The sequence below is a fragment of the Paenibacillus xylanivorans genome, assembly GCF_001280595.1.
GTDB lineage: Bacteria > Bacillota > Bacilli > Paenibacillales > Paenibacillaceae > Paenibacillus > Paenibacillus xylanivorans.
This window is the reverse complement of sequence record NZ_LITU01000015.1, coordinates 41,902-99,572: the sequence shown is the minus strand read 5'-3', so window position 1 is coordinate 99,572 and position 57,671 is coordinate 41,902. Positions and strand designations below refer to the sequence as shown.

The window sequence follows — 57,671 nt, the reverse complement described above, 5'->3', positions numbered from 1 at the left end:
CAAGGAAAATCGGAAGAAGCGCAAACTGATGGGTCGCAAGCATGTGGAAGGAATGACAATTGAATTGCCTCCTGAAGAATAACCACAGGATTGATATAATGGGTTGAGTTGGTATACTTTAATAAACCTATCGATCGTTCGTGGTTAAGAAATTCAACGGGGGAAGGAAGACTCGTATGTCTGTTGAGCAGGATACAAAAAAGATGACTGCAGAAGTTCTTGTATGTCCTTTATGTGGTGAAGCCAATGGCTGTTCCTATGCAGCAGGCCGCCCTCATTCAGAATGCTGGTGTAACCAGGCAGTGTTCCCAAAAGGAGTATTTGACCCCATTCCGGCAGAACAGCGCAGGAAGTCTTGTATATGCGAGGCATGTCTGGATACGTATAAAAAGAAGGCAGAGCAAAATAAAGAGCCCCACAGTTGACCCTGTGAGGCTCTTCTTCTGTCGATATTACATTGTATTGAAATGAAGAACGGTTACTTCTGCATTTGTTGATAATGCGCTACAGCTTGCTTCAGTACAGGATGGTTCTCGTCCATGGACGTATACTGGCTGAGTGCTGCTTCAATCCCTTTTTGCTGGATCGTAGTCTGAAGTTCCACCGCTTCCGGGTCTTCGGAAATATCAAACTTGCAGGCAGCCGCCATCCCCATCGCCAGATGTGTTGTCTCCGTTCCGTACTCGTAAGCCTGGAGAGCCGGACGAACCAGACGGTCATTCGGGGACAGTTTCCGCAGCGGAGAACGCCCTACACGAGTTACCTCATCCGTCAGGTACGGGTTAACGAACCGCTCCAGTATTTTGGCAATGTACAGCTGATGGTCATCTGCATTGAATCCAAAACGTTTCACCAAAACTGCCCCGGTTTCCTGCAAGGCCCCATATACGATGGATTTGACTTTTTCATCGGCAATAGCCTTCTGAATCGTATCATACCCGTTCACATATCCAATATAGGCGGCAATACAGTGTCCGGTATTTACGGTGAACAGCTTCCGTTCAATATAAGGCTCCAGATCATCAACATACATTACACCCTCAACCGGTTTGAACGCAGGAGCCATTTGTGAACGGTCAACGACCCATTCATAGAAAGGCTCTACCTGTACATGCAATGGATCTTCATGATGCTGAATCGGCACAATGCGGTCTACGGCTGAATCCGGGAAATACACGTACTGATCCGCAAGCAGGCGAGTGCGCTCATCAAGCAGACCATATACATGTTCTTTCAGCTGAGTGCTGGCTCCAATTGCATTTTCACAGGCAATAATGTGAAGGGGCTGGAAGACATCACCTGTTCCCAGTCTGGTCGTAAGTCCTTTGGCAATACCGGGAGCAATATGTTTCAGTATGCCTACACCTACTGCCGTTGTGATCAGTTCAGCTTCTGCAACGTTTTGAGCAACGGTATCCAGATTGGTTCCATCGATTGCACTCACACCGGTAACTGTCTCCAGGTCCTTGGCCTCGTTAGCCAGTTCAACCGTGTACTCTCCACGCTGCTCTAGAGCCTTAACCAGCTCCTGGTTAACGTCTGAGAAAACCACATTGTAGCCTGCACGGGACAGGATTAAACCGATGAAACCACGTCCAATATTCCCTGCTCCAAAGTGAAGGGCCTTCATAGTTCCATTTCACTTTCCAAAATAGTGATAACTTCTTCAGCGGTTTGAGCATGACGCAGAGCTTCCATGTTCTCTTCCTCAGCGCAGATGACTGCGATGCTGGTCAGGATCTCCATATGTTCTCCACCCTGAGCGGCGATACCAATCACCATATACGCTTTCTCTTCCCCAAAATCAACACCTTGCGGGAACTGAATGACCGATATGCCTGTGGACAGGATGAATGATTTGGATTCCTTCGTGCCGTGTGGAATCGCAAGTCCGTTGCCGACATACGTGGAGACAATCTCTTCACGCTCCAGCATTTTGTCAATGTATTCAGCGGTGATATGTCCCGCGTCTTTCAAAATCTGACCTGCCATACGAATCGCTTCGTATTTGTCCTGAGCCGTTGCATTCATGATGACTTTATCTTTAGTTAACACACTCATGTTTGAATACCTCCAATTTCGGTTTTGCTGCGGTAAAATCCCGCAAGTTCTTGGGACAAGTAATGAATAAGATCATCCCGGTTGCCTTTTTCAAGTAATGCAATCATTTCTTCCTGCAACAATAGCGCACTGATCTCACTCAGTACCTCCAAGCTTTCCTTCGATAACTGTCTCGGTCCAAGCATCAAGAGTACATGACTGACACCTGCCGGGTCTTCCGGCGTGCGCAGAAGCGGCTCTGTCAATTGGAAGAGCGTGATTGAAGGACTTTGAATGCCATCACTGCGTGTATGAAACAGCGCGAGGGAAGTTCCTGGGATTTTCTGGCTTCCAACCGCTTCACGCTCTTCCAGCAGCCTGGCAATCTCGTCTGGATTATTCAACACACCGGATTGATGCAAAACGCTGCACATGGCGTAGGCCGTTTCAAAAAATCCGATCTCCTGGTTATCCAGTGGGAACACCTGAAATTTGCCGATAATCTGTACAATTTCAATCAGGGTGGCTTCCAGCCCAACCGGATCGGTAAATCGTCCTGTTGCCTTTGACTCTGCTTCAGGTGGGGGACTATGTTCCCGCTGAAGCGTCGTTGTCCTGATGAAATGCCTTAAACGTTCACTTTCTTCTGCCGTTAGCAGCGGACTGACCTTGTAGTATTGATGTTTATCCATCGGCAGATCAACGGTAGAGAGAACCAGATCATATTCCGTCTTCGGTATACGTGCGGCTTCATACCAAGACACGCTGTCCACAATCCGAATCTCCGGAATTTCCTTGGACAGGCGGCTCGATAACATCCGTGAAGATCCGATTCCGCTCGTACAGACGACGACAGCCCTGATTTCTCGCTTGAGCACCCGCAGCCGTTCAATGGAAGCACCGAAGTGCATCACCAAAAATCCAATCTCCTCATCCGGCACATCCGTATTGGGCCAAGCCTCTCGCACCGCTTTCTTTACATCCTCAAATAATGATTCATAATCCTTGCGGATTTGCTGAAGCAACGGATTACGGATGAGTTGCCGCCCATCCATTCGTTCCAGCACCGGCTCCATGTGAGCAATCAGACCTTCACGGAGCAGACGATCCTCATGGAACGAATAATGAGTTTTCTCTTGCATTCGATCTGTGAGAGCACGAACCATGTCGAGTAAGACCAGATCGTCTATGGGCAGCAGACGTGAGGAATGAATCGATTGCTCGATTTCAATCAGCAGCCTGTGAAAATAAACCTGCTCCTCGCCCACAAAGTCCATCCCAAGCTGTGCAGACAGAACACCGCACAAACGGGAGGCCAAATATTCTGGCACCTTCCCCTTGTCGCCTTGCAACGGATTTCCAATATCTTTTTTGTCCTGTTGTATGCCCCGACCTATACCATAGCCTTTGCGAATCCGCACAACCGCTACAGACAATTGAATCAGCAGCCTCATATATTGACGCTCCGGAATATTTTCCAACCACTCAATATCCGGCTGCCATAACGCATTTTCGACCGTAAGCACATCTTTATGCCCAATCATTTCCAGTAGTTTACTGTTTACTTTGGAAACGCCCTGCTCCGCTTGTCTACCGAACAAATCGGATTCATCCAGATATTCAAGAGCGAGCGCGGAAATAGCCATGCGATGAGCCAACTCGCTTCCATTGATTTTGACCCCATATCCGCGCCTGCGAACCAGCTTCAATCCCGCCAGATGAATGCGTGGCTCCAGATCGTCCAGATCATTGCTTGCCGTAGACACGGTTACCTTCAGATCTGAGGCCAGCGCAAGCAGCTTCACAGGCTCGGCTTCATCCAGCAAAATACAAAGCATGAAGAGTTTACGCTCTTCGGGCGTAAACTCTACATATTCGTTAAGCTCAAGTTGTTGGCGCAATACGGCCAAATCATCGGAACCGGGATCAATTCGAACCCCGGTTCCCGATTTTTTTTCCAATCTCATGCCAAGGGGCTCAAGCCATTGTTCAATCATCTGCAACTCCCGATGTACGGTACGAGTGCTTACTTTGACCGCAACAGCTATATCGCCAGCAGTTACCTCATGCGGATGCTCCAGCAGGAACTCCACGATCTCACGCTGTCTCCTTGTAATATTACTCATCAGGAGTCGGATTTGAGGCGCTCCACCAGTGCCTCATATTCAGGACTCTTCAGGAAGTTATCGATGGAAATATGCTCTGCATTTGGAGCCACGGTTCTGGCCCGGTCTGTCAATGTTTTCTGTGTGATGACGATGTCGGCATCTTGCGGAATCTCACTGATCGCAGTGTTGGTTACAGCGATATCCACACCGGCTGCCTTCATTTTCTTACGCAGAATCGAGGCCCCCATGGCACTCGAACCCATACCTGCATCACAGGAAAATACAATTTTATTGATATCCGTTTTTACTGCCGAAGAAGCAATATCAGCCGCACGGTCAGCTTCCCGATTGTCTTTGTCAACGGTGAGGTTGCCCGTTTTGCCCTGATTTTTCATATCTTTCATACGGCTGGAAGCACTATCCAGATCCTCATCATCCTTCTTTTTACCTGTTTTGAGCAGCACAGATGCCACAAGGAAGGAAATGATCGCAGCTACGGCTACCCCTGCAAACATGCCAAGATATCCACCCTTAGGTGTTAACAACGAGTAGGCAATGATACTTCCCGGTGACGGTGCTGAAACCAAGCCAGCTCCTGTCAGCATGAAGGTCAATGTACCCGCTACACCACCAGCCATTGCAGCCAGAATCAGTATCGGTCTCATCAGAATGTAAGGGAAATAAATCTCGTGAATCCCGCCAAAGAAATGGATGATTACAGCACCTGGAGCGGAAGATTTGGCTGATCCCCGACCGAAGAAGCAGTATGCCAGCAAAATGCCGAGTCCAGGTCCTGGATTGGATTCAAGCATGAATAATACAGATTGACCGAGTTCTCTTGCTTGATCCGTACCAATCGGTGTCAGAATCCCATGGTTGATGGCATTGTTCAGGAATAATACTTTTCCTGGCTCAATGATCAGATTGACCAGCGGGAGAAGACCAGCATTCATCAAGGTTTCTACCCCAGCCGATAACACCTTGCTAATCGCTTCAACGAAAGGCCCGATGCCTTTAAGGGCTAGAAGGGCCAAAATCCCACCAATAATACCAGCGGAGAAGTTGTTAACCAGCATCTCAAACCCTGATTTGATTTTGCCATCGACAGCCTTGTCAAATTTCTTAATGACCCAGGCTCCCAATGGTCCGGCAATCATCGCACCAAGAAACATTGGGATGTCACTGCCGACAATAACCCCGATGGTCATTATTGCACCGACTACACCACCACGTTGGCCGTGTACCATGGTACCGCCTGTATAACCGATAAGCAAAGGCAGCAAATATTTGATCATTGGATCAACCAGCAATGCAAAATCTGCGTTAGGGAACCATCCTTTTGGAATGAACAATGCCGTAATCAGACCCCAGGCGATAAATGCACCCATGTTCGGCATAACCATACCGCTCAGGAAACGTCCAAACTTCTGAACGCCGACCCGTATTCCTCCGCTTTTTTCGGACTTTGCGTCCACTGAACTCATACTGAAAACCTCCTCAACATATTAAACCTTAATTCCACTGAATTTTGACACGATGATCCAGACGAACGAAGGTACAAATCTGTAATAAATCTTAATTTCACAACCATATCGTAAATGAAAACGGTATCTTCTACAACGAAATGAAAACCTACTTCCGTCATGAACGTTGATGACAAGATTTAAATTTGAAGGATTGTCCCATATTTAAGCCTTGTATATGGAATGGAACCTGTTATTCCCTTTCATGTATCATACCCACGAGTTGCCCCATTTTAATGACAAATAAAATTGTAAATTTATTCTATTTCATCGAGCTGTTTCTATCCTCATTCAGGAATGATGATGAAACACGTTAGGGTTATATTCATTTCATCCAAGCCCTCTGATAACAACGACAAAAAAAAGCGCAATTGCTCATCCCGTTACAGGTGAGGCAATTGCGCCTAAGTATTCCGAATTAGCAGTATTACCATCCGGATCTATAATCAATCGTTTCATTCTTTTCACGTTAAACAGACTTTTGCCTCAAGCTGAAGCTCAATCTCCCGCGGAGAATTGAACCCAAATTTTATTCCGTATGTGTACGATACGCATCCGCATTCATCAATGTGGACAGTGCTGCTGTCAGATCGCCCTCAACACGGATTTCGATCATCCAGCCTTCCTCATATGGAGAGTTATTTACCAGCTCTGGGGAATCCTGCAGTGCGTCATTCACAGCAACAATTGTTCCACTGACAGGAGAAAACAAATCCGAAACAGTTTTGACGGATTCAATTGTTCCGATGCTGTCTTCCGATTTTACATCCGATTCAAGGTCAGGCAATTCCACAAACACAATGTCACCCAGCTGATGCTGCGCAAACTCGGTAATGCCAATACGTACGGTATCCTCCCCTACGGTCTGCACCCATTCGTGCTCTTCACTGTACAGGAAATCACTTTTCAATTCGCTCATCGATATCCGCCTCGCTTTTCATTAAATGAGTGCATGCGTTTCTTTGACCTTAACCTTTTTCCCAGAACATAGCGTATGATATTTTAGAATCAAATGTCAAGATACCTTACAATTTATTTAATTCCCTTCCTTATATGCCCGTAACTCAAATGGACTATCCCTACATATAATGGTGAATATTAGAAAAGTAAGCGCACTCTTTATAAATAGACGAACATTATAAAATGAATTAAAAATATCATTCGGATTTCTTGTTAGTTTCTATGATATCGTTCTTGACATCAATAGTCGATTCAGGCTTTAATGAGAGTAGTAAATGTGTTTATTGGTCTATGCAATACCCGCGGATGAATGTAAAGGGAGAGATTACCCTTGGCACCCGAATCAGGGTGTACATGCGGTAACGCCGAAGGAGTAAACCACCGACAAGCGGGAGGTGAATCTCTCAGGCAAAAGGACTTTTACGGGACGCAACTCTGGAGAGCATCTATTCGCCCTGTGCGGGCGTTATGATCACCCAAGGGGAAACCTGCTGCATCATGCGGCGGGGTAACTCTCAGGTACCAAGGACAGAGCCTAAGAATACAGCGTGCTTCTGGCATGCCGGTTCTTTGGCCTGTCCTTTTCCTTTTTCCCAAAAAAACGAAAACAGGTTATAGAGCGGCGCTGCCTACAGCGTCCTTTCCTTACTTTTATAATAAAAGTTGATGCCAGATTCATTGATCCACGGTTATACACTCGGCCGGTTGACGGCCCATGACGAGGTGATTGGATGTCTGATTTGCTTAGAACCCCACTCTTTCCACTCTATCAGCAATATGAAGGCGTACGATGCATTGATTTTGGTGGCTGGGAGCTCCCTGTACAATTCAGTGGAATTCAGAAAGAGCATGAAGCGGTGCGAGAACGTGCCGGATTATTTGATGTATCCCACATGGGTGAATTCACCGTTCAAGGTGAAAATGCGGAAGCCTTTTTACAACACATGACCACCAATGATGTAACAACACTCGTTCCCGGTCAGGCCCAATATACGTTAATGTGTTATCCGGATGGCGGCGTGGTCGATGATCTGCTGATCTATAAACTTAAAGACCAGCAGTATATGCTGGTTGTTAATGCCTCCAACATCGACAAGGACTGGGCATGGCTGCAACAGCACATGACGCCAGGCGTAACGATGACCAATGATTCGGAACAAACGGCGCTGCTTGCCCTGCAAGGTCCACTGGCTGTGGATATTCTAGGAACGTTGACAGACACCGATGTGTCTTCGATAGAGCCTTTCCGTTTTGTGCCAAATGCGAAGGTATGTGATGTTACATTGCTATTATCCCGCACCGGATATACGGGTGAAGACGGCTTTGAACTCTATGTTCCTGCCGAACAGGCCGCTGCGGTCTGGAATGGATTGATGCAAGCGGGGGAAGGTTACGGACTCGTTCCAACCGGACTGGGTGCCCGCGATACGCTGCGCTTTGAAGCCAAGCTTCCCCTGTATGGACAGGAACTGTCTGCAACCATCTCGCCGCTGGAGGCTGGTGTGGGCATGTTTGTGAAGCTGAATGCTGGACCTTTTATCGGACATGAAGCCTTATTGCGACAAAAAAATGACGGGCCTGCCCGCAAGTTGGTCGGCATCGAAGTACTGGAGCGTGGCATTCCCCGCCCCCATTATCCTATATACGCTGAAGGCGTACAGATTGGTGAAGTGACCACTGGCACCCAATCTCCTACGCTGAAACGCAATCTAGGGCTGGCCTTGATTGAAAGCAAATATGCTGCACTGGGTACCTCGCTAGAGATTGAGATTCGCGGTAAGAAACTGAAAGCCGAGGTCGTGAAGACCCCTTTTCATAAACGGACACGTGCGCCAAAGACACCTACTCAAGGAGCTGAGCAAGCATGAGCAAGCACCGTTACATTCCCATGACCGAGCAGGATCAGAGTGCCATGCTGGCAACCATCGGTGTGGAAACGATTGAGGATCTGTTCCATGACATTCCACAGGAGATTCGCTATCAGGGTGAACTGCCTGTTTCCTCCAAACTGGATGAATATGCACTGACACGTCATATGTCGAAGCAAGCGGGAGCCAATGCCAACTTCGAGACACACGCCAGCTTTCTGGGGGCAGGCATTTATGATCACCATGTTCCCTCCGTCATTAATCATGTCATCTCCCGTTCCGAGTTTTATACAGCCTACACACCCTATCAACCCGAGATCAGCCAAGGAGAATTACAGGCAATTTTCGAGTTTCAATCCTACATCTGTGAATTAACAGGCATGGCTGTAGCCAATGCCAGCATGTACGATGGTGCGACTGCATTTGCGGAAGCAGGCAATCTGGCCGCAGCAGCAACTCGCCGCAAACAGCTGATTGTGTCACGTACCGTACACCCCGAATCCCGTCAGGTATTGCAGGCTTATGCACACGGCCTCAATCTGGAGATTGTCGAGATTGGGTATAAAAATGGTGTAACAGACTGGGATGCCCTGCAAGCCGCCGTGTCCGATGACACCGCAGCCGTCATGATCCAGAGCCCGAACTTCTTCGGCGCCGTGGAAAATGTAAAACAGGCCGCAGACCTTGCGCATGCGCACAAGGGTCTGCTCGTGGTCAGTGCCAACCCGCTGTCGCTGGGTCTGCTGGAAGCCCCAGGCAAGCTGGGTGCTGACATCGTCGTTGGCGACGCACAGCCCCTTGGTATCGCTGCTTCACTTGGCGGCCCAACATGCGGCTACTTCGCCGTATCCCAGGCTCATATGCGCCGGATTCCTGGCCGAATTGTTGGCCAGACAACCGACCGCAATGGCAAGCGTGGTTTTGTACTCACGCTGCAAGCACGTGAACAGCATATTCGCCGTGAAAAGGCGACGTCCAACATCTGTTCCAACCAGGCTTTGCTCGCGCTGAGCGCCTCTGTCTATATGTCCATCATGGGTAAACAAGGCATGATCGATGTCGCTGATTTGAATTTGCAAAAGAGCCATTATGCCCTTAACACGCTTACCGCAATTTCAGGGGTCTCTCTTACATTTGCTGCACCAACTTTCAATGAGTTTGTTATCCAACTGCCTGAAGGAACGAACGTGGATGCCCTGCAACTGAAATTACTCGATGCCGGTTTCATTGGCGGGTATGAACTTGGAAGGGATTATTCCGAGCTCGCCGGACATATGCTCATTGCCGTTACCGAACGACGCAGCAAGGAAGAAATAGACGAATTCGCACGTGTATTGGAGGGATCGCTGTGACTCAGGAAACGACAACAAAGACAACTTCAGCAACAGGACACTCGGAAACAGTAACCTCAGTCTCCACTTCGGGCCAGACGGAAACAGTTACAAAATTCTCTGCCCAAGCTGCCTCTTCAGCACCGGAGCAATCGTTGATTTTTGAACTCAGCAGTCCGGGTCGAGTTGCATACTCCTTGCCAGAATGTGACGTTCCCCGGCAGGCTGCCGATTCCCTGATTCCCCGGGAAATGCTTCGATCGGAAGCAGCAGCATTGCCTGAGGTTTTTGAAGTTGACGTCATTCGCCACTACACTGCTCTGTCTCGTCGTAATTTCGGAATAGATAACGGATTCTATCCGCTAGGTTCTTGTACGATGAAATATAATCCGAAGATTAATGAGGATGTGGCCCGTTACAACGGATTCGCCAAAATTCATCCATATCAGCACGAATCCAGCATTCAGGGTGCACTTGAACTGCTCTACACGTTGCAAAATGACCTTGCTGGCCTGACCGGCATGGACGCCGTTACGCTGCAACCAGCCGCTGGCGCACATGGCGAATGGACCGGACTCATGATGATCCGGGCCTACCACGAAGGTCGTGGTGAACAGCGTACGAAAGTCATCGTACCGGATTCTTCTCATGGCACTAACCCGGCAAGTGCAACCGTTGCAGGTTTCGAAACGATAACGATCCCTTCCCGTGCAGACGGTCTGGTAGATCTGGACGCACTCCGTGCAGCTGTTGGTTCGGATACCGCAGCGCTGATGCTGACCAACCCGAACACACTCGGACTTTTTGAAAAAGACATTCAGGAGATTGCCTCCATCGTGCATGAGGCTGGTGGCTTGCTGTACTACGATGGTGCCAACTCCAATGCCATTATGGGCATCACCCGGCCTGGCGATATGGGCTTCGACGTAGTACATCTGAATTTGCATAAAACAATGAGCACTCCGCACGGCGGTGGTGGACCTGGTGCCGGCCCAGTTGGCGTAAAGAGCCGCTTGATTCCGTTTCTGCCGAAACCGATGGTCATCAAAAATGATGAGGGCATATATGCGTTGGATCGCGAAGGTGATCAATCCATTGGCCGGGTCAAAGCGTATTACGGCAACTTCGGTATTCTGGTCCGTGCCTATGCCTACATTCGTACCTATGGACCTGAAGGCTTGCGCCGGGTATCGGAATGTGCGGTGCTCAACGCCAACTACATGATGGCCCGTCTCGCACCTTACTACGAGATTCCGTATCCAGGCGTGTGCAAACACGAATTCGTTATGTCTGGCCGGGGGCTAAAACAGTACGGGGTACGGACACTGGATGTTGCCAAACGATTGCTTGATTTTGGATATCACCCGCCAACCGTGTACTTCCCGCTGAACGTTGAGGAGTGCATCATGATCGAGCCGACGGAAACCGAGAGCAAAGAAACACTTGATGGGTTCATCGATACGATGATTCGCATTGCCAAGGAAGCAGAAGAGACACCTGAATTGGTACTCAATGCCCCTTATGGTACACCGGTTACCCGTCTGGATGAAACAACAGCGGCCCGTAAGCCTGTACTGAACTGTGCTTGTAGTTGAAAGTTAATCTAAATTAAAGCTTGCATACGCTCATGCCCGCAACCGAACCATGATCTATTCTAGGGTTTCGGGCATGAAAATTAAAATGGAAACATATTCAGTCGTTGATATTCGTTTATAAATGACCAAAAAACAGCCGCACTGTGTGCGGCTGTTTTAATTCTTTTATCCGTCATCTTTATCTCATTATCTTCCGTCTAGGGCTCCCAATTGGACCGTTCCTTCTTACCCAAACGCGGACAGGTATAACAATAAGAGCGTCCTTGTCGAAAATATTGCAGGCAACAGACATTTTTGATCGAAAGTCTCTTCGAAGGCTCCAGCGGATGATCAATCATCCGAACCCTGACGCGAAGCGGATTCTTGGCCAGACCAAATACGTCAGCTTCCAGACCAGTTTGCACCAACTGTTCATCAGCCGCAAACTGACGCAAAAGAGTTTCATCATTCGGATACGCATCATGGATGTTCTCCCTGTAGTTTTGCAGCGACGTTGGCAACTGCCCCCACAACATGCTCACATACAACCCGGAAGCATCGGACAAACACTCCATAAGTGGACGTGCAGTCTGACTGTAAAAACGTCTAAATTCTGCTTCGAGCCAGGCCATTCTTCCTTTCGAATCATTAGGAGCCAAATTGACCTCCAATTTCTCAAGCTGAAAAGCAATTCTTGTATAACCGGTTTCCTGCATCAAATGTACACTCAGATTGGCTAGCGAGAAATTGGGAGCTGCATGATGGACGGATACGGTATATTGCAGCCCAGCTGCCACATCGCCGAACCAACTCGTGAAATAGGCTGTTACGTCTTACTTTGCGGTAAACCGCTTCAGCCTTACCATCGTAATCCGACAGCCACGTCTCCGCTTCTTCCCGATGCTCCATGACTTCTGCAATGGTTCGAAGCTGTTGACGCCAGTCTGCGGATAACCAAGGGATGGCAACTGTAGGCGCAATCTGCTCCAGCTCTTTTCGCGATCGCTCGGCCAGAATGTCGGTGCAGAAAATAAGCTCCGGCTCCGACGCACGCAATCGATCCACATTTTCTTGCCAGACCTGCCCCTCCCCCAGCTCATAAGAGTGCAGACGGGTCATTCGGTTGTATAACTCATGATTTGGATAAAAGGCAGCTGCCTTCGGGAGCAGGCCAAGTGCCAGTAAACTGCCCGAGATTGGATCAGAGACACTTACGATACTGTATCTGCGGCTTTTGACAAACGCGTTGGGTGAAAGTCCCATCTTCTGTTTGAATCTGCGGCTAAAATAAAACTCATCTTCATAGCCCACTCGAATTGCGGTCTCTTTCACACCGTCACCTGACAAAAGAAGCTCCTTAGCCCGTTTCATTCTGACATCCATCAAATAAGCCGTAGGAGTCTTTCCTGTGTATTGTTGAAATGCCAACGAAAAATATCCCGGGCTCAGGCCAGCGAGCTTGGCCAATTCATCTCGTTTTAACTCATGATCCAGATGTTCAATCATATAATCGGCAACACGGGCTATCGCAGCAGGGGTTGGTTCAACGCTTTCCGACTTAGCCTCCGCTTTAACAAGTAAAGTCATCAGACCGTATAACAGAACCTGTCTATTGAAGTGTTCCTCGTCACCAGCGGCCTCCAATTGAAGTAATCGCTCGCAAGAGAGAGCGAGTTGTTGCAGGTCTTTGCACCCAAATAACCCCTCCATAAAGACATTGGTAGCGATCATCTTCTGTTCCCCGCCCAATTCGTATATCGAAACGGACCAAAGAGCCTTTTAGAAGCTGCTCATCCGCCGCCAGCTTAAACCTCTGCCCAGGTGCCAGCAAATAGACCTCCCCTTCGTTCAGTCGGGATATATGTTCATTCGATACCAGAGTTCCGGAACCACTTGTACAAAGAACTGCGGTATGTTCAGCTATTGCAGGATGAACAACTTCTCCATTCCAGGGAACTTCAAACGAATCGATACTGCTATATTTAAGCATCTTGTCTGCCTTCTTTTCATTGATCTTCATGGTAACCCTACTTTCTCCCTCAGCATGATATCCATTGATCTTTTTGCTCAGTTATCCTAATGATAATGATTTTCAACCAAGAAACAAACGGAAAAATGTAACTTTTCCGCAGAATAGACATATCGGCTTAAAAATAAAAAAAGCCGGCATCTGCTGTAACAACAGATACCGGCAAAATCGCTGCAAGACTGCAGCTTTTTTATCGGAAAAAGAAACCCTTAAAATCGGGTAGAAACCCCATAAAATTACGCTTGTATGCTTTGAACCAGTTCAACGACTTGTTCAGCCGTTTGCATATCCAGAGCTTTAGCAGCAAGCTCTTGCATGTCTGCACGGGACAGCTTGGTGATCTGACTACGAGCTGGCAGAATGGATGTTGCGCTCATGCTGAACTCATCCAATCCGAGACCGAGCAGCAAGGGAATTGCTGTTTCGTCTCCGGCCATCTCTCCACACATGCCAACCCATTTGCCTTCACCGTGTGCTGCATCAATGACCATTTTAACCAAACGCAAGATGGCAGGGTTATATGGTTGATAAAGATACGACACACGCTCATTCATACGGTCAGCAGCCATTGTGTATTGAATCAGATCGTTTGTTCCGATACTGAAGAAATCCACTTCTTTGGCAAATTGATCCGCCAGAACCGCAGTCGAAGGAATTTCGACCATGATTCCCAGTTGGATGCTGTCTGACACAGCAATACCTTCAGCTACCAGCTTCTCCTTCTCTTCAAGCAGGACAGCCTTCGCTTCACGGAATTCACCCAGTGTTGCAATCATTGGGAACATGACACGCAGGTTACCATGTACGCTTGCACGCAGCAATGCACGCAATTGCGTACGGAAAATATCCAGACGATCCAGACACAGACGAACTGCGCGGAAACCGAGGAATGGATTCATTTCTTTTGGCAGATCCAGATATGGAAGCTCTTTGTCTCCACCAATGTCGAGTGTACGAACGACAACAGGTTTACCTTCCATTTTCTCCAGTACAGCCTTGTAAGCATTGTACTGAATGTCTTCGGAAGGAAGCTTGTCTCTGCCCATGTACAGGAACTCGGTACGGTACAGGCCTACAGCCTCGCCGCCATTTTCCAGAACACCTGCAACATCATTCGGAGTACCGATGTTGGCTGCCAGTTCCACATGAACGTTATCCACCGTCACGGTTGGTTCATCACGCAGTTTTCTCCACTCGGCACGTTGTGCATCGTATTGCTCCTGTTTGGAACGATACTCAGCAATAACATCATCCGTTGGATTAACCAGTACATGACCGTCCAAACCATCAACGATAATCATATCGCCTTGTTTCGCTTGAGCCAGAATGTCCTTAGTTCCAACAACAGCCGGGATTTCAAGCGAACGAGCCATGATAGCGGAGTGAGAAGTACGTCCACCAATATTGGTTGCAAAACCTTTTACATATTGACGGTTCAGTTGAGCCGTGTCGGAAGGCGTAAGATCCTCCGCAAGCACGATCACTTCTTCGCTAATCTCAGCCGGGCTCATGAATTCGATACCAAGCAAGTGATTCAGCACACGTTTGGTTACATCACGCATATCTGCAGCACGTTCCTGCAGGTAAGCACTCTTCATGTTTTCAAACATTTCGATAAATTGCGCTGCTGTTTCGTTCAATGCGAATTCCGCATTAATCTTATCATCCGATATTTTTGCTTTAACCGGATCAATCAGTTCCGGGTCATTCAGAATGAGCAAATGCGAAGCAAAAATCTCAGCTTTTTTCTCGCCAAGCTCTTGTAAAGTACGCTCTTTGATCGCCTCAAGCTCAGCCTGGGACTTGCCCAGAGCCGAGTCGAGTTTCGCGATCTCTGCGTCAACGTCGTTGATTTCGCGTTTTTCTACAGAGTAATTGGGATGCTCCAAGATAAACGCCTTGGCGATAGCAATACCCGCCGAAGCCGCGATCCCAGAAACATTAAGCATTAATTTCGCCCAGCCCTTCGTTAACCATAACATCTGTCAAAGCTTGAAGAGCTTCAGCTTCGCCTTCGCCTTCAACGATGATGTTGATGGTGTCGCCTTGTTCCAGACCCAGGGAAAGTACACCCAGGATGGATTTCAAAGTTACTTTTTTACCGTTAGCTTCTGCAAAGGATTCTGCACCTTTGAATTTGTTTGCTGTATTAACCAGGGCTGTCGCCGGACGTGCGTGGATACCATCTTCGTCTGTAATTCTGAATGTTTGTTGCATTACAATCATCTCACTTTCAATAATTTAGTTTAGGCATTGCATATATTTACACTTGCTTGCCATTGTCGTAACACTTCTTATTTTATCTCAATGATTGGCTGATCGCCAATTTTCAGTACCCCGCTCTTCTTGAGCGTGACTGTTGAACCTTCCGGCAGGTTGGTGAAAATGACCGGAGAGATAATCGACGGAGCATTGGCTTTCACATACTCCAGATCCACTTCCATAATTGGTTGTCCGGCCGATACCAGATCGCCTTCCTGCACAAGCACGTTAAAGCCCTTACCTTTCAGCTTCACCGTGTTGACACCTATATGAACAAGCACTTCCTTGCCTCCGTCCGACATAATGCCCACGGCATGTTTGCTCGGAAATACGTTAAACACCTTACCGTATACAGGAGAAGTGATCTTGCCATCATGAGGCAGAACAGCAAAGCCGTCACCTGTCATTTTCTCAGCAAAGACCGGATCAGGAACGTTTGTGATATCCATCAATTCGCCGTTAACTGGCATAACGATGTCTTCCGTTATAATACGTTCGCCTTCTTCACCTTGCGCCTTTTCCTGTTCAGGAGCTGGCTTATCCACAGCTGCTGGAGCTGGTGCCGGTGTCCGTCCTGCAATGATATCCTGCATTTGGGATTTGATCGTATCTGAACGTGTACCGAAGATGGCCTGTACATTATTACCCACTTCAAGTACGCCAGATGCACCCAATTGTTTCAAACGATCTTTATTTACACTGGATTTCTCATTTACTTCAATCCGCAAACGAGTAATGCAGGCATCCAGATGTTTGATATTCTCTTGCCCACCGAATGCAGCAAGGATATTGTGAGGCAGATCATCCGTAGAACCTGAACCTCCGCCCGAAGCTGTTTCAGGAGTTGCCTCTTCACGTCCTGGTGTTTTCAGATTGAATTTGCGAATGATGAATCGGAATCCGAAATAGTAAATCACTGCAAGAATCAAACCTACGATAATAACATCCCACCAAGGTGTACGATTCGGGATGATCCCGAAGATCAGGAAGTCAATAAATCCGCCGGAGAACGTCATCCCGATTTTGACTCCAAGAATTTGCATCGTCATGAAAGACAAACCTGCGAAGATACAGTGTACTGCAAACAGGATTGGTGCTACAAACAGGAATGAGAACTCAAGCGGCTCTGTAATCCCTGTGAGGAAAGAAGTAAGCGCAGCTGATCCCATGATCCCTGCAACATACTTTTTGTGCTCTGGTCTTGCTTCATGGTACATCGCAAGCGCCGCAGCTGGCAAACCGAACATCATGAACGGGAATTTACCAACTTGGAACGTTCCCGCTGTAAGGTTCACACCATCTCGCAGTTGATTGAAGAAAATTTGCTGGTCTCCACGAATGACATCCCCAGCTTTGTTCACATATTCACCGAACTCAAACCAGAACGGCGAGTAGAAAATATGATGGAGACCGAACGGAATAAGTGACCGTTCTACGACTCCGAAAATGAATGCCGATAATGTCGGACTTGTATCTACCATGAAGTGAGATACAGAATTCAGCCCATTTTGAATTGGAGGCCAGATGACGACCAGAAGCAACCCGATTAAGAGAGAAACGACTGAAGTGATAATCGGGACAAAGCGTTTACCTGCAAAGAAACCGAGGTAAGACGGCAGTTCGATTTTGAAAAATCGATTGTAGCATAGCGCGGCGGTAATACCTATGATAATACCTCCGAAAACGCCCGTACTCAATGTAGGGATACCCAATATGCTGGCATAACCTGGTACTTCACCGATCATGGCTGGTGTAACACCAACAGCCGTACCCAGAGTCACGTTCATGACCAAGTAACCGATAATGGCCGCAAGACCTGCGACACCTTCGCCTCCGGCCAGCCCGACGGCTACCCCGACAGCGAACAGCAATGCCAGATTATCAAATACGATCTGACCCGCATTCATCATAATCGTTGCGATTGAGCTAACCCAGGGGGTATCTAGCACTGTAACATATTGCAGAAAATCCGGATTCACAAGCATGTTACCAATTCCTAGCAGTAAACCTGCCGCTGGTAAGATGGCTACAGGTAGCATAAGAGCTTTACCTACTCTTTGCAATACACCAAAAAGCTTTTTGAACATTGTGTCGTATTCACCCTTTCTTTTAAATTTTTATGTTGTGATGCAAGCAAGGGAAAACAAAAAAAGGCACGAGTTAATAAAGGAAATTGATCCAACCTTCGGGTATAGCATACCCGGTATAAGGTAAGAACAATCACGCTCTAAATAACTCATGCCTGATCGAATCAGTAACACGTCGTTTGTGTTTATTCAGTTGCTTGATTACGGAAATCATTGTAGCACCACTTTAAAAACGATGCAAGCCTTTACACGAAATTTGTCGAAGTAGAATTCCACTAGTGGAATTATTTCACTTGTTCTCTTCTTCTTTCCTTTGATTCAAGCGTTGCAAATGAATGGTCAGATAGCCTACTTCAGCAGGATATACAGGGAGATTCAACCTTTTTTCCATCACCTTGGTTAGCTTCCATGCAAGCGAGTACATTTCAGGATACTCCAACTTCAACAGGGAATCCAATTTATGAAGTTCTTCCACTTTATCTCCCCGACGGACGCGCTCCAAGGCAAATCGAAGATGGGTCAGCAGCCGGGAGTAATCCAGTGACTCCGTCTCAAACGAATAATCCAGTTGGGTGGATACCAGGCTTACCAAGTCGGTAATTAGTTGCGAATGCTCGCGAACTTGAGAAATATTTTGGTTGGTCATGGCACTGTAGATGTGAAGCGCAATAAAACCGATCTCATCCATTCCCAAATCTACGCCCAATTTTTCCTTAATCAAACGCACCGCATAATCACCCATGCGATATTCGTCAGGATAAATTTCACGGGTTTCATATAGAAATGGATTCTGTATGACAATGCCTTGTTCTTTCCGTTTCAGCGCAAAAGAAATATGATCGGTCAATGCGATATGAATATGTTCGTTTAAAGGAACGTCCGTATGTTCTGCAATATACGTAATGACATCATTAATGATTTCAATCAATGCCTCATCCACTTGTGGAAGAAGCTGTTTATATTGCTCTTGCTCCTGCTGGTTTCTCAGAATGAACATTTTCTCCACAGCCATCAGTGGAATAATGTCATTCGTTTTCCGATTGAAGCCGATGCCTTTACCAATCACGACAACTTCTCCATGCTCAGGATGCTGTGCAATAATTACATTATTATTTAGCGCTTTGGCTACTTGCAGGCTACTCAATGTTTGCACCTCTTTTTTCACACCATCTTAGGTGTGATTCAGTCACACCCTAGTAAGAACGAAAAGACATCCGGAAGCGGGCAAACCACGCCGGACGTCTCGCTTAAAAAGTAACAAAAATTCGCCTTAAGGTCAATAGAGCATGAGTGCTTTATAACTCGCTGTCTTACTCATCAACACCAGCTTTTTCCACAATCTTGTCGATTATAGACGGAGTCGTTACAGGCTCACTCTGTTGAATAGCAACTGGTGCTGCTGTTTTAGGCTTGGTGAAACCTTTAATTAACTGCTCCACATCAATGCCAGAGACACTTTTGAGCATCTCGGGAGCCGTCGCCATGAGCTCTGTTACGTAATTGCTTACACGAGCAGCGCCTTCACCCTTACCTGTATCCACAACGGTCAGTTTATCAATCGCGGAGATAGGCTCCGCAATCTTACCAGCAAGTTCAGGCAGCATTTTGACGATGATATCGAGCACGGCAGCTTCGCCAAACTTCTGGAACGCTTCGGCCAGCTTCTCCTTCGCTTCTGCTTCTGCAAGACCTCTCAGACGAATAACCTCTGAATCCGCTGTCCCTTTGGCAAGTTCTGCATCCGCCATAGCTTGCCCTTCAAGCCGCTTCTGCTCGGCTGTTGCCTTGGCATGTGTCTCAATGGAATACTGTATCGCATCGGCTTCACGCATTCTTTTAGCTTTATCCGCTTCGGCAGCCTGCTCCACCGCATAACGATCTGCTTCTGCCTTTTTCTTCACTTCAGCATCATATTGCTTCTCACGTACGATAATTTCTTTCTCTTGGAGATCAATCTCACGTTCTTTACGAACGAGTTCAACCTTCATTTCTTCCTCCACCACGGTTTGTCTCGCACGCGCTTCGTGGATATGGTACGCCTGATCGGCTTCCGCCTTCGCTGTATCTTGATCCCGCTTAAACGTCGCTACTTTCAGTTCCTTCTCTTTTGCAGCTTCAGCGATATTCGTATCACGCAGCAACTCGGCTTTTTGTCCCTGTTCTTCCGCATTGGCCTTCTGAATACGTGCATCCCGCATCGCTTCCGCTTCCGCAATTTCAGCATCCCGCTTAACGGCTGCTATTCTCGGTTTACCAAGCGCATCCAGATAACCCTGTTTGTCACGAACATCTTTGATCGTAAACGAGACGATTTGCAGTCCCATTTTTTTCAGATCTCTGGCTGCTACACCTTGAACCTCTTGCGCGAAGCGATCGCGGTTACGGTATACTTCCTCCACCGTCATTGTTCCGAGGATGGCCCGCAAATGCCCCTCCAGAACCTCCTGTGCTTCACTTCTTAACGATTCCACTGGCTTACCAATGAATTGCTCCGCTGCGGTGGCCACGTCTTCTACAGCGCTTCCCACCTTGATAATAGCGACACCATCGGCAATGACTGGTACACCCTGTTCCGTGTATACTTCCGGTGTGGAGACGTCGAGCTTATGGGACAACAGCGAGATAAACTCCGATTGCTGGAACACAGGCAAGATAAATGCGCCGCCTCCACGAACAATTTTAATTTTTCGACCGGAGTCATCGTCCGAAATGTTTTTGCTGCCAAGGAACGAACCTGTAACGATCATGGCTTCATCCGGCCCAACCGTTTTGTACCTCGCCCAGAAAGCCAAGCCAAGAATCAAAATCACACCTACAACAATTGCAGGAACCAACAATACATCCATATCCAAATTACCCATTCCACATCTCTCCCCTTATTACATTAGTGCTTACACTGCTAACGGTTAAAACTTACCTTAAACATCTTTAAGTACATCTTCATCCCATTCCGACACACGCAGCACACCTTCTGTTACATCTACAACTACAACACGCGCTCCCGCCGCAATGGGACGATGTTCGAAGCTGGATGCCGTGTGAACCGTATTACCGGCAGCAATTTTGATCATGACTTCACCAAAACCTTTTTCCGGTACCGGAATGGTTATTTCTCCAATTTTCCCGGATAGCTCTTTCATTGAAAACGCAATGGAGACGTCACTGTTACGCATCGGCTTGATATATGCAAAGAATACCAGCATGGCTGCAGCAATACCTATAAGCAGGGATAGTATCAGTGCCGAAATATCACTTATCGAGCTATAACGTGTCAGCATAATACCGGCCCCGCCAAAAGTCGTTATGGAACCAGCCAGCACAACAGGTTTGAAAAAATCAAGGCCAGGCAATTCAAAGGCCCCGTCCAGCAAGCCATCAATCAAGTCACCTAGCACAAGGCTGACGACTGCAAATATGGCTCCTCCGATTAGACACCCCCAATAGATTGACTCCATTCCCCGTTCCTCCTCTCTTCTGCCGCAATTCCATCCAACTGGGCATTCCTCATGTAAATAAATACGTAGTAAGGGGCCGTGATGTTTCAAAATCTTTCCTCATTTGTATTCAAGACCCGATAATGGTTATTCTCATCGCAATTTGATCCAATTCCTGGAGCATTCTTCGATTCACTCTTATTCACAACAAAAAACCGCAAATCTCCGTTAAAGGAGACGTGCGGTTCCAGAGAACACATTACTGTGCCTTCATGTTTTAATTTTACAGAGAAGCCTTGTAGATGGATACAACATCTTCACGCTGCAATTTTTTGAAGTTACCAAATGGGCCGAAGAGCATAGCTTTATCAGCCATAACTTCGATTTGGCTGTCATCGATATCATAATCAGCCAGACGGTTAGGAGCACCAATGGATGTCCAGAATTTGCTCAACGCTTCAATGCCTTCTTCTGCAATCTGTTTGTCCGATTTACCTTCAGGGTTAACTTCGAACACATTGATCGCCAGACGTTTGAAACGATCCACATTTACGTCCAGATTGTGCTTCATCCAGTGCGGGAACAGAATCGCCAATCCTCCGCCATGTGGAATATCATATACTGCGGATACCGCGTGTTCGATATTATGAGTAGCCCAGTCACCAGCGAGACCCATGTTCAGTACGCCGTTCAATGCCATCGTTCCGCAGTACAGAATGGTTTCACGCAGCTCATAATTCTCCAGGTCTTCAACCAGACGAGGCGCTGCATCCATAACCGTGCGCAGAATCGTCTCACAGAACCCGAGCTGAACCGGTGTGTTGGCATCCAAGTGGAAGTAATGCTCCAGTACGTGGGACATCATATCCACCATGCCATAAACCGTTTGGTCCAGAGGAACGGTATATGTATTTACCGGATCAAGGATCGAGAACGCAGGGAACGAATACGCGCTGCCCCAGCCCAACTTTTCCTGTGTATCCTGATTCGTGATAACCGAACCGGAGTTCATTTCCGAACCGGTTGCAGCCATTGTCAACACGGTACCGAGCGGAAGAGCATCCTGTGCAACGGCTTTACGCTGAGCAAAGTCCCACATGTCGCCATCATACTTGGCACCTACGGCAATTGCCTTGGCACAATCCAGTACGCTGCCGCCACCTACAGCGAGGATCAGTTCAATGTTGTTCGTTTTGCAGAGGTCTACCCCTTTATGCACAGTCGAAAGACGCGGGTTCGGTTCCACACCAGCCAGCTCCGTAACTTCAGCTCCAACTTCCTTGAGTAGTCCGATAACCTGGTCGTACAAACCGCTGCGTTTGATACTTCCGCCACCATATACAAGCAGAACCCGCTTGCCGTATTTCGGTACTTCGGTTTTCAATGCTTCCAGCTGACCTTTACCGAAAATCAATCGGGTTGGATTATAAAATTGAAAAGATCTCATATCTATGTCGCCTCCAATGGAGATTCATATTTTAGTGCAACTCCAATTATAGTACCCCGTTTGTACAAAAACAAATCGATAGCCACTCACTTTATATCAACCCGTTGATTTGCAAGTGTGCACGGAACATTTCACACTGGTTGAAGGCAAGCTTTCCTTATCTACCCATGTCTCAGACGACCATAAAGCGGCCTATTTGAATGCTCGCGGACAATGAATAAAGCATTCTTCCACATCCACAATGACAGCCGCACCGATGGTTTTTCCGCTCCAGCCCATACTGGCGATAAATTCCTCATCCTTCCCGACGACCTCCCATTTACGCGGATCCATAATCGTCCCGCTCGTTTGCGGTTGGAGCAGAAACTCCCTCTGCCCGAAACACTCCGTCATATGAGTTCAGGCCAGTTCAGGCTAAAGGGATACAACCACTTGTCAACGACTCCGTTTCAATTTTCATGTCAAACAAACGAAGAACACCAGCCCTTATATGAGCTGGTGCTCTTCGTTTTACATGTTTATTCAGTTGTATCCCATGCTGACCACGAAACGTCGGAAGGCTTGACGCCCTGCCTCATCATATTTGTAGACACCTGCATGCTCCAGAATCTCGGCGAATTTCAGGCCTACTTCCTGTTGGACAAGCGTAACGGCCTGCTCCTTGTTCAGGTTGGTACCAAAACGTTCGATCAATTCTTCTGCCCAACCTAGATGTTTGTTCAACACATGTTCGGAGGCTTTGGCTGCTTCAGCAAGCTTGGTATCCCCAGAGAGAATATCCGCGATGCTGTCCAACTCTTCTTTCAAACGACCCGGCAGGATGGCAAGTCCCATCACTTCGATGAGACCAATGTTCTCCTTCTTCAAATGATGCATTTCTCGGTGCGGGTGAAAAATCCCTTCAGGATGTTCATCATTCGTGCGATTGTTCCGCAGAACGAGGTCCATCTCATATCCACCGTCTGCACTGCGACGAACGATTGGTGTAACTGTATTGTGTGGAATTTGCTCTCCGTCAATCTCACTAAATGCCTCGATCTCCACCGTAGAATCACTGTACACCTTCCACGCTTCATAAACAGCATTACCCGCTTCAAGCAACTCAGCCGGATCATGTGAAGCCAGCCGCAGTACGGACATCGGCCATTTCACAAGACTAAGCGTAAGCCCCGGCGAACCTGCATGGCGGAACACCGCCTCGGGCTTCGCATTTTGAATGGCAAAGGTATGACGTCCACCCTGGAAATGGTCATGTGTCAGGATGGAGCCGCCAACGATGGGCAGATCGGCATTTGAACCGATAAAGTAATGCGGATACTCCCCCACGAAGGCCAGCAGCCTGCGCAGCGTGTCCTTGGTCAATTTCATCGGCACATGATCGTGATGGAAAATAATACAGTGCTCGTTGTAATAAACGTATGGCGAGTACTGGAAGAACCAAGGTTCGCCGTTTAATTCCAATGGAATGACACGCAGGTTTTGACGAGCCGGGTGGTTGACCCGACCGGCATAGCCCACATTTTCACGACAAAGTTGGCACTTTGGATACACCGGAGGCGGAAGCAACTTCGCCATCGCGATTTCTTTCGGACTTTTCTCCGGCTTGGACAGGTTAATTGTAATCTCCATATCGCCATAAGCTGTATCCTGCATCCAGTACACATTCTTGGAGATACGGTCCATCCGAATGTAGTTGGAGTGAATCGAAAGCTCATAAAATTGGGAAGTAGCCGCTTCAATGCCTTCGGTCTGCTCCGTATGACGGAATGCGCGCACCACCTCGGATGGACGAGCCATTAATTGACCCATAATTTTGGCATCAAGCAAATCACGGTACGTGTCGGTATTTTCAGGGATAAGTCCAATTTCAAATCCATAATCAATCAGCGTATCCAGCAGTGGTTGTGGTCCGTCCAAAACCGTCTCGTTCAATACTCCGGCAAACGGTTCAGAGAATCCGAACTGTTCCAGCAGCAGATTACGGCTGTAATCCCGATCCGCTTCTTCGATGAGCTTGTTCTGCAAGGCAAATGCTACCAGACGTTCAATGGCATGCAGTGCTTCCTGCTGCTCCGGTGTCCGCTCTGTGGCACCTGCTGCAATATGAGTCTGTGACATATCGATGTTCGCCTCCTAGTTTTTTCCGTAACCGTCAGGATGAGACTGGTGCCAGCTCCATGCGCTTTGAATGACATCTTCGAGATTCGTCCATTTCGGGTTCCAGCCCAATACGGATCTTGCTTTGGCAGACGAAGCCACCAGCACGGCCGGATCACCCGCACGACGTGGTTCCTGTACAACCGGAATGTCCAGTCCGGTTACTTTCTTAGCTGTCTCGATAACCTGTTTAACGGAGAAGCCTTGACCGTTACCCAGGTTGAACACGTTGCTGTTCTCACCTTTAAGGAGATAGTCTACAGCACGCAGATGCGCGTCTGCCAGATCACTTACGTGGATGTAATCACGTACACAGGTTCCGTCTTCTGTCGCGTAATCGTCACCGAACACGGCAATGTGTGGACGTTGTTTTAACGCCGTTTGCAGCACGAGTGGAATGAGATGGCTCTCTGGCTGGTGATCTTCACCGATTTTGCCGCTATCATGGGCTCCGGCTGCATTGAAGTAACGCAGGGAAACGTATTTGATTTCCTGTACTTTATCGAACCAGGACATCATGCGCTCCATCATCAGCTTGGTTTCGCCGTATACGTTCGTAGGCTCTGTGCGGTCGCTCTCTTCAATCGGCACTTTCTCCGGTTCGCCGTAAGTAGCAGCTGTAGAGGAGAAGACGATGCGACGTACATTCGCTGCATTCATCGCTTCCAGCAGGCACAATGTGCCAAATACGTTATTATCATAGTATTTCACGGGATCTTTCATGCTCTCGCCAACAAGTGAGTTGGCTGCAAAGTGAATGACTGCATCGATGGAATTCTCAGCGAACAGCTTCGCCAGAAGTTCCTTGTCACGCAGATCTCCTTCATACAATTTCCCACCCAGCAGAGCTTCACGATGCCCTGTCTGCAAGTTATCCAGAACGACAACCTCTTCGCCACGCTCCAACAAAGCCGCTACCGTATGAGAACCAATATATCCTGCTCCACCTGTCACCAAAATTGCCATCTTACTTCGCCTCCTTCAATTCTTTAACGCCGTCGCCCACTCCGCATACATAGAACTCGCCTTTGAGACTGGTGCGTGCTTCATATGCTGCTCCAACTTCGCTTACAAAACGCTCCACATCGTCCTCATGGACAAGGGATACCGTACATCCGCCGAATCCCGCTCCAGTCATGCGTGCCCCAAGTGTCCCCGGAATCCGCTGTGCTTCCTCTACCATCACATCCAGCTCTTCGCAGCTCACTTCATAGAGATAACGAAGCGATTCATGAGATGCATTCATCAGCTTGCCGAAGGTTTCCAGATCGTTATCACGCAGGGCATCCACGGATGCAAGTACACGTGCATTCTCTTCCACCACGTGCTGGGCACGCTGTCTTACCTTCTCATCCTTGATATGATCCTGCAGTGTGATGAACTGTTCAGGTGTAAGTTGCGCCAGGTAGTTCAGCGCTGGCAGTTGTTCTTTCAAAATGGCAAGTGCCTGCTCACATTGAGAGCGCCGTTCATTGTAAGCCGAGTCCACCAAACCGCGGCGTTTGTTCGTGTTACCTATGACCAGCTTATAGGCGCCGGTACGGAATGGTACTTTTTCATACTCAAGGGTGTCACACATCAGCAGGATCGCATGATCCTCCGCGCCATTGGCTACAGCGAACTGATCCATGATGCCGCAGTTAACACCGACGAATTCGTTCTCCGCCTTTTGGGACAGAAGCGCCAGTTGAACCGTATCGATATCATTTACACCCTCGAGCGACTGGATGGCAAACCCGGTAAGAACCTCTAGCGATGCGGAAGAGGAAAGTCCTGCGCCATTCGGAATTTCTCCATGGTAGAGGAAGTCATAACCCTTGGTTACTTTCACGCCTTTGCCTTGCAGTTCAACCATGACGCCGACCGGGTAATCCGTCCATTCCCCTGTTTTCTCTTTGCCAATAGAAGACGTATCCAGCGTTCCTTCATAGGACATATTGGTGGAAGCCAACTGTAACTTATTGTCCTCACGCTCACGGATAATCAAAGTGGTGCCGAATTCAAGCGCTGCCGGAAGCACGTATCCACCGTTGTAGTCAATGTGCTCACCGATCAAATTCACGCGCCCAGGGGCATGGAACACACGGATGTCCGCTCCACTCTCACCGTACTTGTCAATAAACTTTTGTTTCAATTCATTTATGTTCATTGCTGCTGCACCTCATCTCAATGTTGTTGGTTTTCTTAATGTTATTATACAAGAAGGCGGTCCCCCTTGAAATGCAACCATGTGTGTTCCATATGGATAAATGTGACCTTTCGACGTATAATGAATGCAACATCAAGCAAGGAAAGGAATGTCATCATGACTGAACAACGTAAGGAAGGTGCAACGGGTTCACCAGCTGAACGCACGCTGGAAGCCTCGGGCAAAAGCGGAGCACTCAGCTACTCGGTTGCCTCCAATCCTGTCTATTATGAAAAAGGAGCTTTGCATGTCCTCTTTGCAGGTGCAAGCCAAACCCTCCCCGGTCATGCCCTTGGACCGAAGCTATACGATTATTATCTATTGCATTATGTAGAAAAAGGGGCCGGTACGTTCCGTACTGAACTGCATACCTACGAGCTATCCGCAGGAGATTGTTTCCTCATTCATCCGGGGCAGCTTGTAAGCTACCAATCCCATGCCCGTCATCCCTGGCAATACCGTTGGATGGCCTTTACTGGCAGTCAGGCTTCGAAGCATACAGAGGAAGCAGGATTCCGTCCTGAGAAATCCGTCTTTCATGCCGGACCATCTTGTGGCATTTCGGATTGGTTATCTGTGATGCAGATGGCTTTTGCCGAGCGGAAAGAAAGCTCTCATTTTACATCACTCGGTACGTTATATATGATTCTAGCCGAGGCACAAAATCACCTTTCTCAGGGCCAAACCTTAATACCAGGTGAATCTTCAATACGACGAACGGTGAAACAGATGATTCAATATATGTCTACCCAATATGCCTACCCTGTCTCGATTGAGCAAATGTCGGCCAGTCTTGGCTATAACCGGGCGTATCTGTCCCGCATATTCAAACAGGAAACCGGACTATCACCAGTTACCTACCTGCTTAAACTTCGGATTGACAAATCACGCCAGTTGCTACGGGAACGTCCTGACCTGTCCATTGAACAGGTATCTGCCTCTGTAGGGTTACCAGATGCGCTGTATTTCTCCAAACAGTTCAAGCGATTCCACGGTGAAGCTCCCAGCCTTTACCGGGAGAACATTCTTAAAAGGCCGCAAACGCAAGGGACACGCCAAGTACCGCCTAATCATCGATAACCCTATGATCAAAAGCAGAATCTTCTACCTCCTAGGTCTGAAGAATAAGGGACAAAAAAGGTGCATCCCGCCATTATGGCTAAGATGCACCTTTTGAACTTTATTTATTTGAGTTTTTCATCACGTGTTGAAAAATGATAACTATTTGTCAATCGGTTCCGGACGAAGTATCGATTCAATGCGCTCCAATTCTTCTGTAGAGAATTCCAACTGGCTAAGAGCAGCCACGTTCTCTTCAATCTGCGAAGGACGGCTTGCACCAATCAGTGCAGAAGTCACCTTGCCATCACGCAATACCCAGGCGAGCGCAAATTGGGCCAGACTCTGACCACGCGATGCTGCAATCTGGTTCAGAGCACGTACTTTGCGTAATGTCTCTGGCGAGATGTTGTTCTCATTCAGGAATACAGACGGGCCCTTGGCTCGTGAATCTTCCGGAATACCGTTCAGATATTTGTTGGTGAGCACGCCTTGTGCCAATGGACAAAAAGCGATACTGCCTGTTCCATACTCATCAAGTACATCCTGCAGCCCATCCTCAATCCAGCGATCCAGCATTGAATATTTGGGTTGATGAATCAACAGAGGTGTACCCAAGCCTTTGAGAATCTCGGCCGCCTGCTTTGTCTGTTCTGCAGGATAATTGGAGATGCCGACATACAAAGCTTTGCCGGAACGAACAATATGGTCCAGCGCCATCATCGTTTCTTCCAGAGATGTTTCGGGATCATAACGATGAGAATAAAAGATGTCTACGTAATCGAGACCCATGCGCTTCAAGCTCTGATTGAGACTGGAAACAAGGTTTTTACGAGAACCCCATTCACCGTAAGGTCCAGGCCACATATAGTACCCGGCTTTGGTCGAGATGACGAGTTCATCTCGATATGGCTTCAGATCCTGTGCCAGTACCTGACCGAATAACTGCTCTGCCGAACCTGCCGGCGGACCATAATTGTTGGCAAGATCAAAATGCGTAATGCCCAGATCAAACGAACGGGTAATCATTTTTCGGCCGTTCTCCGCATTATTAATGCCACCAAAATTATGCCATAACCCAAGTGAAATCGCTGGCAGTTTCAAACCTGAACGTCCAACGCGGTTGTATTTCATTGTTTCGTAGCGTGCATCGCTGGCTACGTAGACCATCATGAATCCCTTCTTTCCCCAGGTTCCGCCTCTAGTACCCGGTCCGTATGCCGGAGAATGCGGTTATTCGGACAATGTTGACTTACGTTTAATCAAGAAGCTGGTCCACCTTATTCATTACCTCACCTATAGGGTCTGTAATCAGCAAATCAGCCCGCCTGTCGTATGCCGTAGGTGTAGCGTTAAGCAATACCGTATGTTTCCCTTGAAAATACGTAATCAATTGTGCGGCAGGATACACGGTTAGTGAAGTTCCACCTACCAGCAATAAATCCGCCGAGGACAGTGCGTCAACCGAACGATATAAAATCGTCTGGTCCAGTTCTTCTTCATACAGTACGACATCCGGCTTGATCACGCCACCACACGCTGTGCAACGAGGAACCGTATCCTTTGCCGTAATAATATCATCCAGCGCATAGAACCTCTTGCAATCCATACAAGCATTACGATGGATCGAACCATGAAGTTCAAGAACATTGCTGCTGCCAGCCTTTTGGTGCAAACCGTCGATATTTTGCGTTATAACAGCCTGAAGTCTTCCTTCCTGCTCCAATCTGGCGAGAAGTCGGTGGCAGCCGTTGGGCGCCGCATCGGGATGAAGCATTTTGCCTCGATAAAAATCATAAAAAATATCAGCATGCTGGTCAAAAAAACGTCTGCTCAGCAGCTCTTCCGGTGGATAGGGTGAATGCTGCTCTGTCTGGTACAAGCCAGCCGCAGAGCGGAAGTCGGGAATCCCGCTTTCCGTTGAAGTTCCGGCCCCTCCGAAAAAAACAATGTTCGAGCTTTCTCTAATCCAGGCAGCCAGTTGTTCTGTTGCGTTCATCCTCTCTCCTCCTTTTACGAGATCATCCCTGTAAGGAACGTTCAGAGATGATTTTCAACTCATTATAATCCTGAATGACGTCATCGGCTTCATGTAAATAGTCACTTCCCCCGACTTCTGGACAGAAACCAATCATATAGGATGCCCCTGCGTTACGTCCCATCTGCATATCCCCATTGCTGTCACCAATCACGACAACCTCCTTAGGATGAATATGTAATTCACGGCAAGCCAGAACTGCGGCCTCTCCATCCGGTTTGCCCCGAGTCACCCGGTCACTACCTACAATCGATGTAAAATACGGCCGGATTCCCATCCACTCCATATGTTCCTCGGCAGCAGCTGTGCTGTCCGAAGTGACAACTGCCATGGGAATAGATGCTTCCTGGCAACGCTGCAAAAATGCATTTAATCCAGGCATCGGTTCGGCCCTTTTTCTCTGCCTTACCTCACCCATGGCGACACTGGAAAAACGGCGGATCGTAGTGATTGCTTCATTCCATGGCATGCCTGCTGCATACAACTGCCCAGCAAGCAAACCGTTGCTCTCGTCCACCGTGGCAATAGCCAATGGCCCTTGAAGATCATATCCGATCAGATGACCTTCACGGTTGCGGACCGTACCTAGAACTTGCTCACGCTCCACCGTGAACGAGGCCCCAAGCTCTGACAGTTGTGATTCCAACTGATTCAGCAAAGACTCTGCCCACGGCCCCCATAGCTGTAAGAAATCCAACAGCGTTCCATCCTTATCAAATAGAATGCCTCGGCAGGTAACTTGCTTACCACGGATTTGAAGCATGGACATACGTATCACCTCCAGTTCCCGTCTGCTATGGCTGGTACCATTCACCGTTGAACTGGCAGCTTACTTGATTGTATCCAGCCAGCCCACAGTCGTTTTAACCGTTTGGGACAGTTGTTCCTCTTCACTGACCCCTGCTTCACCGTCACCGCTCTGGTGGCCATAGTCACCGAACTGCGAATGGTTACCACCTTCAATGGTGTAATACACCGTATCTTCCGGCAAATATGCCCGTCCATTCTGATACTTTGTTGCATTCACCACTTCATCATTCGTACCCAGTATGGACAACGCTGGTATCCCCAGTGACTTCACACTGCCTTTTTCATCCGGATAGGATGCGAGGAAAAAGATGCCCTGAAGTGCATCCGGATGGGAAGCCGCGTAACGCGCCGCCATCGATCCGCCAAGAGAATGCCCTCCCATAACAAATGGTTCATCTGGATAGGCTTTAATAATATCATCGGCAAGATTCTGCTTGAGCACCGCCAGATTGACCGGCATTTTCGCAATAATGGTATGATGTCCTGCTGCCGCAAGCTCATGGGCAAGAGGTGCATAACTTTCCGGTTTAACCAATCCACCTGGATAAAAAATAACACTCACCCCAACAGATTTGTCCGGCACAAAATCAATCCAGTTGTCTTTTTCAGTTACAGTCACCTGATCTGCAGTTTCCATGGCTGTCTGAGCCATCTCCTGTGGTCCATAAGGCGTAAACAGCTTCCAAGCCACAAACCCACACCCAATGACAATGAGCGCCAGAAGAACGAGCAGGAATTTCCCGATGCCCCTCTTCTTGCGCCCTGTATTATATCGGTTTCTCAACGTTCATCACCTTTCTGCACTTCCGCAGGTGCCGCGGCTTGCAGAACGGGAGCCTTCATTCCTGAGGCTCCCCTTCTCCATCATTCATCGCTATTCGGCCTTGGCCTTGCGGTAAGCATCCATATATTGTTCCGCTTTGCGGCGAACATAACTCAAGTCCCCCGTCTTCACTGCTTCCGTTGTAAGGTCGGAACCGATTCCTACAGCAACGGCGCCTCCCTTGATCCAGTCACCCAGATTGGACAAGGACACCCCACCGGTCGGCATGAAATTCGCTTGCGGCATAGGTCCCTTCATCGTTTTGATAATGGACGGATCATAGAGATTACCCGGGAACAACTTCACAATATCCACGCCAAGCTCCAATGCACGTTGTACATCCGCAATGGTCATCACCCCTGGGAGAATCGGAATCCGGTACAGGTTGCAGATTTTCACAGTGTCTGGGTTCAGGGAAGGACCCACAACAAACTCGGCACCTGACATGATTGCGGCACGCGCTGTCTGGGGTTCAAGTACGGTTCCAGCTCCAATAATGGCAAATTTCTCTGGATCTTGTGTGTTCCAATGGTATACACGGCTTAATTTCTCGATGGCTTTGAGGGCACTAGGCACCGTCATTGTGATCTCGATAATCTTGATACCACCCGCGATAGCTTGCTCGGCCATGGCGATCACCTGATCCGCAGAATCTGCACGCAGAACCGCAACAACCCCACTATCCGTTATTTTTTGCAGCAGCTGAAGCTTCTTCATTTCATTCTCTCCCTTGTCAATGTGGTTGTCTATTACAAGCCTTACATTAATGAACGAAGATGAGACATATATGATATCAGCAGCGACTAGCGCTCAACATGAGCTACATTGTTCAGCTTGGCCTCGACCTGCTCCCACGTTGGGAGCGCCTCCCAATCGCCAACAGCCTGTATAACCATGGAACCAGTCAAATTCCCGAGACGGGTCGCCTCCTGCGGAGAATATCCTTTAATAAGGCCGGACAAAAAGCCCGCACAGAATCCATCTCCTGCCCCGACTGTATCCAGGACATGATCTGCCTTGAAGTACGGAACTTCCGTTAGGGTACCATTCACCAATACGTAGGTCAAATCAGGGCCGCCCTTCACGATACAGACTGCATTCATGGCGGACAAACGCTCAAGTACTTTTTGATCATCTTCTTCGTTATACAGAAGCTTCATCTCATCCAGACCCGGCAAGAAATAATCCGCTTGCTCAGCGAGACGAAGCAGAACTGGACGTGCATCTTCAGCTGACCACAGTTTAAGACGCAGATTCGGATCAAAACTCACTTTCACACCAGCCTGCTTGGCTATATGTATAGCAGCTTCAACAGTAGCAAGTCCCGACGCGCTTATTGCTGCGGTGATGCCTGTAACGTGAAGGATTTGCGCACCCGCAATATAATCCGAGTCCAGATCTTCAGGAGTAATCGCGCTTGCAGCGGATAGCTTCCTATAATAATGTACCGAGGCTTTCCCGGAAGCGTTCTCACGAATCATCAAACCGGTGGGCTCTTTGTCGCTCATCCTTGCTCTGGATACATCTACACCTTCACCACGAATAGCCTTCATGATCATGTTACCCATCGGATCATTACCCAGGCGGCCAAACCAGCCGCTGGTATGCCCAAGTCGGGATACACCAATAGCCAGATTACTCTCCGCGCCGCCAAATGATTTGTCTAATGTCGCCGCATATTCAAGACCTCTTGTATCCTTTGCTGTCAGCAAACCCATGCTTTCGCCAAACGTAACAATTTCAGGGCTTCGGCGGGTATCCGTCGACATGAATTCTCCCCTCCTTATATTTACAATTCTCATCTTCTTTCCCCATTGTCAGCCTCTATGCAACCGTTGTCAATCCCGGAGCGTTCATTTTGTTGTCACAGCTTTGAGAAAGGATAGCGCTTTCTATTGTGAAATATATCACAATGAATGATGCACATCCATATTACCCTTATTACAGAACCAGATTGCAATCGCCAAGGGTTATCAGGGGGGCTACAACATGAACAAACCGACCACCATTCACGAAGATCAGGATTCCTTTTTTTACAATTTGCGCTTTATGCTTATTGTTTGTGTACTTGCGGGCAATGCTCTCGAACCAGTTATTACGCGTTTTGCAGGAGCAGAGACTCTGTTTCTTTGGATATATACGTTTCACATGCCGCTGTTTGTATGGGTAACCGGCTACTTTGCCAGACATTCGCTCCAAGGTACATCTGGCCGTAATGTGCTTAAGCAGATTGCATTACAGTACCTTCTGTTTCAGTCCCTGTATGCAATAATGGATTTCACCATATTCCACACACCGCATATGCGCTTGTCTTTCTTTGCACCTTATTTACTGCTCTGGTTTCTGGCAAGTCATTTCTGCTGGCGGCTGTTGCTTCGTCTTACACTCTCCTGGAAACCAATATACAGATTACTCGGTGCCGTGTTGCTGGGGGTATGTGCCGGATATTTACCCATTGACGGTTTCTGGCTGAGCTTCAGCCGTACGTTTGTATTTCTTCCTTTCTTTGTTATTGGGTATGACTACGGAGCGTCTATCCGCTCCCGATTGCGATCCGGTTGGGGCCGCAAAATTTCAGCTACGTTGTCTGCTGCTCTTCTTGGTTGGATCGGACTCGGAGGACTCAGCATTGCACCAGGCTGGTTACTGGGTAGCATGACTTACGCAGAGCTCGGCCACCATGAGTGGTTTGCAGGAATTTACCGCCTCGGAATCTATGCACTTGAAATCGGATCGGGAGCATTATTTCTCGCCTGGGTCCCTTCATTAACATCCAGATTGACCGATCTGGGACGGCGCACTCTTTATGTGTTCCTTTTACATGGATTTCTCGTTCGTCTGGCGATCTGGTCCGGGGTTTACAATGATATGGAAACTAGTTTGTATATTCCGGTGATTGTCTCCATTGCGCTAATGTTCGCTATAACGCTGGCTCATCCAGCAGTCCGTCATGCCTTTCGGCCTCTCATTGAACCCGATATTTCCCGCTTTCACTTCAATCGTCAAGGGGTATTAAAACGTTCAGCATCCTGGTTCAGATGAACTAAAATCCTGCTCCTTTCCATTGAAATCGACTTGTTTCAGGCTGGAAATGTTGTGGTAAGTAGGAATACGCGCTACAACAATCTACTTATGATATAAGGAGTGATTTGTAATGGCACGTCCACAGACGTCTGAACACAAAATGAGTCGCGAGGAAGCGGGTAGATTAGGTGGCAAGGCCACCTCCAAAAAACATGATCGGAGCTTCTACCAAATGATAGGTAAAAAAGGTGGAGAAGCGACTTCAGATGCGCACGATTCTCAGTTCTATAAGGAAATTGGACGCAAGGGTGGAGAAGCAACTTCCGAAACTCATAATAAAGAATTCTATCGGGAGATTGGTCGCAAAGGCGGGAGCAGTTAGCCGCTACCCATGGGTAGCGGTAAAAGATCACCTGATGCAGTGCATCAAATCAAGAAAGCTTCATTCCACTAATGGATTGAAGCTTCTTTCTATTGATTGTAGAAATATGACGACGGTTGTGATAGACTCTATAGAAAAACCGGGTTGTTCACGGGTTTAAAGCAGCAAAGAACTTCACAAACTACGGGAAGCTCGAAACCAGTATCACTGGTCTATTTTTTTAGAGTACGGATGAAATTAAACGACAGATGCACTGCCATTTATATTTCCATTCATGTTGCTCAATATTATAAATTTGGGGGGAAATACACCATGTCAGCCAAGAAGATGCGTTCCGATATGATCAAAAAAGGTTTTGACCGTGCACCGCACCGCAGTTTGCTCCGCGCAGCGGGCGTTAAAGAAGAGGACTTTGGCAAACCATTTATTGCCGTATGTAACTCTTACATCGATATCGTGCCCGGCCATGTTCACCTGCAGGAATTCGGTAAAATTGTAAAGGAAGCTATTCGTGAAGCCGGTGGCGTTCCATTCGAATTCAACACCATCGGAGTTGACGACGGAATTGCCATGGGACACATTGGTATGCGTTACTCGCTGCCAAGCCGTGACATTATCGCGGATTCCGTGGAAACGGTTGTATCTGCACACTGGTTCGACGGCATGGTATGTATCCCGAACTGCGATAAAATCACACCCGGTATGATGATGGGTGCACTTCGCTGTAATATCCCTACCGTGTTTGTCAGCGGCGGTCCAATGATGGCAGGTCGTGACAGCAATGGTAAAGCTCTGTCCCTGACCTCCGTATTTGAAGGAGTAGGTGCTTATCAAGCTGGTAAAATCGATGATAAGAGCTTGCTTGAACTTGAACAGTTCGGCTGTCCAACATGTGGATCATGCTCCGGTATGTTCACTGCGAACTCCATGAACTGTCTGGCTGAAGCGATGGGACTGGCTATGCCAGGCAACGGAACCATCCTGGCTGTTGCTCCTGAGCGTCGTGAATTTGTTAAACAATCCGCAAAACAACTGATGGAACTCATCAAAATGGATCTGAAACCACGCGATATCGTTACCGTAGAAGCTATCGACAACGCATTTGCGCTGGATATGGCTATGGGTGGTTCAACTAATACGGTACTTCATACGCTGGCACTGGCTCATGAAGCAGGAATCGATTATCCAATCGAGCGGATCAATGAAGTAGCCAACCGCGTTCCTCATCTGGCTAAACTTGCACCTGCTTCCGATCTTCACATCGAAGACGTTCACAATGCAGGCGGCGTAAGTGCAGTTCTGAACGAATTGCTCAAGAAACCAGGTGCAATCCACGGTGACTGCATTACTGTAACTGGTAAAACGATTCGTGAAAACGTTGAAGGACAAGAAATTCAGGATACGAATGTCATCCACCATCTGGACAACCCACATTCCGAAAAAGGCGGCTTGGCTGTATTGTTTGGTAACCTTGCACCACAAGGAGCTATCATCAAAGTCGGTGCTGTTGACGCATCGGTTGGCGGATACCACAAAGGTCCTGCTATCTGTTTCGATTCTCAGGAACAAGCGCTCGAAGGCATTGCGAACGGCAAAGTAAAAGAAGGACATGTTGTCGTTATTCGTTATGAAGGACCAAAAGGCGGACCAGGTATGCCTGAGATGCTCGCTCCTACTTCCCAGATCGTAGGAATGGGTCTTGGTGCCAAAGTCGGTCTGATCACCGACGGACGCTTCTCTGGCGCATCTCGCGGAATCAGTATCGGACATATCTCTCCGGAAGCTGCTGAAGGCGGTCCAATCGCTTTTGTCGAAGAAGGAGACATCATTGAACTCGATCTGAACAACCGCATCATCGAATTGCACATCAGTGACGAAGAATTCGAACGTCGTCGCGCTGGTTGGAAAGGCTTTGAACCAAAAGTAAAAACTGGTTACCTTGCTCGTTATTCCAAACTGGTAACAAATGCAAGCAACGGTGGCGTACTGAGTATCTAATTCAAATGTAAGATATCCGATGAATTTCTTTATCGGAAACATAAATAAAGGGTTGCTCTTCAGCCGAATTCGGCGAAGGGCAACCCTTTTCTTTATTAGTTTCGCTTTTAGTTTTACTTTTAATTTCGCTCCGGTACAAGATCCTGTTCGGGAACCAACAATTCCTCAGAGGACTGTTCCGTCGTCGCTGCCACCAGTGCGTGCTGTCCATAGCGACCCAGCAGCACATCAAGCGGCATGGCAATCATTTTTGGAACCAATTGTTCGGAGCGCTGCTTCAGACGCTTCGTTCCTGCCGGATGAATTACGCTTAGTAGAAGTTTCAGATACACTTTCGATGCAGAACTGAACGGCCCAGGAGCCAATTCCCGAACCGTAAACCCGAATTTCTCCGGCCCCCGGTTAATCATGCTCACACCGTATAGAGCCTTGGCTGAACGGAGTTCAGGCTCAAGTGCGACCTGTCGGGCCAAATCAGGAAGTTGCTGTTCCATAGCCCGAATCATACGAATGGCCAAATGCATGCTTGAACGTGAAGTCATACCCAGATCGAAAAGCTTTTTATTATCAAAATGAAGTTCAATAACCGGATCACCGTTACGAATCACATGACCGTCGCTCATTTCAACTAACGCTCCATGGTATACACGGGAGCGATAGTGCAACAACGGGTCCTCTGGCGAAGCGGTTTGCAAATGGTATACCCAATGAAACAACTTCTCCCAGCCTAGCCATAATGCAACAACCATCCGTTTCCAAAATGATAAATGTGTTTGTGGCTGACTTGTACTTTTAAGTTCGCTCACCGTAACGCCCCCCATCAACGTATCGATGCGAACACTTTGCAATCGCTGCCTGTTGGCCTCCTGCAATACGACTTCGAGCGCCTGGAGCATCTGCTCCGGCGCGTGTGCATCAGCGCCGAGGGTAGTCCCTCGATCATGCAGTAACATGACCTCTCCGCCCCTTAGCTCCTTCAACATTCGATCTGTCAATTTCTCAACGCCCACGCTGCTTCTCCAGTCCTCAAACATGGACGACCACAGGATAATCCGCCGATCTTTTTTACTGAAAAAATCAAACAGATTCATAATCCCCCACGGTGGACGATAATAACAAGTTCTTTCCCCCGTAACCTCCTGAATAATCTGACCTGTCCGTTGAATCTGATCCCGAACCGTACGCGGACGCATTAACCAATTGGTTTTGTGAATATAATTATGAATTCCGAGAAGGTGACCTTCCTCGTGTATGCGCTGAATGAGCTCGGGATGACGGGCTGCATGCTCCCCGACTACAAAAAAAGTTGCCTTCGCCTCATATTGACGCAGTAAATCAAGCAATCTGGGTGTGTATTCCGGATCCGGCCCATCATCAAAAGTTAAGGAAAATTCCGTCTTACTTCTCCCGCGCCTGAACACACGAAAACCGAAAAGTCTGCTAACTAAACTCGGAATAAAGGCGTAAAAAGATGAAATGTACAATAACCACAGTAATATGCTCTGAAGTAAATTTGTCATGCTACAAACTCCCCGCTTCTCATGCTGAATTACCGTGCCATAATATAGCACTAACCAAAATAAACCGCCTTTAATTTTATCATAATTCAGCCTTTTCTTGAATCCTCTTTTCCCAAAAAGATAGCTATCGTGTACAATAAATGCATCCTAATTTTTACCTTAATGACGTACAAAGGAGCCCTGCCCATGCTGCCGCTTTACAAAAAGTACGGGCGCACCGTCTTTGACATTGCGCTGCTCGTATTAACCGTGTACTTTATCATGTACGGTTTCAGTCGATTATATCAATTGGCTGCGCCAGTTTTTCTTTCATTTATAGTGTATTGGATGATCGAACCTCTGGCAAGATTTCTGCATCGCAAAGGATTGCCCAAAACCCTGGGTGCCGCCATTTCGGTCTTATTGTTTCTTGCGGTTATTGTTGCTGCCTTTTTTGGATTGGGATTAATTATCGTATCCCAAATTTCTAATTTGCAGGATAATTTCCCTTATTATATCGAGATGGTCCAGCGAGAATTCACCAACCTGGTTTATTTTATTCAGGATAAGTCGGATGCCTTACCGGATGGAATAACCGAGAAAGTTAATGATTATTTTGCTACTCTGACCGGATTCTTGTCCAAATGGGTGACCAGTGGTGCACAAATCGTCATCGGTTTTCTCAGTTCATTTTCTTCCTTTATTACCAACTTTGGGATTGCCATTATTCTCGCGTTCTTTCTCAGTATCGAGATTGAATCCTGGCGTAAATTTGCCCGGGCCAAAACGCCAAAAACGTTGAAGCTGGCTCTTGAATTTATGCGTAATCATGTGTTCAAGACGATCCGTTCATATTTGAAGGCCCAGATGATTATGATGCTAATTACTTTTGTATTGATTTATGCAGGCTTGTTGATTCTGGGAACTGCCAATGCCTTCACCATCGCAGCCATTTGCGCCGTTTTTGACCTTGTACCTTTGCTGGGTGTTCCTGTTATATTCATTCCGTGGATTGTGTATCTGTTCATTGTGGGGAATAGCAGCCTTGCGATTGGCTTAATTGTAGTCCTTGCTGTAACCATGCTAACACGCCAATTGCTTGAGCCGAAAATATCGGGTAATTCGATCGGGGTCTCTTCCGCTTACTTAATGCTTTCTTTTATGCTGATCTCGCTCTCTGTCTTTGGTCTGGCCGGTGTGGTGTTGTCTCCGGTGCTGCTGATTCTGCTCAAAGAATTGCTGCAACAAGGATATCTCCAGCAATGGATTCATTTGCCGAAAGATGAATTCGAATCTTCCCCATTAGTTATGGACACACCAGGTAGCACCGCCTCTGGTATGAATGCTGAGCCTTCAGTGCAGAAGCCTGCTTCTTCCGGGAATCATGAGGATTCAGCCAAATAGTCCATCACTTTCCTGAATATCGCCGTTGCTTGATGACGGCTGCTTGGAGCCACGTTTTGGACAAGTACAGCTACAGCATATTGGGGTTGCTCCGTGGGTCCATACCCGATGAACCATTGATGGTTACGTTTCTCTCCATGCTGCTGTACCTGTGCTGTACCTGACTTCCCTGCCACTTGCCACCGCGCATGTTGCAGGGATTTTCCCGTTCCGTCACTGACTACCTTCTTCATCCAGGACAACAGCTGATGCGCCGTGCCTGGAGAAATCCGTCCTGCTGAAGAAGGTGAATCATGCATCGGCATGTCCAGCATCGTATCACCATCGGCAAATCGGATACGTTGAACGAGGCGTGGGGCAGTCACCTTGCCATCATGCAAGAGCGTAACGATCAGATTGGCCGCTTGCAACGGGGTCACTAGAACGTCGCGCTGACCGATAGCCGTCTGTACCTTCGCTCCCTCATCTTGAGGAGAGACGGATGGCAGTCTCACTCGACCTGCGTCCTCGTGATCGAAATGATGCAGTATGGGCATTCCGGCGACCTGTTTTCCCTCCCAGCCAATCGGACGTGCCAACCCCAAAGCATCCGCCGTACGCTCCAACTGTTCCATACTGAGCCGACGGGCAGTTTCAGCAAATACAATATTACAGGACTCGGCAAACCCTTGCTCCAGATTCAGTTTCCCATGCCCATGCTCCTTCCAGCAGGACAGGCCATATTTTCCCCACTCACCACCACAATGAAAAGTCTCCCCTTTGGATACAGCTTGATATTCCAGCGCTGCCGCTGCTGTAACGATTTTGAATATAGAGCCCGGTACAGCCCCCTTCACAGCACGATTCGCCCAAGCCGTTTGTTTGGGGTCTACATGCTGTGGGTTATAGAACGGCACCGAAACCATGGCACGCACGTCTGCATTGGCCGCATCCAACACAACGATAGCGCCTTCCTTCATTCCCGACTTCTTCACAATCTGTTCTATCCCTTGCTGTAAATCGATATGGATTGTCGTCTCCGCGCGCAATGGATAGTGTGTATTGGAGGGTGCTATGACGCGCGGCAGGATATCTGGAATAACCTCTCCTGAACCTGCAACCATACGTGAAACAAGGGTGGGGCCTATTCCCATCAATAAAGGTTCCAACGTTTTTTCCAGCCCGGCTGCTCCAGATTTCATGGCAAAAGGCTGCTTCACCTCATTCTTGTGACCCGACTTCGCATTCGGGAATCCAGGCTGTTCAGCGAGATAACCTAACCATTGCATGCCTGTAGCGCCCTGTCCATAACGCGTCATCATAGGATACACACTCGCTCCGTCTGCCTTCAATTCACGCAGTCGAATAACTTGAGAATCGGTCAATGTGCTCGGTTGGTCGGTACCTGCTGTCCAGAAATGGGGTGCGTTCCCTTGATTCCATTCCTTTTGTAACGACTTCACATCCGTATGTAATAAAGCTGCGAACTCCTTAACTCTCGAATTCTCCATTGTGGATGGATATGAATGACTTGATTGATCCGTATACGGGAAAAGGACCACCCCCCACTCCAGCTTGCCTGTTAGAGGCTGACCCTTATAATCGGTAAATTGCCCTCGTCCCGCATCCAATACAACCCCTCGCTCTCGCTGCAAAACAGACATCTCACGAACGGTACGTTGGAATCCTGGCATCGTGCGATTAATTTGTACGACTTGAACCCAAGCCAACCGAATCATAAGCAAAATAAATAAACCCGTAAGAAGAATACATGTAATATAAATGCGCCGTTTCAGTTGTACATGCATCAGGCCACCCCGTTCAACGTTTTGGCATAGTATTCTTCATTCAGAATGGAATTATTCGGTAATAACAAGAAAACCTGTCCCAAATAAGGGACAGGCTTCTCGACTTAAATCAAATAGGTACGAATTAGACCGTAAAGCGAGACAATGTATCTTTCAATTCTGTCGACACATTCTCCAGTTTTGCAGACAAATTCACCAGTTGGTTACTGATATTTTGCTGTTCACTGCTCAAGGAAGCAACTTCCTGGGACGTTGCAGAAGATTCTTCAGCTACTGCGCTGACATTGCTCATCGCTTCCGACAATGTTCCTTGAGATTTATTCAAATCTCCGATTGAACCGGTGACCATGCTCAGGCTTTCAACAAATGCACCCATTTGTTGCTGTACTGAAGCAAATATGACGTTGGTATCTTTCACAGCATCCATCTGTTCCTTGAATAACGGATAAGCTGCAGATAATTGATCAACCGTCTCATTCATTTCGGTCATAATCTTGTCGGTAATATCTCCAACCATATCAATGGACTGTCTGGATTGTTCGGCCAATTGGCGAACCTCATTCGCAACTACCATGAATCCGCGTCCGGCTGTACCGGCACGAGCGGCTTCAATCGTTGCATTCAAAGAGAGAATGTTCGTTTGTTTGGTAATATTCTGCATGACGTCAAGCACCTTCAGAACGGAGGACGTACTCTCCTTCAAGGAATCAACCTTGTTTACCAATGCACCGATCATTTCTTCTGTCTTCTGCGTTTTGGTCATCAGCTGATTCAGATGCTGTGTACCTGTCTCACTGGATTTCTCTACATGACGGGCTGAATCACCCATTTGTTCATTCGCGGCGACTACACTCTCCATCTGACGGGAGATATTGTCGGTCAATTCGTTTCCACGCTCCGCTTCTGTTGCCAGACTGCTTGCTCCACCTGCAATTTCTTCAGTAGCTACTGCAATCTCGGAAGCGGAGACTGCTGTTTTCTTGGATGCACTGCTCAGCTCAGAAGCGGTATCCAATACTTCCTGTGCAGAACGGTTGGTTTGCTCAACCAGCTTCGTAATTTGCTCCATCATGAGGTTGAATGCAGCCGATAATTGGCCAATCTCATCTTGGGAGGTATACGGTGTACGCACCTTGAGGTTGCCTTTTGCCCCTTCTTGCATCAGATCTTTCAATTTGCCCATCGGGCGGGCGATCATGCGAACCATCCAAATACCGATCAGTATCGCAATAACGGCATCCACCAGTGCCATCCATAATGTGAGCGTCAGAATGCCTTTGGCATCCTTCACCAGGATAGAAGTCGGAACCATTCCGATCAGCTTCCAATCGGACGAATCCATTGTGCTGTATGAAGCCAGCATATTCGTAGAATTGCCATCCACGGTATACTCTGCACTGGTACTGCCGGATTTTTCTTTCAAATCTTTTACAAAAGCCAAATCCGTATCTTTTCCTGTACGATCAGCTATCGTTGATGCTACAACTTTATTGTCCGGAGCGATCAGTTGAAGTACAGATCCTTCACCCAAATCGAGAGATTTCAACTGCTGCTCCAGAACTTCCAGTTTCAACTCAATGATTAACACATAGGACTGGGTTGTCCCTTGCAGATTCTTCATTGAACGCGCAATCCGGAACGTTGGTGTGCTGCCATCCTCGTCGGCTTGCGTTGGTAGCCAACGATATCCGCCTGCTTGAACCAACTCGTCATACCAGGCCTCATTACGAATATCACCCATGGAAGAACTGCTGCTACCTGTACCCATGGTGGATCTTGTTTCATCCGTAGGCACAAGATAAATCGCTTCCATAGATTTATTCGTAAAAGCAATATTCGATAATTGTTTGTTGATAGAGCTTGAATTTACAAACGTATCATATGCTGACAAGTTTTTATCAGACATCTTTTGAAGCAAGGACTGCATTTCCGGATCGAAGAAAATTTGTGTGGATGTATCTACAAACCGCTCCAGAATAATGTCCATTTTTTGTTTAGTTTGTTCAATCGTTTCCTGATTTGATCGGGATGCATTCTTCTCAATCGTATCTTTGGCTTTAGCATAAGATAATAGACCCAAACTAACGACAAAGATCATGATACCCGCAAAAAAGATCAAAAACAGTTTAACGCCTACCGATTTAATCGGATTGGCCTTCTTCATCTGCTCTAGCGTTGTTCCCCCAACATTTCTCCAGTTCTGCTTTTTCAATTGGTTTTTCGTCTTATCCCATCCCAACTTCAGCTTACTCCGATCCAATTTAGAGGACTTTTGGTCTGGAGTATCCCCGGTCTTACTTTTAACTACTTTCTCTTTCTTTACTTTCTGCACCTTCTCGGGCTTAACCTTCTCGGGTGTTGTCAATTCTTCCCCACTGTCCTTCTGCTTCTTTTGAACCAATCCCATTCACCTGCCAGTAATTTACTTGTTAGATTTTTCTTTCTCTCCCCTATAAATATGTAGTATTCGACAACATTCCCCTTTCCCCTTTCGTTTTCCTGAAATTTTTTACAACTTTTTTCCTATTTTTCTATAATAAAAAGACCCCCATATGCCGATATACGGAGGTCTAAATTATACATTTTATAACACTATTTTGTTAAAACATAATATTATTTTGTTAAAAACTAGGTATTTGAACCTACTTCTTTTTTCTCATCATATCAAAGTAGGAAACAGGTTGATCCACCTTCATTTTTACACGTTGTAACGGGTGACGAGCTGCATCGAGCACATTGCCTTCTTCATCCTGTAATTCCCCAACTACCTGTTTGAAAAAATGGCCTCCCGGACCGAAAAACTCAATTTCCTGTCCTGGTTTGAAATGATTACGCTGTTGAATGGTCGCCATTCCTGTAGTCGCATCATAGTCGATAACCAATCCGGCAAAGTCGTAAGGTACCGCTTTTTCTTCCGGTTCATAGATGTGATCCTCATGATCCGGTGTATCATAGAAAAAGCCGGTATTTAGTGGACGATTTGCCGCCTTGTTCATTTCCTCTACCCACTCAGGTTTCAACACATAGTTCTCCGGGTCAGCCATGTAGGAGTCGATTGCCTGACGATATACGTTAACTACGGTAGCCACATAGTGAATCGACTTCATGCGTCCTTCGATTTTGAAACTGTCCACACCGACATCAATCAGTTCAGGAATATGTCCAATCATGCACAGATCCTTCGAACCCATGGAAAAAGAATTGTCCTGCTCCTGGAACAAGGGCAACTGGTTCTCTCCCAATTTGAAGGGTGCAGGTGCCTGCATTTGCATTTCTTCTTCGCTGACCCAAACGGTATCTTCCCGCGCGTCTTCAAAGAGATCATACTTCCAGCGGCAGGATTGGCAGCAGCCACCCCGGTTGGAATCCCGATCCGTAAAATGGTTGGACAACACACACCGTCCGGAATATGACGAGCACATAGCCCCGTGAATAAAGGCTTCAATCTCAATATCCACATTGGCCTTGATTTCTTCAATTTCCTCAAAGCTTGTCTCACGTCCAAGAACTACGCGTGGAAGACCTTCATTCTTCCAGAACTTCACAGCTTGCCAGTTCAGAGTCGATTGTTGAGTACTCAAATGCACTTCCAGACCCGGTACTGCACGCTGAGCCACTTCAATGATTGCTGGATCTGCTACGATAATAGCTGCAATTCCTGCATCATACAAGTTTTGCAAATATGCTTGAATTCCTTCGATATCTTCGTTATGCGCATAAATATTGGTTGCCACAAACACCTTGGCTCCATATTTTTTAGCAAATTCCACACCTTCACGCATTTCTTCAAAGCTAAAGTTATCCGCGTTGGAACGCAGTCCGTAAGCCTGACCGCCAATATAAACAGCATCTGCACCATAATGAATTGCGAATTTAAGTTTTTCCAGATTACCTGCCGGAGCAAGTAACTCCGGTTTGTCCAGACGGTTACGTTTACCCGAGAATTTCCGCTGTACCGCCACTGTTTCCATTTCGTTCACCTCGTCTATTAATACACCTGTTCTTTATAGAAAAATCCAAACGACAACTCCCGTTCAGGGTCTTGCAATTGACGAACCTCATCCAGCCAATCTTCACAAAATGCATAAGCATCGGCATCAGCCGCATAGCTATCCAGAGCTACACGATATGCACGTACAACAGCCTCGTTATACGCAAGCGGTTTTAACATGCCTTCGATTTTGAAGCTGTGTACCCCTGCCTCCAACAACAGATGCAGATCCTCGAGAATACAGATATCCTCCGAACTCATGATGTGAGTTCCGTTCACATCTTCATAGATCGGAAACTTCTCATCCCGACGTTCAGCCTCAATCAGAAATAAACCACGTTCCTTACCCAAATGCCCCTCTACCGGACGCCCCTGATGGGACATATAACTTTGCACCAGACTGCGTTTGGAATGATAAATGTTCGTCATGCCATGCACCTGAACCTGGGCTTCCACCTTCAGAAATGGAACCATCTCCGTCAGTTCGTCCATATTCAGCTCCCGAGCAAGCACGACACGACTCGCGCCTTTGGTTCCCCAGTAGTTGGCCGTTGCGTAGTTGGTCGATGTCATCTCAGCATTCCAGTGCAGTTGGATATGAGGAGCATACTCCTTAATTGCGGCTAGCACGGATGGGTCGTTGAACTCTACCCCATGAACACCGTTTTTACCCAGTGCTTGAACATATTCAGGCAATTCCTTTAGCAACTCGTTGGACATCAGATTGTTCATGGACACGTATACACGAGCCTGATGTTTCGCTGCAACGGCAACGACCTCTGCTGTTTCTTCCACACTGAAGCTGCCAGGAAGACGCATGCCGAAGCGATCATCCCCAATTAACAAGGCATCTGCCCCTGCTTGGAGCAGCACTTCTGCCTCTTTCACATTTGCCGCCGTAACGAGCAGTTCATGTTTCGTACTCATATACATCCCCTCCGCTTATTGCGCAGCCTTACTTTTGGCTATATTTTGCTGATGTTCCTTATACGTTTTGGCAAACAGATGTCCAAAAGTACCATCCTTCTTGGTTACATAGAACAAGTAATCCGAAGCTTCCGGTTCCAACGCTGCCTCAATGGATGCAAGACTTGGACTTGCAATCGGTCCTGGTGGCAGGCCTTTGTTCAAATACGTATTATAGGGACTCTGTACCTTCAGATCCTTGTAAAGCAATCTGGCCTTCGGCTTATCCAGTAAATACTGTACTGTAGCGTCAATCTCCAGTTTCATATCCTGCTTAATCCGATTATAGATCACGCCTGCCACAAGCGCTCGTTCCTGATCCACCACGACTTCTCTCTCCACAAGCGATGCGATCGTTAACACTTCATGCAAAGACAGATTTCTCTCCTTGAGTTTGGAATCCAAATCAGGAATAGAATCGACCTTGGTCTGGAATTCCTCAAGCATTCGCTGCATGACCTCTTGAGTAGAACTTCCCTCTTTCAGCTCATACGTCTCAGGGAACAGATATCCCTCCAGGACAAATCTCAGTTCTTCATCCACTGGAATGTCCTTGATAATGTCGATATCAAAAGCAGATGGATCATTCGCAAGCTTGATAAATTCCTCACGATCCACAATTCCCTCAGCAGACAGTTTGTCCGCCATTTGCAATACCGTATATCCCTCAGGAATAGTAAACTTCATCATGGATTCAGGCACAACTTCACCGTTATTCAGCTTATTAATAATCTCATCGTATGACACGCCTGGATTTAAGGAATATGTACCTGCCATAAAATTCGATCCTTGTTTCTTCAACTTCAGGTATCCCTTAAAGGCTAAACCACTTCGAATCAGACCTTCTTGTTCCAACTGATCCGCAATTTTGGAAGTTCCTGAACCGCTCTTGATCTCGAAAACGATCGGTTCTGTGGAGGCTTGTAGCGGACGCATCATGTTCCAGACATATACGCCTGCTCCTCCAGCAACAACCACGATGATAAGCAAAAAGACTAAAATCGCTTTTCCTTTCAAAAAAGACACAACTCCTTTACACAACCAAAAAGAGCGGACTTCTCCGCCCTTCCGGTTTCTTCAATTTGAAGCTGATTAATCAATCTTCGTCAATGGGGAGTGTACATTCATCATACAGTTCAGAGATGTTCTCCCACTCATCATCATCATCAATCGTAACTAATTCCGGCATGATCTGGCCTTCACTTCCCGGTAAAACCCGCAGAAGTTCAACTTCGTCATAAGGACGTAATGAACTGCGGAGCACCGCATACTGCTGGCCCTTCACTTCAAACTCAGCAAGCAAGTCATACGGATGTGATTTACCGTTCTCTTCTTCCAGCTCAACGTGAGCACCAAAAGCCAGACGCAGCGAATCTGTCCATTTCAAGTCTTCGCGGCTGTATTCTGTCATTTAGTTCGCTTCCTCTTCATCTTCTGCAAGAAATGTATTAAACGTCTCCTCGACGATATCCCATTCGGCATCATCTTGGATGACGAAAAGTTTAATATCGTCGCCCTCTTCTTCATAACGGAATGCATAGACATCCGTCTCTCCATCTTCGGGTTCAACCGGAGCAACCATCATGTACTTGGCCTCCGAACCGTCCACTTCGAATTTCATGATGACTTCGAATTCCTCTTCATTACCCTCGTCATCCGCAATGTAAATAATCTCCGATTCTTCTTCCATACCCAGTTGATCTTCAGCCATTGTTGATCCCCCTCACCTTTTACTATTGGCATCCAAATAATTTTGCAAAATCAAGCTTGCGGCCATTTTGTCCACAACCTGCTTGCGTTTTTTGCGACTGACATCCGCTTCAAGCAACGTTCGTTCTGCTGCTATGGTTGTCAGCCGTTCATCCCAAAGGTGAACAGGTAAATTCAGTTCGCCCCGCAGGCGTTCGGCAAAAGCAATGCATATTTCACCACGCGGCCCTACGGTGCCGTTCATGTTTTTGGGAAGTCCGACTACAATCTCGCCGATCTCATGCTCACGCACAAGCTCCGCAATCCGAGCGAACTCACCTTCATCTCGGCGGCGTTCAAGTACTTCCAATCCCTGGGCAGTCCAACCGAAGGCGTCACTAGCGGCAACTCCGATTCTTCGGTCCCCATAGTCCAAACCTAATATTTTCATCCATGCTCTCCCATCCTCAAGCCTGCTCAGGTCGAAAAACACTCGCCTTCTCAAGCTTCAGGCTGTCTTCTGTCGGTTCATTTCCCGCTGCCTGCATAGCTGCATCACAGCGGAAGCGATGTACATTACCGGTGATTGGCCAGATAAGACCGAACTAGCTCTTCAATCAGCTCATCACGTTCTTTTTTACGGACCAGACTGCGTGCATTGTTGTGACGAGGGATGTATGCGGGGTCTCCAGAAATCAGATACCCGACAATCTGGTTAATAGGATTATACTCCTTATCCACCAGTGCATCATATACCGTGAGAAGAATCTCTTTGGAGGATGCTTCCTGCTCGTCGGCTTTCACATTAAATTTAACCGTCTTATCCATGGAGTCCATTGATGACACCTCGCTCCTGCATGAACATGGGGACCATGTCCTGCCGAATTGATTTCTGCTTATATAATAACATATTCTGACTGCCACAAGTAAACAAAGGATAAGCCAATTGTGTTTTTTGCTTGTCCTTTACTGGCTTCAGCATATTGCATCATTCGATTCCACTCGCTCTCGGGTACAAAATATAAACGAACAGAACCATTTCGATTTATATTTTGAAGATTGAAAGCCGCTCAATGGATTTATGCAATATGCCCGCTAACCAATGAAACCGCCAGTTTCAATGCTTCATCCAGCTTGGTTGCATCCTTGCCTCCGGCTTGTGCCATATCAGGACGTCCGCCGCCGCCGCCGCCGCATACTGCCGCAACTTCCTTGACGATTTTACCTGCATGCAGCCCTTGTTTTACCTGTTCAGCAGGGACAGCTACAACGAAATTCACTTTGCCATCAGCTGGAGCACCCAGCACGAGTACTGCATCAGGCAGTTTTACTTTCAATTCATCAGCCACTGTCCGCAGTGCATCCATATTCGGAGCATCTACACGAGCTGCAAGCAATTGTGTATTTCCTGCTTGTACTACTTGATCTGTCAATGCGCCTGCTTCCATGGCACTCAGCTTGCTTTGCAGTGATTCAGTCTCTCTGGCAGCTTCTTTCAATTGCTGATTCAAACCTTCAATGCGTTTAGGCACGTCAGCCACATTCGCTTTGAGCAGGGATGCCGATTGTTTGAGCAATTCAAGCTGACTTTCTACATACAGATACGCACCACGGCCAGTAACAGCTTCGATCCGACGTACGCCGGAGCCGATTCCGCTCTCGCTTACCAGCTTGAAGATACCGATCTCTGATGTATTGTTTACGTGACAGCCTCCACAAAGTTCCAAACTATAATCTCCGACTTGTACCACACGCACGATATCGCCGTATTTTTCACCGAACAGTGCCATTGCACCCATTTCTTTGGCTTCATCAATAGCTTTCAGTTCAATGTTCACATTCAGACGATTCCAGATCTGTTCGTTCACTTGACGCTCGATCTCCGTTAATTCTTCCGGCGTAATGCTGCCGAAGTGCGAGAAGTCAAAGCGCAGACGCTGAGGCTCTACGAGTGATCCTGCCTGATTGACGTGCGTTCCGAGCACATCTTTAAGTGCTTTGTGCAGCAAATGGGTTGCGGTATGGTTTTTGATAATATCGCCACGTTTGGACGCATCCACTTCAGCTTTAATCACTTCACCCACGCGCAGTTCACCGGACTCTACCGTCACCAGATGTACGTGTTGTCCCAGCGGAGCTTTGAACAGGCCTTGCACTTTCGCCGTTACACTGGCTCCGCGCAGCAAGCCCTGATCACTTACTTGTCCGCCACTTTCCGCATAGAACGGAGTCTTGTCAAGGATGACCTGGCATGTCTGTCCTTCGCTTACGGAGTCTACCAGCGTGTCACCAGCAACGATGGCTACCACTTTTGCTTCCGTCAACAGGTCATTATAACCAACAAACTCGCTTTTAACCTCCAGATCGGCAAGCGGTCCACCTTGAACCTTCATGCTCTCATTTTCCTGACGTCCTGCACGTCCGAGCTCACGCTGTTTCTGCATGGAAGCATCGAAACCTTCACGGTCTACCGTCAAGCCATGCTCTGCTGCATAATCTTCAGTCAGGTCAAAAGGGAAACCATACGTATCATACAGTTTGAACGCTTCAGGCCCGCTAATAACCGTACGTCCTTCGGACTTGGCTGTGCCGCTGATATCCGCCAAAATAGCCAGACCATCTGTGAGTGTTTCGTGGAAACGCTCTTCCTCGGTTTTGATCACTTTAGCGATAAACTCCTGCTTGTCTACCACTTCCGGGTAGTACATCCCCATCACTTCACCGACAGTCGTTGTGAGTTCATACAGGAATGGACGATCCAATCCCAGTACTTTTCCGTAACGTACGGCACGACGGAGCAAACGACGAATAACATATCCGCGACCTTCATTGCTTGGCAGAACGCCATCACCTACAGCAAAGGCAACTGTACGAATATGGTCGGCAATGACTTTCAGTGCAACGTCAATCTCTACGCTGTCATTATATTTCACACCTGCAAGAGCCGCTGTTCTTTGAATCATCGGTTGGAACAGATCTGTGTCAAAGTTGGAATCCACATTTTGCAGAATGGATGCAAAGCGCTCCAAACCTGCACCTGTATCAATATTTTTGTTCGGAAGCGGTGTATAACTACCGTCCTTGTTGTGATTGAACTGTGAGAATACCAGATTCCATACTTCCAGATAACGTTCATTTTCCCCGCCTGGATACATCTCAGGGTCATTCATGTCACTGCCATAAGCTTCGCCGCGGTCATAGAAAATTTCGGTACAAGGTCCACACGGGCCTTCGCCGATATCCCAGAAGTTCTCATCCAGCTTGATGATTCGTTCAGCAGGCAGTCCCACTTTTTCGTTCCACAGTTTGAAAGCCTCTTCGTCTTCAGGGTATACCGTTACCGAGAGACGTTCCGGATCGAAACCGATCCATTCTTTGCTTGTGAGAAATTCCCATGCCCAAGTGATCGTCTCTTCCTTGAAATAGTCTCCGATGGAGAAGTTACCGAGCATTTCGAAGAACGTATGGTGACGGCGAGTTTTGCCGACATTTTCAATATCGTTCGTACGAATACATTTTTGGGAGTTTGCGAGACGTGGATTCTCCGGTTTCTCCCGACCGTCAAAATACGGTTTCAACGGTGCCATACCTGCATTGATCCACAGAAGGGATGGATCATTATAAGGTACGAGCGATGCGCTTGACTCGATTTTGTGTCCTTTACTTGCAAAAAACTCTATCCATTTGGACCGGATTTCACTGGCTTTCATACTGGCTGCCCCCAATTAATTATAATAGTCCGGTGCATATTCGCTCCGGGTTGTTAACAACTAAAAATAAACACAAAAAACGCCCCTGAATAGTCAGGGACGATTGTAATCGCGGTACCACCCTGGTTATTGCTGTTCATCCGCAGATGAAACAGACAATCTCCTCGTTGATGCGAAATAACGGTCGCTCCCGGCAGGGTTGCCCTGCACTCCGAAATTAGCTTTCTGCCGCTTCAACTTTCAAGACTCTTCCAGCCATCGGGCTCAGATTACATCTGATCCGAAGAAGTCTATTCTCTGAGGAAAGGAACCCTCGGCGTACTTCATTTCATCATCGATTTCATGTTCTAAACATACCCCTCCATTATATCGATATGCCTATAGGGTGTCAACGCACCCCTGAGGAACACATCTTTGCTTCGGTCAGTCGGTTCTTCGTTTGATGTAATATGCAAAAAAGTGCTGCACAATGACCTTCAGGACAGCAAAGACCGGTACCGCCAGAATGAGACCCACAATACCCGCCAGTTCGCCTCCCACAAGGAGCGCGAAGATAATCGACAACGGATGCAAATGCAGTGTCCTCCCCACCACCTGAGGGGAAATGACGTTGCTCTCCAGCACTTGGCACAGTGTGTTCACAATGACAACAAATAGCACCATTTTGAACGATACCGTCGACGCCATAACCACTGCAGGAGCAGCTCCAAGAAATGGGCCCAAATAGGGCACAATGTTGAATACAGCGACAATGCTGGCGAGCAGCAGTGCATAAGGCATATCAATGACGATGTAACCGATGTAAGCAAAGATGCCCACAATCACACAAACAATAAATTGTCCGCGAATATAGTTTCCCAAGGCCGTGTCAATCTCTTTCATAACCGAAACAATGGCTTTGCGCCGTGAGCGAGGCAGGTACGCCACAATCGTACGCTCAAATACCTCAAAATCTTTTAACATATAGAAAATGAGAAATGGCACAATAAACACGTTGAACAATACATTAATGGTTGTCCCGATATTATCCATCAGCTTCGTTATCCCTTGGGTAAGCCGATCCTCCATCTGGAAAAACCAGCTGTTCATGCCTGTGCGTACACTCGGCGGCATTAATTTGTGATCCATATTGTTCATCAAACTCTGGGCATGCATCGACAGCTCCGGCATATGCTCGTTCAGTTCCTCCAATTGTTCAATCAATACCGGGATGACATTCATCAGGATGACCCCGATACAGGTAAGGAAAAAAGCATAGATTAACAGCACGGCAATGGTTCGAGGAACTTTACGTCCTCCCAGCATGCTTACAATCGGATTGAGTACATAAGATATGATAAGGGCCACGATAAAAGGTGCCAGCACTGTTTTCAGAAATCCATATATATGAAGCAGCAATGGCCGCAGCAGCCAGATAAAATACAGGATAATCAATCCGAGTAGCAGCCAGATGGCATAACGGAACAGCTTGTTTTTGGTTAATTGCTCCACTTGCATCTCTCCCTTTTGGACTGGCTCTGAGAGTCAGTATATGTAAGGAAGGGAATATTTATTAACACCGGACAAAAGTGGAGACTAACAATTCTCGCCCATGGATGGACAATCCGGTTGACGTCGTATTCTGAACACAAAAAAGCGCCGCCTTCATGATGAAGGAGACGCATCTTGTGATCGGGGGGAGCATATATTCATAATACAAGTTCCCTTGAACCACTATGTAACCGCAGCTATATACATCTGTCATCATTTCATGACAGCATTCAATGACAATCTTTGTCATGAAACCGCATATAGAAGAAGTTATACTTCTTATTAAGAAGAAGCATGAAGATGAGGGAAGTCTTGCGGCAGCTCTTCCCCGAAGAACAGATCATCGAGGGAACTGAGCGTGCCGTCTTCTTCCACTTGGTATACAGACATTTTCTCACCGTTCACTGTTAATTCGATAAAGCATCCCCAGCAATAAAACTGGTGGGAACCGATTTTCCCAATATCTTTGGAACTACAGTTTGGACATTTCATATTCATTCACCTATCCATTAACAGAATGAATGGCATTTTCCAAGCGCTGTTCACTCAGCGGCGGCACCATTATGGCACTTTCCCCAATAGACATATCGCTTGTACATGGCAGCCATTTGCGGCCCTCAATCAAATCGGACACAAAACCGTCCGTAATTTCAATCCCTATTATTGTATTTCCCAACTCCTGGTCAAAATAAACATCAGAGACACGTCCAAGCAGCAAACCTTCTTCGGTGAGCACGGACATCTCCTTCAATTTAGACTGGCCGAGGAGGTACGTGTGTTTTATGTCGTCGGCTCCCGTTTTGCGGACAGCCTGTTGATTACGGATCATGACGGCATCTTCGCCGTAGGCAATGATATCTTGCCACTGCACGATTTTGACATGACTGGTAAACAGGCCTTTGTTTTCAAGTTCAATGCCTTCAATTTTCCAATCGTCATTCACAATGAAATCCTGGATTTTACCGACCTGCTTCCCATCCTCAACGTCAAAAACGGCAAGTCCGATCATTTCCTGAAGCTTCATCGCAGGGTCCCCCTCATCTTCTTATCATTAAATAGTCGCGGCGCTATTGCTAGGTATGCCCAAAGTTGATGAGTGGCAATCAGACACCGATCATCAAAACCGCTTCTATCCAACCGATGAAATGGAATTCTTCCCTCCTTCTGTTCCATGTGCAAAGAGCCCCTTAGGCTCTATTACGCAGTCGCCCAAGAATGGTTCCAATTTTTTCGGCGGTTATCATGATTTCTTCCGTAGTATTACCCACTCCCCAGCTAAAACGAATCGCGGAATGCAAAAATGTCTCCGGCAAGTTCATCGCTTTCAGCACATGGGATACTTCGAGGGAACCGGAAGTACATGCTGAACCGCTCGCAACAGCGATGCCTTCCATATCCAGATTCATGAGCATCGTCTCCGTGGACACTTCCGGAAAGCTGATGTTCAGGATATTGGGCAGCGTGTATTCCGGATGTCCGTTGACATGGAAATGCTCTGCCCCTACATGCAGCTCAAGTTGTTCCAGCAGCAATGACCGCAATGCCAGATCATGTTCACGACGAGCCTTTGCTTGTTCTCCTAATATTTTCAACGCCTCCGCAAAGCCAGCGATACCCGCTATATTTTCGGTGCCTGCCCGTCGCTGTCGTTCCTGAAGGCCACCATGAGCTCTCGCTTCCAACACAATTCCACGGCGTACGTATAGTGCACCCACGCCCTGAGGGCCATTGATTTTATGAGCAGAAAAGCTGATCAGATCCACAGGCAGTTCTTTGCAGGAAATTTCCTGAGTTCCAAGAGCCTGTACTGCATCGGTATGGAACAAAATATCATGTTGACGAGCCAGTTCACCAATTTCACGGATCGGCTGAATCGTGCCTACTTCATTATTGGCATACATCATGGTGATCAGTACTGTATCCGGTCGAATGGCATCTTTCAGCTCTTCCACACGTATTCTTCCGTATTCATCTACAGGCAAATAGGTCACGTCATAGCCTTGTCGCTCCAGCTCCTGACAAGTATGCAGTACAGCATGATGTTCAATAGCCGTTGTAATGATATGCCGTCCCCGTTCTTCCCTCGCTGAAACTGCGCCAAATATGGCCAGATTGTCACTTTCCGTGCCGCCCCCAGTAAATACAAGTTCATCCGGGAAACAACCCAAAGACGCCGCAATGACATCCCTTGCTCCACTGACGGTTCGTTTGGCATCCCGCCCAAAGGCATGGATACTCGATGCATTGCCATATTGCTCTGTCATCACTTTCATCATCGCTTCCGCGACTAGTGGGTGCATAGGTGTCGATGCGGCGTGATCCAAATATATTCTTTTCATTGATTTCACCCCGTTATATATTGGACTAAAAATGCTAGAAGAGCCACAAAGTAGCTTGTGGCATGGCTAAAGCCCCCAATATGGGGGCTTTAGTGTGTCGTCTTGATGCTCATCATCAACAATGTTAGATATAGAACATGTAGCTATCTTTTTGTTCCTGATTCTGGAATGTAATCAAATCTTTCAGCGTTGTTGAATCCAATACTTCTGCAATGCTATCACGGATGCGCAGCCATAAGTCGCGCTTCGCCGGATCATCTTCCTCCGTGAAATCCACTGGAGAGATTGGACCTTCCAGTACACGAATAACATCTCCTGCAGTTAAGGTAGCAGGATCGCCTGCCAGAATGTAACCGCCGTAGGCTCCACGTATACTTTTGACCAGTCCTGCATTACGTAGGGGAGCAATCAATTGCTCCAGATAATGCTCCGAGAGCTGGTTGCGCTCGGCAATACTTTTCAAAGATGTAGGGCCTTCGCCAGTTCTGGCTGCCAGCTCCATCATGATTGTGAGCCCATAACGGCCCTTTGTCGATATTTTCAAAGGAGTCACCTCTTTCAATTTTCGAAAAAACAAGTTGTGAAACAATAAATAACAGGATGTGGTCCAAGACCGTCTTTCCAGGATCCGCCACAGCGGGATATAAAAAATACAGGCCTAGTCCCTCTAATCCTCCGTATTCCGATCATAACCCTCAGCTAATGTTAACATATCTGCATCCTTTATGGAAAAGAAAGATTGACGAAATTCCAAAATGTACGCCTGTGGTGGACACTATCCAAAGTTGGCCGGGTGTATCGTAACTTGAGTCCGGTTATGCTAGAATAGAAACGAAACACATCTATATAGAGAAATGGTGATAACGATGTCCAAAACAATTGAAAATACACGGGTCGTCGTTGGCATGTCCGGAGGTGTCGATTCTTCCGTCACGGCACTGCTGCTGAAGGAGCAGGGTTACGATGTCATCGGCATTTTCATGAAAAACTGGGATGACACGGACGAGTTCGGCCACTGTACCGCTGAAGAAGATTCAGAGGACGTACGTCGGGTTTGTGAACAGATCGGCATTCCTTACTACACTGTCAACTTCGAGAAAGAGTACTTTGATAAAGTATTTTCCTATTTCCTTGATGAATATAAGTCGGGTCGGACTCCGAATCCTGATGTCATGTGTAATCGTGAGATCAAATTCGGCGAATTCCTCAACAAAGCAATGGATCTCGGCGCTGATTATGTGGCTACAGGCCACTATGCTCGCCTCATTGAAGAAGATGGAGCGTTCAAACTGCTGCGCGGTGTGGACAGTAACAAAGACCAAACGTACTTCCTCAATGCACTGAATCAGAACCAGCTGTCCAAAGCCATGTTCCCGATTGGTCATCTTCCGAAACCGGAAGTACGCAAGATTGCAGAAGCGGCTGGCCTGTACACCGCGAAGAAAAAAGATAGCACAGGTGTCTGCTTCATCGGCGAGCGCAACTTCAAAGAGTTCCTGAGCAACTATCTTCCTGCCAAAGGCGGAGACATGGTTGATATTGCAACCGGAGAAGTGAAGGGCCGTCATGACGGTCTCATGTACTATACGCTTGGACAGCGTCAAGGTCTCGGCA

Annotated in this window: 51 protein-coding genes, 1 pseudogene and 2 riboswitches (1 of these 54 running past the window's edge); of the genes and pseudogenes, 11 read left to right on the top strand and 41 right to left on the bottom strand. The window is 47.5% G+C overall.

Annotation, left to right across the window (positions count from 1 at the left end):
• Together AMS66_RS01655 and AMS66_RS01650 are read left to right on the top strand one after the other, a co-directional pair.
• Nucleotides 1–82: the final stretch of an endonuclease MutS2 gene (locus tag AMS66_RS01655; protein WP_053779162.1), read on the top strand. Its footprint begins 1,928 nt before the window's first position; 82 of the gene's 2,010 nt are visible here — the last part of the coding sequence; its start codon lies beyond the left edge, outside the window; its stop codon occupies nucleotides 80–82.
• A gap of 94 nt (nucleotides 83–176) precedes the next feature.
• Complete coding sequence (locus AMS66_RS01650; protein ID WP_330219274.1) at nucleotides 177–425, top strand: cysteine-rich CWC family protein; 249 nt, start codon at nucleotides 177–179, stop codon at nucleotides 423–425.
• Between the two features lie 53 nt (nucleotides 426–478).
• Here the strand turns inward: AMS66_RS01650 and AMS66_RS01645 are convergent, their stop codons facing one another.
• From AMS66_RS01645 to gcvH, 5 genes are all read right to left on the bottom strand, one after another.
• Nucleotides 479–1,630 (bottom strand): mannitol-1-phosphate 5-dehydrogenase, encoded by a 1,152-nt coding sequence (locus AMS66_RS01645; protein WP_053779161.1) that lies wholly within the window; start codon nucleotides 1,628–1,630, stop codon nucleotides 479–481.
• A complete protein-coding gene (locus AMS66_RS01640) occupies nucleotides 1,627–2,061 on the bottom strand; it encodes a PTS sugar transporter subunit IIA (protein ID WP_024633110.1) in 435 nt (144 codons plus the stop codon). Before AMS66_RS01640 ends, AMS66_RS01645 begins: the two co-directional genes overlap by 4 nt.
• Nucleotides 2,058–4,166, bottom strand: coding sequence for a BglG family transcription antiterminator (locus AMS66_RS01635; protein ID WP_053779160.1), 2,109 nt, complete (start codon nucleotides 4,164–4,166; stop codon nucleotides 2,058–2,060). The genes AMS66_RS01640 and AMS66_RS01635 overlap by 4 nt, the downstream gene beginning before the upstream one ends.
• Nucleotides 4,166–5,632, bottom strand: a complete 1,467-nt coding sequence (locus AMS66_RS01630; RefSeq protein ID WP_053779159.1) for a PTS mannitol transporter subunit IICB — start codon at nucleotides 5,630–5,632, stop codon at nucleotides 4,166–4,168. Before AMS66_RS01630 ends, AMS66_RS01635 begins: the two co-directional genes overlap by 1 nt.
• A gap of 568 nt (nucleotides 5,633–6,200) precedes the next feature.
• On the bottom strand, nucleotides 6,201–6,590 hold the full coding sequence (gene gcvH, locus AMS66_RS01625) for a glycine cleavage system protein GcvH (protein ID WP_053779158.1): 390 nt from the start codon (nucleotides 6,588–6,590) through the stop codon (nucleotides 6,201–6,203).
• 347 nt (nucleotides 6,591–6,937) lie between these two features.
• Nucleotides 6,938–7,061: riboswitch (glycine riboswitch) on the top strand.
• Nucleotides 7,062–7,064: 3 nt separating this feature from the next.
• Nucleotides 7,065–7,165: riboswitch (glycine riboswitch) on the top strand.
• A 197-nt stretch (nucleotides 7,166–7,362) separates the two neighbouring features.
• Between gcvH and gcvT the strand changes: the two genes are divergently transcribed.
• From gcvT to gcvPB, 3 genes are all read left to right on the top strand, one after another.
• Nucleotides 7,363–8,499, top strand: a complete 1,137-nt coding sequence (gene gcvT, locus AMS66_RS01620) for a glycine cleavage system aminomethyltransferase GcvT (RefSeq protein WP_053779157.1) — start codon at nucleotides 7,363–7,365, stop codon at nucleotides 8,497–8,499.
• Entirely contained in the window at nucleotides 8,496–9,851 is a 1,356-nt protein-coding gene (gene gcvPA, locus AMS66_RS01615; RefSeq protein ID WP_053779156.1) for an aminomethyl-transferring glycine dehydrogenase subunit GcvPA, read from the top strand. Before gcvT ends, gcvPA begins: the two co-directional genes overlap by 4 nt.
• Nucleotides 9,852–9,985: 134 nt before the next feature.
• Entirely contained in the window at nucleotides 9,986–11,425 is a 1,440-nt protein-coding gene (gcvPB, locus tag AMS66_RS01610) for an aminomethyl-transferring glycine dehydrogenase subunit GcvPB (protein WP_053779187.1), read from the top strand.
• A 197-nt stretch (nucleotides 11,426–11,622) separates the two neighbouring features.
• Here the strand turns inward: gcvPB and AMS66_RS01605 are convergent, their stop codons facing one another.
• From AMS66_RS01605 to AMS66_RS01545, 14 genes are all read right to left on the bottom strand, one after another.
• On the bottom strand, nucleotides 11,623–12,063 hold the full coding sequence (locus AMS66_RS01605; RefSeq protein ID WP_144424385.1) for a (2Fe-2S)-binding protein: 441 nt from the start codon (nucleotides 12,061–12,063) through the stop codon (nucleotides 11,623–11,625).
• A gap of 16 nt (nucleotides 12,064–12,079) precedes the next feature.
• The gene (locus tag AMS66_RS01600; protein WP_201782124.1) at nucleotides 12,080–13,114 is read right to left on the bottom strand and encodes a helix-turn-helix domain-containing protein; all 1,035 of its coding nucleotides are present in this window, start codon (nucleotides 13,112–13,114) and stop codon (nucleotides 12,080–12,082) included.
• Nucleotides 13,032–13,424, bottom strand: coding sequence for an AraC family ligand binding domain-containing protein (locus AMS66_RS32150; protein WP_053779153.1), 393 nt, complete (start codon nucleotides 13,422–13,424; stop codon nucleotides 13,032–13,034). The genes AMS66_RS01600 and AMS66_RS32150 overlap by 83 nt, the downstream gene beginning before the upstream one ends.
• A 245-nt stretch (nucleotides 13,425–13,669) precedes the next feature.
• Entirely contained in the window at nucleotides 13,670–15,382 is a 1,713-nt protein-coding gene (ptsP, locus tag AMS66_RS01590) for a phosphoenolpyruvate--protein phosphotransferase (protein ID WP_053779152.1), read from the bottom strand.
• Complete coding sequence (locus AMS66_RS01585; protein ID WP_024633102.1) at nucleotides 15,375–15,650, bottom strand: HPr family phosphocarrier protein; 276 nt, start codon at nucleotides 15,648–15,650, stop codon at nucleotides 15,375–15,377. Before AMS66_RS01585 ends, ptsP begins: the two co-directional genes overlap by 8 nt.
• Nucleotides 15,651–15,727: 77 nt before the next feature.
• On the bottom strand, nucleotides 15,728–17,782 hold the full coding sequence (ptsG, locus tag AMS66_RS01580; protein ID WP_053779151.1) for a glucose-specific PTS transporter subunit IIBC: 2,055 nt from the start codon (nucleotides 17,780–17,782) through the stop codon (nucleotides 15,728–15,730).
• Nucleotides 17,783–18,071: 289 nt separating this feature from the next.
• Nucleotides 18,072–18,926: a glucose PTS transporter transcription antiterminator GlcT gene (gene glcT / locus AMS66_RS01575; protein WP_053779150.1), complete on the bottom strand. Its 855-nt coding sequence runs from the start codon at nucleotides 18,924–18,926 to the stop codon at nucleotides 18,072–18,074.
• Between the two features lie 166 nt (nucleotides 18,927–19,092).
• Nucleotides 19,093–20,643: a flotillin family protein gene (locus AMS66_RS01570; protein ID WP_053779149.1), complete on the bottom strand. Its 1,551-nt coding sequence runs from the start codon at nucleotides 20,641–20,643 to the stop codon at nucleotides 19,093–19,095.
• Between the two features lie 57 nt (nucleotides 20,644–20,700).
• Nucleotides 20,701–21,237, bottom strand: coding sequence for a protease (locus tag AMS66_RS01565; protein ID WP_053779148.1), 537 nt, complete (start codon nucleotides 21,235–21,237; stop codon nucleotides 20,701–20,703).
• A gap of 262 nt (nucleotides 21,238–21,499) precedes the next feature.
• Complete coding sequence (locus AMS66_RS01560; protein ID WP_053779147.1) at nucleotides 21,500–22,663, bottom strand: iron-containing alcohol dehydrogenase; 1,164 nt, start codon at nucleotides 22,661–22,663, stop codon at nucleotides 21,500–21,502.
• Nucleotides 22,664–22,855: 192 nt separating this feature from the next.
• The gene (locus AMS66_RS32620) at nucleotides 22,856–22,996 is read right to left on the bottom strand and encodes a hypothetical protein (protein WP_160319651.1); all 141 of its coding nucleotides are present in this window, start codon (nucleotides 22,994–22,996) and stop codon (nucleotides 22,856–22,858) included.
• Between the two features lie 189 nt (nucleotides 22,997–23,185).
• On the bottom strand, nucleotides 23,186–24,781 hold the full coding sequence (locus AMS66_RS01555) for a UDP-glucose--hexose-1-phosphate uridylyltransferase (protein ID WP_053779146.1): 1,596 nt from the start codon (nucleotides 24,779–24,781) through the stop codon (nucleotides 23,186–23,188).
• A gap of 15 nt (nucleotides 24,782–24,796) precedes the next feature.
• The gene (galE, locus tag AMS66_RS01550; RefSeq protein ID WP_053779145.1) at nucleotides 24,797–25,786 is read right to left on the bottom strand and encodes a UDP-glucose 4-epimerase GalE; all 990 of its coding nucleotides are present in this window, start codon (nucleotides 25,784–25,786) and stop codon (nucleotides 24,797–24,799) included.
• Nucleotide 25,787: 1 nt separating this feature from the next.
• Nucleotides 25,788–26,969, bottom strand: coding sequence for a galactokinase (locus AMS66_RS01545; protein WP_053779144.1), 1,182 nt, complete (start codon nucleotides 26,967–26,969; stop codon nucleotides 25,788–25,790).
• Nucleotides 26,970–27,125: 156 nt separating this feature from the next.
• On the opposite strand from AMS66_RS01545, the gene AMS66_RS01540 reads away from it, so the two are divergent.
• A complete protein-coding gene (locus tag AMS66_RS01540; RefSeq protein ID WP_236703075.1) occupies nucleotides 27,126–28,088 on the top strand; it encodes an AraC family transcriptional regulator in 963 nt (320 codons plus the stop codon).
• A gap of 141 nt (nucleotides 28,089–28,229) precedes the next feature.
• On the opposite strand, the gene mgrA is transcribed toward AMS66_RS01540, so the two are convergent.
• The 6 genes from mgrA to AMS66_RS01510 form a co-directional block, all read right to left on the bottom strand.
• Nucleotides 28,230–29,237 carry an L-glyceraldehyde 3-phosphate reductase gene (mgrA, locus tag AMS66_RS01535; protein ID WP_053779143.1) on the bottom strand — a complete coding sequence of 336 codons (1,008 nt, stop codon included), beginning with the start codon at nucleotides 29,235–29,237 and terminating at the stop codon, nucleotides 28,230–28,232.
• 88 nt (nucleotides 29,238–29,325) lie between these two features.
• Nucleotides 29,326–30,066: an NAD-dependent protein deacylase gene (locus tag AMS66_RS01530; RefSeq protein ID WP_053779142.1), complete on the bottom strand. Its 741-nt coding sequence runs from the start codon at nucleotides 30,064–30,066 to the stop codon at nucleotides 29,326–29,328.
• Between the two features lie 22 nt (nucleotides 30,067–30,088).
• Nucleotides 30,089–30,874, bottom strand: coding sequence for an HAD family hydrolase (locus tag AMS66_RS01525; RefSeq protein ID WP_053779141.1), 786 nt, complete (start codon nucleotides 30,872–30,874; stop codon nucleotides 30,089–30,091).
• Between the two features lie 60 nt (nucleotides 30,875–30,934).
• The gene (locus tag AMS66_RS01520) at nucleotides 30,935–31,699 is read right to left on the bottom strand and encodes an alpha/beta fold hydrolase (RefSeq protein ID WP_053779140.1); all 765 of its coding nucleotides are present in this window, start codon (nucleotides 31,697–31,699) and stop codon (nucleotides 30,935–30,937) included.
• A gap of 90 nt (nucleotides 31,700–31,789) precedes the next feature.
• Nucleotides 31,790–32,455, bottom strand: coding sequence for a bifunctional 2-keto-4-hydroxyglutarate aldolase/2-keto-3-deoxy-6-phosphogluconate aldolase (locus AMS66_RS01515; RefSeq protein WP_053779139.1), 666 nt, complete (start codon nucleotides 32,453–32,455; stop codon nucleotides 31,790–31,792).
• Between the two features lie 86 nt (nucleotides 32,456–32,541).
• A complete protein-coding gene (locus tag AMS66_RS01510) occupies nucleotides 32,542–33,507 on the bottom strand; it encodes a sugar kinase (protein ID WP_053779138.1) in 966 nt (321 codons plus the stop codon).
• Nucleotides 33,508–33,727: 220 nt separating this feature from the next.
• On the opposite strand from AMS66_RS01510, the gene AMS66_RS01505 reads away from it, so the two are divergent.
• The 3 genes and pseudogenes from AMS66_RS01505 (at nucleotide 33,728) to ilvD (ending at nucleotide 37,142) form a co-directional block, all read left to right on the top strand.
• Nucleotides 33,728–34,780, top strand: a complete 1,053-nt coding sequence (locus AMS66_RS01505) for an acyltransferase family protein (RefSeq protein ID WP_053779137.1) — start codon at nucleotides 33,728–33,730, stop codon at nucleotides 34,778–34,780.
• A 112-nt stretch (nucleotides 34,781–34,892) separates the two neighbouring features.
• Nucleotides 34,893–35,141, top strand: a pseudogene (locus AMS66_RS01500) (KGG domain-containing protein); the annotation flags it as partial.
• 315 nt (nucleotides 35,142–35,456) lie between these two features.
• Nucleotides 35,457–37,142 carry a dihydroxy-acid dehydratase gene (ilvD, locus tag AMS66_RS01495; RefSeq protein ID WP_053779135.1) on the top strand — a complete coding sequence of 562 codons (1,686 nt, stop codon included), beginning with the start codon at nucleotides 35,457–35,459 and terminating at the stop codon, nucleotides 37,140–37,142.
• Between the two features lie 119 nt (nucleotides 37,143–37,261).
• On the opposite strand, the gene AMS66_RS01490 is transcribed toward ilvD, so the two are convergent.
• Nucleotides 37,262–38,662: a polysaccharide deacetylase family protein gene (locus AMS66_RS01490; protein ID WP_053779134.1), complete on the bottom strand. Its 1,401-nt coding sequence runs from the start codon at nucleotides 38,660–38,662 to the stop codon at nucleotides 37,262–37,264.
• Nucleotides 38,663–38,848: 186 nt separating this feature from the next.
• Here AMS66_RS01490 and AMS66_RS01485 point away from each other — a divergent pair, with 186 nt between their 5' ends.
• Complete coding sequence (locus AMS66_RS01485) at nucleotides 38,849–40,045, top strand: AI-2E family transporter (protein WP_053779133.1); 1,197 nt, start codon at nucleotides 38,849–38,851, stop codon at nucleotides 40,043–40,045.
• Here AMS66_RS01485 and AMS66_RS01480 read toward each other — a convergent pair.
• The 15 genes from AMS66_RS01480 to cymR all read right to left on the bottom strand — a co-directional run bounded on the left by AMS66_RS01480 (nucleotide 40,024) and on the right by cymR (nucleotide 56,601).
• Nucleotides 40,024–41,832: a peptidoglycan D,D-transpeptidase FtsI family protein gene (locus tag AMS66_RS01480; RefSeq protein ID WP_181014079.1), complete on the bottom strand. Its 1,809-nt coding sequence runs from the start codon at nucleotides 41,830–41,832 to the stop codon at nucleotides 40,024–40,026. The two genes, AMS66_RS01485 and AMS66_RS01480, sit on opposite strands and share 22 nt — an antisense overlap.
• Before the next feature lie 124 nt (nucleotides 41,833–41,956).
• On the bottom strand, nucleotides 41,957–44,239 hold the full coding sequence (locus AMS66_RS01475) for a methyl-accepting chemotaxis protein (RefSeq protein WP_053779132.1): 2,283 nt from the start codon (nucleotides 44,237–44,239) through the stop codon (nucleotides 41,957–41,959).
• A 235-nt stretch (nucleotides 44,240–44,474) separates the two neighbouring features.
• Nucleotides 44,475–45,803, bottom strand: a complete 1,329-nt coding sequence (locus AMS66_RS01470) for a peptidase U32 family protein (RefSeq protein WP_053779131.1) — start codon at nucleotides 45,801–45,803, stop codon at nucleotides 44,475–44,477.
• A 17-nt stretch (nucleotides 45,804–45,820) separates the two neighbouring features.
• Nucleotides 45,821–46,750: a peptidase U32 family protein gene (locus tag AMS66_RS01465; RefSeq protein ID WP_053779130.1), complete on the bottom strand. Its 930-nt coding sequence runs from the start codon at nucleotides 46,748–46,750 to the stop codon at nucleotides 45,821–45,823.
• Nucleotides 46,751–46,765: 15 nt separating this feature from the next.
• A complete protein-coding gene (mltG, locus tag AMS66_RS01460) occupies nucleotides 46,766–47,806 on the bottom strand; it encodes an endolytic transglycosylase MltG (RefSeq protein WP_236703073.1) in 1,041 nt (346 codons plus the stop codon).
• Between the two features lie 79 nt (nucleotides 47,807–47,885).
• Nucleotides 47,886–48,200, bottom strand: a complete 315-nt coding sequence (locus tag AMS66_RS01455) for a DUF1292 domain-containing protein (RefSeq protein ID WP_024633076.1) — start codon at nucleotides 48,198–48,200, stop codon at nucleotides 47,886–47,888.
• Nucleotides 48,201–48,500 (bottom strand): DUF1292 domain-containing protein, encoded by a 300-nt coding sequence (locus AMS66_RS01450; protein WP_024633075.1) that lies wholly within the window; start codon nucleotides 48,498–48,500, stop codon nucleotides 48,201–48,203.
• A gap of 12 nt (nucleotides 48,501–48,512) precedes the next feature.
• Complete coding sequence (gene ruvX / locus AMS66_RS01445) at nucleotides 48,513–48,929, bottom strand: Holliday junction resolvase RuvX (RefSeq protein ID WP_053779129.1); 417 nt, start codon at nucleotides 48,927–48,929, stop codon at nucleotides 48,513–48,515.
• 125 nt (nucleotides 48,930–49,054) lie between these two features.
• Nucleotides 49,055–49,315 carry an IreB family regulatory phosphoprotein gene (locus AMS66_RS01440; RefSeq protein ID WP_024633073.1) on the bottom strand — a complete coding sequence of 87 codons (261 nt, stop codon included), beginning with the start codon at nucleotides 49,313–49,315 and terminating at the stop codon, nucleotides 49,055–49,057.
• A gap of 242 nt (nucleotides 49,316–49,557) precedes the next feature.
• Complete coding sequence (gene alaS / locus AMS66_RS01435) at nucleotides 49,558–52,188, bottom strand: alanine--tRNA ligase (protein WP_053779128.1); 2,631 nt, start codon at nucleotides 52,186–52,188, stop codon at nucleotides 49,558–49,560.
• Between the two features lie 423 nt (nucleotides 52,189–52,611).
• Nucleotides 52,612–53,679 (bottom strand): AI-2E family transporter, encoded by a 1,068-nt coding sequence (locus AMS66_RS01430; RefSeq protein WP_053779127.1) that lies wholly within the window; start codon nucleotides 53,677–53,679, stop codon nucleotides 52,612–52,614.
• Nucleotides 53,680–54,000: 321 nt separating this feature from the next.
• A complete protein-coding gene (locus tag AMS66_RS01425; RefSeq protein WP_024633070.1) occupies nucleotides 54,001–54,210 on the bottom strand; it encodes a hypothetical protein in 210 nt (69 codons plus the stop codon).
• 10 nt (nucleotides 54,211–54,220) lie between these two features.
• Nucleotides 54,221–54,742 carry a PRC-barrel domain-containing protein gene (locus AMS66_RS01420; RefSeq protein ID WP_053779126.1) on the bottom strand — a complete coding sequence of 174 codons (522 nt, stop codon included), beginning with the start codon at nucleotides 54,740–54,742 and terminating at the stop codon, nucleotides 54,221–54,223.
• A 163-nt stretch (nucleotides 54,743–54,905) separates the two neighbouring features.
• The gene (locus AMS66_RS01415; protein WP_053779125.1) at nucleotides 54,906–56,057 is read right to left on the bottom strand and encodes a cysteine desulfurase family protein; all 1,152 of its coding nucleotides are present in this window, start codon (nucleotides 56,055–56,057) and stop codon (nucleotides 54,906–54,908) included.
• A 124-nt stretch (nucleotides 56,058–56,181) separates the two neighbouring features.
• The gene (gene cymR, locus AMS66_RS01410; protein WP_053779124.1) at nucleotides 56,182–56,601 is read right to left on the bottom strand and encodes a cysteine metabolism transcriptional regulator CymR; all 420 of its coding nucleotides are present in this window, start codon (nucleotides 56,599–56,601) and stop codon (nucleotides 56,182–56,184) included.
• Between the two features lie 322 nt (nucleotides 56,602–56,923).
• Between cymR and mnmA the strand changes: the two genes are divergently transcribed.
• On the top strand, nucleotides 56,924–57,671 hold a 748-nt coding region (gene mnmA / locus AMS66_RS01405; RefSeq protein ID WP_236703071.1), incomplete at its 3' end, for a tRNA 2-thiouridine(34) synthase MnmA.

Bases quoted from the DNA above. Each gene is read 5' to 3' on its own strand.
- AMS66_RS01650 (WP_330219274.1), top strand. From the start codon at position 177: ATGTCTGTTGAGCAGGATACAAAAAAGATGACTGCAGAAGTTCTTGTA.
- AMS66_RS01645 (WP_053779161.1), bottom strand. From the start codon at position 1,630: ATGAAGGCCCTTCACTTTGGAGCAGGGAATATTGGACGTGGTTTCATC.
- AMS66_RS01640 (WP_024633110.1), bottom strand. From the start codon at position 2,061: ATGAGTGTGTTAACTAAAGATAAAGTCATCATGAATGCAACGGCTCAG.
- AMS66_RS01635 (WP_053779160.1), bottom strand. From the start codon at position 4,166: ATGAGTAATATTACAAGGAGACAGCGTGAGATCGTGGAGTTCCTGCTG.
- AMS66_RS01630 (WP_053779159.1), bottom strand. From the start codon at position 5,632: ATGAGTTCAGTGGACGCAAAGTCCGAAAAAAGCGGAGGAATACGGGTC.
- gcvH (WP_053779158.1), bottom strand. From the start codon at position 6,590: ATGAGCGAATTGAAAAGTGATTTCCTGTACAGTGAAGAGCACGAATGG.
- gcvT (WP_053779157.1), top strand. From the start codon at position 7,363: ATGTCTGATTTGCTTAGAACCCCACTCTTTCCACTCTATCAGCAATAT.
- gcvPA (WP_053779156.1), top strand. From the start codon at position 8,496: ATGAGCAAGCACCGTTACATTCCCATGACCGAGCAGGATCAGAGTGCC.
- AMS66_RS01600 (WP_201782124.1), bottom strand. From the start codon at position 13,114: ATGGAGGGGTTATTTGGGTGCAAAGACCTGCAACAACTCGCTCTCTCT.
- AMS66_RS32150 (WP_053779153.1), bottom strand. From the start codon at position 13,424: ATGAAGATCAATGAAAAGAAGGCAGACAAGATGCTTAAATATAGCAGT.
- ptsP (WP_053779152.1), bottom strand. From the start codon at position 15,382: ATGCTTAATGTTTCTGGGATCGCGGCTTCGGCGGGTATTGCTATCGCC.
- AMS66_RS01585 (WP_024633102.1), bottom strand. From the start codon at position 15,650: ATGCAACAAACATTCAGAATTACAGACGAAGATGGTATCCACGCACGT.
- ptsG (WP_053779151.1), bottom strand. From the start codon at position 17,782: ATGTTCAAAAAGCTTTTTGGTGTATTGCAAAGAGTAGGTAAAGCTCTT.
- AMS66_RS01570 (WP_053779149.1), bottom strand. From the start codon at position 20,643: ATGGGTAATTTGGATATGGATGTATTGTTGGTTCCTGCAATTGTTGTA.
- AMS66_RS01565 (WP_053779148.1), bottom strand. From the start codon at position 21,237: ATGGAGTCAATCTATTGGGGGTGTCTAATCGGAGGAGCCATATTTGCA.
- AMS66_RS01560 (WP_053779147.1), bottom strand. From the start codon at position 22,663: ATGAGATCTTTTCAATTTTATAATCCAACCCGATTGATTTTCGGTAAA.
- AMS66_RS32620 (WP_160319651.1), bottom strand. From the start codon at position 22,996: ATGGATCCGCGTAAATGGGAGGTCGTCGGGAAGGATGAGGAATTTATC.
- AMS66_RS01555 (WP_053779146.1), bottom strand. From the start codon at position 24,781: ATGTCACAGACTCATATTGCAGCAGGTGCCACAGAGCGGACACCGGAG.
- galE (WP_053779145.1), bottom strand. From the start codon at position 25,786: ATGGCAATTTTGGTGACAGGTGGAGCAGGATATATTGGTTCTCATACG.
- AMS66_RS01545 (WP_053779144.1), bottom strand. From the start codon at position 26,969: ATGAACATAAATGAATTGAAACAAAAGTTTATTGACAAGTACGGTGAG.
- AMS66_RS01540 (WP_236703075.1), top strand. From the start codon at position 27,126: ATGACTGAACAACGTAAGGAAGGTGCAACGGGTTCACCAGCTGAACGC.
- mgrA (WP_053779143.1), bottom strand. From the start codon at position 29,237: ATGGTCTACGTAGCCAGCGATGCACGCTACGAAACAATGAAATACAAC.
- AMS66_RS01530 (WP_053779142.1), bottom strand. From the start codon at position 30,066: ATGAACGCAACAGAACAACTGGCTGCCTGGATTAGAGAAAGCTCGAAC.
- AMS66_RS01525 (WP_053779141.1), bottom strand. From the start codon at position 30,874: ATGTCCATGCTTCAAATCCGTGGTAAGCAAGTTACCTGCCGAGGCATT.
- AMS66_RS01515 (WP_053779139.1), bottom strand. From the start codon at position 32,455: ATGAAGAAGCTTCAGCTGCTGCAAAAAATAACGGATAGTGGGGTTGTT.
- AMS66_RS01510 (WP_053779138.1), bottom strand. From the start codon at position 33,507: ATGTCGACGGATACCCGCCGAAGCCCTGAAATTGTTACGTTTGGCGAA.
- AMS66_RS01505 (WP_053779137.1), top strand. From the start codon at position 33,728: ATGAACAAACCGACCACCATTCACGAAGATCAGGATTCCTTTTTTTAC.
- ilvD (WP_053779135.1), top strand. From the start codon at position 35,457: ATGTCAGCCAAGAAGATGCGTTCCGATATGATCAAAAAAGGTTTTGAC.
- AMS66_RS01490 (WP_053779134.1), bottom strand. From the start codon at position 38,662: ATGACAAATTTACTTCAGAGCATATTACTGTGGTTATTGTACATTTCA.
- AMS66_RS01485 (WP_053779133.1), top strand. From the start codon at position 38,849: ATGCTGCCGCTTTACAAAAAGTACGGGCGCACCGTCTTTGACATTGCG.
- AMS66_RS01480 (WP_181014079.1), bottom strand. From the start codon at position 41,832: ATGCATGTACAACTGAAACGGCGCATTTATATTACATGTATTCTTCTT.
- AMS66_RS01475 (WP_053779132.1), bottom strand. From the start codon at position 44,239: ATGGGATTGGTTCAAAAGAAGCAGAAGGACAGTGGGGAAGAATTGACA.
- AMS66_RS01470 (WP_053779131.1), bottom strand. From the start codon at position 45,803: ATGGAAACAGTGGCGGTACAGCGGAAATTCTCGGGTAAACGTAACCGT.
- AMS66_RS01465 (WP_053779130.1), bottom strand. From the start codon at position 46,750: ATGAGTACGAAACATGAACTGCTCGTTACGGCGGCAAATGTGAAAGAG.
- AMS66_RS01455 (WP_024633076.1), bottom strand. From the start codon at position 48,200: ATGACAGAATACAGCCGCGAAGACTTGAAATGGACAGATTCGCTGCGT.
- AMS66_RS01450 (WP_024633075.1), bottom strand. From the start codon at position 48,500: ATGGCTGAAGATCAACTGGGTATGGAAGAAGAATCGGAGATTATTTAC.
- ruvX (WP_053779129.1), bottom strand. From the start codon at position 48,929: ATGAAAATATTAGGTTTGGACTATGGGGACCGAAGAATCGGAGTTGCC.
- AMS66_RS01440 (WP_024633073.1), bottom strand. From the start codon at position 49,315: ATGGACTCCATGGATAAGACGGTTAAATTTAATGTGAAAGCCGACGAG.
- alaS (WP_053779128.1), bottom strand. From the start codon at position 52,188: ATGAAAGCCAGTGAAATCCGGTCCAAATGGATAGAGTTTTTTGCAAGT.
- AMS66_RS01425 (WP_024633070.1), bottom strand. From the start codon at position 54,210: ATGAAATGTCCAAACTGTAGTTCCAAAGATATTGGGAAAATCGGTTCC.
- AMS66_RS01420 (WP_053779126.1), bottom strand. From the start codon at position 54,742: ATGAAGCTTCAGGAAATGATCGGACTTGCCGTTTTTGACGTTGAGGAT.
- AMS66_RS01415 (WP_053779125.1), bottom strand. From the start codon at position 56,057: ATGAAAAGAATATATTTGGATCACGCCGCATCGACACCTATGCACCCA.